General features: G+C 70.4%; 50 protein-coding genes (2 of these 50 running past the window's edge). 29 read left to right on the top strand and 21 right to left on the bottom strand.

Annotated elements, in window-relative coordinates:
- The 6 genes from AB0I94_RS19330 to AB0I94_RS19305 all read left to right on the top strand — a co-directional run.
- On the top strand, nt 1-604 hold the final stretch of the coding sequence (locus AB0I94_RS19330) for an MMPL family transporter (protein WP_363310766.1). The gene continues 1,670 nt to the left of window position 1, outside the view; 604 of the gene's 2,274 nt are visible here — the last part of the coding sequence; its start codon lies beyond the left edge, outside the window; it ends in the stop codon at nt 602-604.
- Nucleotides 573-1,151 (top strand): GNAT family protein, encoded by a 579-nt coding sequence (locus AB0I94_RS19325; RefSeq protein ID WP_363310765.1) that lies wholly within the window; start codon nt 573-575, stop codon nt 1,149-1,151. Before AB0I94_RS19330 ends, AB0I94_RS19325 begins: the two co-directional genes overlap by 32 nt.
- A gap of 35 nt (nt 1,152-1,186) precedes the next feature.
- Nucleotides 1,187-1,795 (top strand): hypothetical protein, encoded by a 609-nt coding sequence (locus tag AB0I94_RS19320; RefSeq protein ID WP_363310764.1) that lies wholly within the window; start codon nt 1,187-1,189, stop codon nt 1,793-1,795.
- A 272-nt stretch (nt 1,796-2,067) separates the two neighbouring features.
- Nucleotides 2,068-2,244, top strand: a complete 177-nt coding sequence (locus tag AB0I94_RS19315; protein ID WP_363310763.1) for a hypothetical protein — start codon at nt 2,068-2,070, stop codon at nt 2,242-2,244.
- A gap of 77 nt (nt 2,245-2,321) precedes the next feature.
- A complete protein-coding gene (locus AB0I94_RS19310) occupies nt 2,322-5,462 on the top strand; it encodes an AAA family ATPase (protein ID WP_363310762.1) in 3,141 nt (1,046 codons plus the stop codon).
- An 80-nt stretch (nt 5,463-5,542) separates the two neighbouring features.
- Complete coding sequence (locus AB0I94_RS19305; RefSeq protein WP_363310761.1) at nt 5,543-5,758, top strand: DUF6191 domain-containing protein; 216 nt, start codon at nt 5,543-5,545, stop codon at nt 5,756-5,758.
- Nucleotides 5,759-5,875: 117 nt separating this feature from the next.
- On the opposite strand, the gene AB0I94_RS19300 is transcribed toward AB0I94_RS19305, so the two are convergent.
- Together AB0I94_RS19300 and AB0I94_RS19295 are read right to left on the bottom strand one after the other, a co-directional pair.
- Nucleotides 5,876-7,042 carry a PQQ-dependent sugar dehydrogenase gene (locus tag AB0I94_RS19300; protein WP_363310760.1) on the bottom strand — a complete coding sequence of 389 codons (1,167 nt, stop codon included), beginning with the start codon at nt 7,040-7,042 and terminating at the stop codon, nt 5,876-5,878.
- 90 nt (nt 7,043-7,132) lie between these two features.
- Nucleotides 7,133-8,125: an aldo/keto reductase gene (locus tag AB0I94_RS19295; RefSeq protein WP_363310759.1), complete on the bottom strand. Its 993-nt coding sequence runs from the start codon at nt 8,123-8,125 to the stop codon at nt 7,133-7,135.
- 97 nt (nt 8,126-8,222) lie between these two features.
- Between AB0I94_RS19295 and AB0I94_RS19290 the strand changes: the two genes are divergently transcribed.
- From AB0I94_RS19290 to serA, 6 genes are all read left to right on the top strand, one after another.
- On the top strand, nt 8,223-9,173 hold the full coding sequence (locus tag AB0I94_RS19290; protein WP_363310758.1) for a 2-hydroxyacid dehydrogenase: 951 nt from the start codon (nt 8,223-8,225) through the stop codon (nt 9,171-9,173).
- A 439-nt stretch (nt 9,174-9,612) separates the two neighbouring features.
- Complete coding sequence (locus AB0I94_RS19285; RefSeq protein ID WP_363310799.1) at nt 9,613-12,486, top strand: EAL domain-containing protein; 2,874 nt, start codon at nt 9,613-9,615, stop codon at nt 12,484-12,486.
- 233 nt (nt 12,487-12,719) lie between these two features.
- A complete protein-coding gene (locus tag AB0I94_RS19280; protein ID WP_363310757.1) occupies nt 12,720-14,567 on the top strand; it encodes an acetolactate synthase large subunit in 1,848 nt (615 codons plus the stop codon).
- A 29-nt stretch (nt 14,568-14,596) separates the two neighbouring features.
- Nucleotides 14,597-15,124, top strand: coding sequence for an acetolactate synthase small subunit (ilvN, locus tag AB0I94_RS19275; protein ID WP_160507374.1), 528 nt, complete (start codon nt 14,597-14,599; stop codon nt 15,122-15,124).
- A 110-nt stretch (nt 15,125-15,234) separates the two neighbouring features.
- A complete protein-coding gene (ilvC, locus tag AB0I94_RS19270; RefSeq protein ID WP_363310756.1) occupies nt 15,235-16,233 on the top strand; it encodes a ketol-acid reductoisomerase in 999 nt (332 codons plus the stop codon).
- 231 nt (nt 16,234-16,464) lie between these two features.
- Complete coding sequence (serA, locus tag AB0I94_RS19265; protein WP_363310755.1) at nt 16,465-18,069, top strand: phosphoglycerate dehydrogenase; 1,605 nt, start codon at nt 16,465-16,467, stop codon at nt 18,067-18,069.
- A 197-nt stretch (nt 18,070-18,266) separates the two neighbouring features.
- Here the strand turns inward: serA and AB0I94_RS19260 are convergent, their stop codons facing one another.
- The gene (locus AB0I94_RS19260) at nt 18,267-18,641 is read right to left on the bottom strand and encodes a hypothetical protein (protein WP_363310754.1); all 375 of its coding nucleotides are present in this window, start codon (nt 18,639-18,641) and stop codon (nt 18,267-18,269) included.
- A gap of 93 nt (nt 18,642-18,734) precedes the next feature.
- On the bottom strand, nt 18,735-19,907 hold the full coding sequence (locus AB0I94_RS19255; RefSeq protein WP_363310753.1) for a helix-turn-helix domain-containing protein: 1,173 nt from the start codon (nt 19,905-19,907) through the stop codon (nt 18,735-18,737).
- 180 nt (nt 19,908-20,087) lie between these two features.
- Here AB0I94_RS19255 and AB0I94_RS19250 point away from each other — a divergent pair, with 180 nt between their 5' ends.
- Complete coding sequence (locus tag AB0I94_RS19250; RefSeq protein ID WP_363310752.1) at nt 20,088-21,014, top strand: proline dehydrogenase family protein; 927 nt, start codon at nt 20,088-20,090, stop codon at nt 21,012-21,014.
- A gap of 49 nt (nt 21,015-21,063) precedes the next feature.
- Complete coding sequence (pruA, locus tag AB0I94_RS19245) at nt 21,064-22,695, top strand: L-glutamate gamma-semialdehyde dehydrogenase (RefSeq protein ID WP_363310751.1); 1,632 nt, start codon at nt 21,064-21,066, stop codon at nt 22,693-22,695.
- An 81-nt stretch (nt 22,696-22,776) separates the two neighbouring features.
- Here the strand turns inward: pruA and AB0I94_RS19240 are convergent, their stop codons facing one another.
- Both AB0I94_RS19240 and AB0I94_RS19235 read right to left on the bottom strand, forming a co-directional pair.
- Nucleotides 22,777-23,646, bottom strand: a complete 870-nt coding sequence (locus AB0I94_RS19240; RefSeq protein WP_363310750.1) for an alpha/beta fold hydrolase — start codon at nt 23,644-23,646, stop codon at nt 22,777-22,779.
- A gap of 141 nt (nt 23,647-23,787) precedes the next feature.
- Nucleotides 23,788-24,156, bottom strand: a complete 369-nt coding sequence (locus AB0I94_RS19235; protein WP_363310749.1) for a MerR family transcriptional regulator — start codon at nt 24,154-24,156, stop codon at nt 23,788-23,790.
- Between the two features lie 74 nt (nt 24,157-24,230).
- Here AB0I94_RS19235 and AB0I94_RS19230 point away from each other — a divergent pair, with 74 nt between their 5' ends.
- On the top strand, nt 24,231-25,352 hold the full coding sequence (locus AB0I94_RS19230) for an alkene reductase (protein ID WP_363310748.1): 1,122 nt from the start codon (nt 24,231-24,233) through the stop codon (nt 25,350-25,352).
- On the opposite strand, the gene AB0I94_RS19225 is transcribed toward AB0I94_RS19230, so the two are convergent.
- The 4 genes from AB0I94_RS19225 to AB0I94_RS19210 form a co-directional block, all read right to left on the bottom strand.
- Nucleotides 25,331-26,038 carry a nitroreductase family protein gene (locus tag AB0I94_RS19225; RefSeq protein ID WP_363310747.1) on the bottom strand — a complete coding sequence of 236 codons (708 nt, stop codon included), beginning with the start codon at nt 26,036-26,038 and terminating at the stop codon, nt 25,331-25,333. The genes AB0I94_RS19230 and AB0I94_RS19225 overlap by 22 nt on opposite strands.
- Before the next feature lie 19 nt (nt 26,039-26,057).
- Nucleotides 26,058-27,257 carry a lysophospholipid acyltransferase family protein gene (locus tag AB0I94_RS19220; protein WP_363310798.1) on the bottom strand — a complete coding sequence of 400 codons (1,200 nt, stop codon included), beginning with the start codon at nt 27,255-27,257 and terminating at the stop codon, nt 26,058-26,060.
- Nucleotides 27,258-27,322: 65 nt separating this feature from the next.
- Complete coding sequence (locus tag AB0I94_RS19215; protein WP_363310746.1) at nt 27,323-28,186, bottom strand: phosphatidate cytidylyltransferase; 864 nt, start codon at nt 28,184-28,186, stop codon at nt 27,323-27,325.
- On the bottom strand, nt 28,183-28,779 hold the full coding sequence (locus tag AB0I94_RS19210) for a CDP-alcohol phosphatidyltransferase family protein (RefSeq protein ID WP_363310745.1): 597 nt from the start codon (nt 28,777-28,779) through the stop codon (nt 28,183-28,185). Before AB0I94_RS19210 ends, AB0I94_RS19215 begins: the two co-directional genes overlap by 4 nt.
- 76 nt (nt 28,780-28,855) lie before the next feature.
- On the opposite strand from AB0I94_RS19210, the gene AB0I94_RS19205 reads away from it, so the two are divergent.
- Both AB0I94_RS19205 and AB0I94_RS19200 read left to right on the top strand, forming a co-directional pair.
- Nucleotides 28,856-29,383 carry a GNAT family N-acetyltransferase gene (locus tag AB0I94_RS19205; RefSeq protein ID WP_363310744.1) on the top strand — a complete coding sequence of 176 codons (528 nt, stop codon included), beginning with the start codon at nt 28,856-28,858 and terminating at the stop codon, nt 29,381-29,383.
- A 282-nt stretch (nt 29,384-29,665) separates the two neighbouring features.
- The gene (locus tag AB0I94_RS19200) at nt 29,666-29,794 is read left to right on the top strand and encodes a hypothetical protein (RefSeq protein WP_363310743.1); all 129 of its coding nucleotides are present in this window, start codon (nt 29,666-29,668) and stop codon (nt 29,792-29,794) included.
- A gap of 15 nt (nt 29,795-29,809) precedes the next feature.
- Here AB0I94_RS19200 and AB0I94_RS19195 read toward each other — a convergent pair whose 3' ends face one another.
- Nucleotides 29,810-31,408: a metallophosphoesterase family protein gene (locus tag AB0I94_RS19195; RefSeq protein WP_363310742.1), complete on the bottom strand. Its 1,599-nt coding sequence runs from the start codon at nt 31,406-31,408 to the stop codon at nt 29,810-29,812.
- A gap of 152 nt (nt 31,409-31,560) precedes the next feature.
- Here AB0I94_RS19195 and AB0I94_RS19190 point away from each other — a divergent pair, with 152 nt between their 5' ends.
- The gene (locus AB0I94_RS19190) at nt 31,561-32,610 is read left to right on the top strand and encodes a 3-isopropylmalate dehydrogenase (protein ID WP_363310741.1); all 1,050 of its coding nucleotides are present in this window, start codon (nt 31,561-31,563) and stop codon (nt 32,608-32,610) included.
- 245 nt (nt 32,611-32,855) lie between these two features.
- A complete protein-coding gene (locus AB0I94_RS19185; RefSeq protein WP_363310740.1) occupies nt 32,856-33,953 on the top strand; it encodes a branched-chain amino acid aminotransferase in 1,098 nt (365 codons plus the stop codon).
- A 392-nt stretch (nt 33,954-34,345) separates the two neighbouring features.
- Here AB0I94_RS19185 and AB0I94_RS19180 read toward each other — a convergent pair whose 3' ends face one another.
- The gene (locus AB0I94_RS19180) at nt 34,346-35,785 is read right to left on the bottom strand and encodes a cytosine permease (RefSeq protein WP_363310739.1); all 1,440 of its coding nucleotides are present in this window, start codon (nt 35,783-35,785) and stop codon (nt 34,346-34,348) included.
- 162 nt (nt 35,786-35,947) lie between these two features.
- On the opposite strand from AB0I94_RS19180, the gene ureA reads away from it, so the two are divergent.
- From ureA to AB0I94_RS19140, 8 genes are all read left to right on the top strand, one after another.
- A complete protein-coding gene (ureA, locus tag AB0I94_RS19175) occupies nt 35,948-36,652 on the top strand; it encodes an urease subunit gamma (RefSeq protein WP_363310738.1) in 705 nt (234 codons plus the stop codon).
- Nucleotides 36,649-38,370: an urease subunit alpha gene (locus AB0I94_RS19170; protein WP_363310737.1), complete on the top strand. Its 1,722-nt coding sequence runs from the start codon at nt 36,649-36,651 to the stop codon at nt 38,368-38,370. The genes ureA and AB0I94_RS19170 overlap by 4 nt, the downstream gene beginning before the upstream one ends.
- A gap of 31 nt (nt 38,371-38,401) precedes the next feature.
- On the top strand, nt 38,402-39,415 hold the full coding sequence (locus AB0I94_RS19165) for an agmatine deiminase family protein (protein WP_363310736.1): 1,014 nt from the start codon (nt 38,402-38,404) through the stop codon (nt 39,413-39,415).
- A gap of 115 nt (nt 39,416-39,530) precedes the next feature.
- Nucleotides 39,531-40,097, top strand: coding sequence for a TetR/AcrR family transcriptional regulator (locus AB0I94_RS19160; protein ID WP_363310797.1), 567 nt, complete (start codon nt 39,531-39,533; stop codon nt 40,095-40,097).
- Nucleotides 40,098-40,244: 147 nt separating this feature from the next.
- Nucleotides 40,245-41,504, top strand: a complete 1,260-nt coding sequence (locus AB0I94_RS19155) for a hypothetical protein (protein ID WP_363310735.1) — start codon at nt 40,245-40,247, stop codon at nt 41,502-41,504.
- Nucleotides 41,505-41,867: 363 nt separating this feature from the next.
- A complete protein-coding gene (gene cimA, locus AB0I94_RS19150) occupies nt 41,868-43,472 on the top strand; it encodes a citramalate synthase (protein WP_363310734.1) in 1,605 nt (534 codons plus the stop codon).
- Nucleotides 43,473-43,533: 61 nt separating this feature from the next.
- The gene (locus tag AB0I94_RS19145) at nt 43,534-44,892 is read left to right on the top strand and encodes a hypothetical protein (RefSeq protein WP_363310733.1); all 1,359 of its coding nucleotides are present in this window, start codon (nt 43,534-43,536) and stop codon (nt 44,890-44,892) included.
- Nucleotides 44,893-45,021: 129 nt separating this feature from the next.
- Complete coding sequence (locus tag AB0I94_RS19140; RefSeq protein WP_363310732.1) at nt 45,022-45,924, top strand: alpha/beta hydrolase; 903 nt, start codon at nt 45,022-45,024, stop codon at nt 45,922-45,924.
- Between the two features lie 329 nt (nt 45,925-46,253).
- Here AB0I94_RS19140 and AB0I94_RS19135 read toward each other — a convergent pair whose 3' ends face one another.
- The 3 genes from AB0I94_RS19135 to AB0I94_RS19125 all read right to left on the bottom strand — a co-directional run bounded on the left by AB0I94_RS19135 (nt 46,254) and on the right by AB0I94_RS19125 (nt 48,553).
- Nucleotides 46,254-47,234 (bottom strand): SDR family NAD(P)-dependent oxidoreductase, encoded by a 981-nt coding sequence (locus AB0I94_RS19135; protein WP_363310731.1) that lies wholly within the window; start codon nt 47,232-47,234, stop codon nt 46,254-46,256.
- A gap of 95 nt (nt 47,235-47,329) precedes the next feature.
- The gene (locus AB0I94_RS19130; protein ID WP_363310730.1) at nt 47,330-47,869 is read right to left on the bottom strand and encodes a hypothetical protein; all 540 of its coding nucleotides are present in this window, start codon (nt 47,867-47,869) and stop codon (nt 47,330-47,332) included.
- 51 nt (nt 47,870-47,920) lie between these two features.
- Nucleotides 47,921-48,553, bottom strand: coding sequence for a YceI family protein (locus AB0I94_RS19125; protein ID WP_363310729.1), 633 nt, complete (start codon nt 48,551-48,553; stop codon nt 47,921-47,923).
- Nucleotides 48,554-48,897: 344 nt separating this feature from the next.
- On the opposite strand from AB0I94_RS19125, the gene AB0I94_RS19120 reads away from it, so the two are divergent.
- Entirely contained in the window at nt 48,898-50,493 is a 1,596-nt protein-coding gene (locus AB0I94_RS19120) for an acyl-CoA carboxylase subunit beta (RefSeq protein ID WP_363310728.1), read from the top strand.
- Between the two features lie 33 nt (nt 50,494-50,526).
- Entirely contained in the window at nt 50,527-50,730 is a 204-nt protein-coding gene (locus tag AB0I94_RS19115; protein ID WP_363310727.1) for an acyl-CoA carboxylase subunit epsilon, read from the top strand.
- A gap of 624 nt (nt 50,731-51,354) precedes the next feature.
- Here AB0I94_RS19115 and AB0I94_RS19110 read toward each other — a convergent pair.
- The 6 genes from AB0I94_RS19110 to AB0I94_RS19085 all read right to left on the bottom strand — a co-directional run.
- A complete protein-coding gene (locus AB0I94_RS19110) occupies nt 51,355-51,939 on the bottom strand; it encodes an ATP/GTP-binding protein (protein ID WP_363310726.1) in 585 nt (194 codons plus the stop codon).
- Nucleotides 51,920-52,519 carry a DUF742 domain-containing protein gene (locus AB0I94_RS19105; RefSeq protein ID WP_160507408.1) on the bottom strand — a complete coding sequence of 200 codons (600 nt, stop codon included), beginning with the start codon at nt 52,517-52,519 and terminating at the stop codon, nt 51,920-51,922. Before AB0I94_RS19105 ends, AB0I94_RS19110 begins: the two co-directional genes overlap by 20 nt.
- Before the next feature lie 93 nt (nt 52,520-52,612).
- Complete coding sequence (locus tag AB0I94_RS19100) at nt 52,613-53,026, bottom strand: roadblock/LC7 domain-containing protein (protein ID WP_135330751.1); 414 nt, start codon at nt 53,024-53,026, stop codon at nt 52,613-52,615.
- Nucleotides 53,027-53,036: 10 nt separating this feature from the next.
- On the bottom strand, nt 53,037-56,189 hold the full coding sequence (locus tag AB0I94_RS19095; RefSeq protein WP_363310725.1) for a nitrate- and nitrite sensing domain-containing protein: 3,153 nt from the start codon (nt 56,187-56,189) through the stop codon (nt 53,037-53,039).
- Nucleotides 56,190-56,634: 445 nt separating this feature from the next.
- Nucleotides 56,635-57,216, bottom strand: a complete 582-nt coding sequence (locus tag AB0I94_RS19090) for an ATP/GTP-binding protein (protein WP_363310724.1) — start codon at nt 57,214-57,216, stop codon at nt 56,635-56,637.
- Nucleotides 57,197-57,235: the 3' portion of a DUF742 domain-containing protein gene (locus tag AB0I94_RS19085; RefSeq protein ID WP_363310723.1), read on the bottom strand. The gene runs 366 nt beyond the window's last position; the window shows 39 of its 405 coding nt (coding positions 367-405); its start codon lies off the right edge, out of view; it ends in the stop codon at nt 57,197-57,199. The genes AB0I94_RS19090 and AB0I94_RS19085 overlap by 20 nt, the downstream gene beginning before the upstream one ends.

Genomic DNA, 57,235 nt, shown 5'->3' with positions numbered 1-57,235 from the left:
GGCGGTGGCGTCCGCCTTCGGGGTCGTCGTCGCGATCTTCCAGTGGGGCTGGGGGAGCGAACTGCTCGGTCTCGGCTCGGCCGGACCGATCGAACCCTTCCTGCCCGTGATCATGGTGTCGGTCCTCTTCGGGCTCTCGATGGACTACCAGGTCTTCCTGGTCAGCCGGATGTACGAGGAGTGGCTGGAGACCGGCGACAACCGGCGGGCCGTCCGCGTCGGCCTCGCCGAGACGAGCCGCGTGATCAACTCCGCGGCCGTCATCATGATCGCGGTCTTCCTCGCCTTCGTACTGAGCGGCGACCGGGTCATCGCGATGTTCGGCATCGGCCTCGCGGCCGCGGTCGCACTCGACGCCTTCGTCCTGCGCACGCTGCTCGTGCCCGCCCTGATGCACATGCTGGGCGACGCCAACTGGTGGCTGCCGCGCGGCCTCGACCGCCGCCTGCCGCGCATCAGCATCGAGCCGCCGGAATGTCGTTCGAGTTCGGCGGTCGTTGCTGCGAGGATCCCGGAACACCGGGCGGCGCAGGGCGACCCGGACGTGCTTCCGGACGGATTGAAGGAGCGGAATGTTCGCGATATCGCTGGGCGAGGGCGCTGAGCTGCGGCCGATCGAGCCGTGGCAGGCAGCGGAGTTCCTCGCGCACGTCGAGCGTGCGCGGGAGTACGCGGGGCCGTGGGTACCCCTGACCGTGCGGGCGAAAGACCTGGATTCGGCTCGGGAACTGCTCCAGGTGTTCGCCGACAAGCAGGCCGCCGACACGGGGCGCCTGTACGGCATCTGGCTGGACGGCACGCTCGTCGGCGGCGTGCTCTTCCGGATCTTCGACACGGCCATGGAGAGCTGCGAGATCGGCGTCTGGCTGGAGCCGTCGGCGGCCGGGCGCGGTCTGATCACCAGGGCGAGCCGGATCCTCATCGACTGGGCGGTGGACGAGCGCGGGATGCACCGCGTGGAGTGGATGGCGTCCACCGCGAACCAGCCCAGCATCGCCGTCGCCAAGCGGCTCGGCATGACCAAGGACGGGGTGCTGCGGGAGTGCTTCCCCTGGCAGGGGGTCCGCCACGACATGGAGGTGTGGTCGGTGCTCGCGCCGGAGTGGCGCAAGGCGCGGGAGGCCTTGAACGCCGGGGAATCGGCTCGTTAAGAAAGCTCTCAGATACCGTCCGTACGGTGCGGGGCATGGGAACTAAGACAGAGGACGAGACCGCGGCCGAGGCGGCCGCCAAGCCCGCAGAGCCGGAGGCCGCGGACACCGGGGCCACCGGGGCCACCGGGGACAAGGACGCCGTCAAGGTGGAGAAGACCGCCGACGGCGAGGCCCCGGCCGAGGACGCCGTCGAGGACGACGACGCCGATGAGCTCGTCGTGGTGGACGAGGTCGCTCCGGCCAAGTCCACCGGCGTGTTCCAGGGCGCCGCGGCCGTCGTCTCCGCCGCTCTGGGTGTGATCGGCCTGTCCGGCGGCTGGCTCGGCACGGTCGCCGCGGCGCGCTCGAACATCGTCGGGCAGCTCGAAACCAAGCAGTCGGCGAGCGTAGCCGACCAGATCCAGGCCCTGTACGGCGACTCCTGGCACGTCACGGCGCTGATCGCCGGTGCCTTCGCGCTCACCGCGCTGGTCGTCGGGTTCGTCGTCCTGGTCAGGCCCGCGTTCGGTGCGCCCGACCAGGTACAGGCACCGTGGATCAAGTCGGTGGCCTGGGCGGGTGTCGCCCTGGGCGTCATCGGCCTGTTGCTGGCCATCGCCAAGTACTCGGACCTGATCTACGGTCTGCCGTCGGCCAGTTAGGGACGCGCGGGGTTCTGATCGCCGGAGGGGCTGGGTTTCCAGCCCCTCCGGCGTTCTGCGCTCAGGTCCCTAAGGCCCCCTCAGCACCTCCTAAGGCCCCCCATCCGCTCAAGATGAGGCACTCTCCCGATGTGCCACCCCTGCCTGGCAGACGAAAGTAAAGGCATCGCAGGACGCGGACCCCGGACCACGGACCGCCAACTGCGAAGCCAGAGCCGGAAGTCAGAGCTCAGTAGTCGGAGCTCAGAAGCCAGAAAGCCAGGGAGTCCCTCATGTTCGAGTACGAGATGCACCAGCTCCGCGCCGCCGACCTCGCCCGCGAGGCCGACCGCCGCCGCCTCCTGCGCGAGGCCCGCGAGGCCAAGGCCGCCCGCCGCTCGCCCGACCACGAAACCGAGGGGCGGGTGAAAACGCCCCAGTGGAGAAGCCGCTTCACCCGGGTCGCGTGATGAGGGCAGCGGCGGCGACCGAAGCGGCTGTTTCACCCCTCGGGATATCCGCTGCCACCAAGCACTCACCCTGTGCAATGCTCACCGCTGTGGAGACCAGGTCCGTAAGCCCCGTGTTCGTCGGCCGTTCCGACGAGTTGGGCGTACTGAACGACGCACTCGCCCGTGCCAAGGGAACGACCCCCGGCACGGGCGAGCCGCAGGCGTTGCTGCTCGGCGGTGAGGCGGGCGTCGGCAAGACCCGCCTCATCGAGGAGTTCACCGCGGCGGCCCGCGCCGAAGGCGCCGTCGTCGCGCTCGGTGGCTGCGTCGAGATCGGCGCGGACGGCCTGCCCTTCGCCCCCTTCTCCAGCGCCCTGCGCTCCCTGCGCCGCCAGCTCCCCGACGAGGTGGACGCCGCGGTCGCCGACCAGGAGGGCGAGCTCGCCCGGCTCCTGCCCGAACTGGGTGAGGCGCCGCAGCGCCGCCGTGGCACCGACGCCCAGCACGACGAGGAAGGCATGGCCCGCCTCTTCGAGCTGACCGTCCGCCTCCTGGAGCGCCTCGCCGCCGACCGCCCGGTGGTCATCGCCCTGGAGGACCTGCACTGGGCCGACGCCTCCACCCGCCACCTCCTCGCCTACCTCTTCCGCACGCTGCGCAGCGGCCGCCTCGTCGTCGTCGCGACGTACCGCGCCGACGACATCCACCGCCGCCACCCGCTGCGTCCGCTCCTGGCCGAGCTCGACCGCCTGCGCACGGTGCGGCGCATCGAACTGTCCCGCTTCAGCAAGGGGGAAGTGGCCCGCCAGATGGCGGGAATCCTCAGCGCCGAGCCCGCGCAGACCCTGGTGGACGACATCTTCGACCGCTCGGACGGCAACGCCTTCTTCGTCGAGGAGCTCGCCGTCGCCTCGCACGGCCGCAGCTGCGCGAGCCTCACGGACTCCCTGCGCGACCTCCTTCTCGTACGCGTCGAAGAGCTGCCCGAGGACAGCCAGCGGGTGGCGAGGATCGTCGCCGAGGGCGGCTCGACCGTCGAGTACCCGCTGCTCGCCGCGGTCGCAGGGCTCGCGGAGGACAACCTGATCGAGGCGCTGCGGGCCGCGGTCGGCGCCAACATCCTGCTGCCGTCGCCCGACGGCGACGGCTACCGCTTCCGGCACTCCCTGGTGCGCGAGGCCGTCGGCGACGACCTGCTGCCGGGTGAGCGTTCCCGCATCAGCCGCCGCTTCGCCACAGTCCTCGAAGCCGACCCCTCGCTCGTCGCCGCCGACCAGCGCGCCGCCCGCCTCGCCAGCTACTGGTACCACGCGCACGACGCGGCGAAGGCGCTCCCCGCGGTCCTGCGGGCCTCCGTCGAGGCCCGCCGCCGCTATGCGTACTCCGAGCAACTGCGCCTGCTCGAACGGGCGATGGAGCTGTGGGACGACGCCCCCGAGGATATACGCCTCGCCCTGCGCCCCCTCGATTACGCCGAGGTCTACCCTCCCCCACCGCCTGAAGGGCGCGGGGGGACCCCCAGCGGCTGCGACCCCGAAACCACCCCGTTGCGCTACCTCGACCTCATGGCGGAGGCCGCCGTCGCCGGCCGCCTCTCCGGGGAGCGGGAGCGCGCCCTGAAGATCACCAAGCGTGCGCTGCGGCTCCTCGAGGACGAGCCGGACCCCCTGCGTGCCGCCTGGTTCTGGATCCAGCGCTCCCGGCTCACCTCGACGCTCGCCCGCGGCGACGGCTGGGCGGAGATCGCCACCGCGCAGGAGCTGGTCCGCGGTCTCCCGCCGTCCGAGGTGCACGCCGAGGTCCTGACCAACGTCGCTTCCTGGGGCATGCTCCACAACCCCGGCGAGGAGACCCTGGCCGCGGCCCAGCGAGCCGTCGAATACGCCCGGATGGTCAAGGCGGAGGAGATCGAACTCAACGCCCGGCTCATCCTCGGCGGTCTCATGGTCGACGCGGGCGACGTCGAGCACGGGCTCGCGGAGATGTACGAGGTGAGGGATCGCTGCGTGGCGCCGCCCGGCCTGGTCTCCCGCATCCCGCACATCCACGTCAACCTGCCGTCCGTGCTCGAAGGCGCGGGCCGCTCCCTTGAGTCACTGCAGGTCAGCGATCAGGGCCTCGCGCTCTGCCGGAAGTACGGCCTCACGGACACCGAGAGCTGGGTCCAGGTCAACAAGGCGGAGACCCTTGTCTCCTTGGGACGTTGGGACGAGGCGGTCGACGCCTCCGAGGCGGCCCGCCGCGGTGCGCTCAGCGTCAAGCCGCGGGGCGGCGCGGCCCTGCAGCTCACCTCCGTCGCCCTCGGCCGCGGCGACATGGCCGAAGCCGCCGCCCAACTGGCCGCCGCTCGCGGCCACTACGGCTCTCACGACCTCATGCCGCAGTACTCCCTGCCCATGGTCACCGCCGCCATCGGCATCGCGGCCGCCGACCCCGACCGCGCGGCGGGTGTCGCCGCCGCCCGCGCCGAGCTGGCACGGGCCCTGGCCGCGGGCTTCCCGCCCGGCACCCAGCGCTACACCTGGCTCCTCCTGCTCGCCGCCGCCACCTCGGAGGCCGATACGCGCGGCCTGCCCGCCGCCGAGCCCGGTCGTGCCGAGGCCATCGACAGCATCCGCCGGGTCGCCAAGAACCTCCCTTCACCCGTGCCGGTCTGGGTCGCCCACGAGAAGTGGGTACGCGCGGAACTGCTGCGGGCCGAGGACCGCGACACCCCCGCCGACTGGTCCGCCACGGTCGCCGCGTTCGAACCCCTGGACCGTCCCTACGACTTGGCCCGCGTCCGCCTCCGCCTCGCCGAGTCCCTCCTCGCGGCCACGGCCGGGGCGGGCACCGAAGCGGATCGCGAGCGTGCCGCCGGGCTGCTGCGAAAGGCCTGCGAGACCGCCGAGCGGCTGAGGGCCCGGCCCCTCGCCGAGTCCGTCGCCGGGCTCGCCCAGCGCGCCCGCCTCACCCTGGACGACGGTGATCACCAGCCGGCCGGCCCTCACCTCACGCCGGTCGACCCCGCCGAGGCGCTCGGCCTCACCAGCCGGGAGCGCGACGTGCTCCGCCGCGTGGCCGCGGGCCGCAGCAATCGCCAGATCGCCGAGGAGCTCTTCATCTCCCCGAAGACGGCGAGCGTCCACGTCTCCAACATCCTCGCCAAGCTGGGCGTCGCCGGCCGGGGCGAGGCGGCGGCCCTGGCCCACCGCCTGCGCCTGTTTCCCGCGGAACGCGCACAGCCCACCGGCTGACCTGCGCTTTCCTCGGTCCCGGTGGGTTCGCGGGGCGCTCGCTTACGCTGGAGGGAGGAACCCGGCCGCCAGGAGGCGCAGTGTTCAACCCGATCGAGCTTTTCCAGCCCGGCCGTAAACACACGGACGACGAGCAGAAGCGGCTGGAGCTGAGCCGGGTCGACGTGGCCGACGGCGACCCGAGCCGCGGCCCGATAGACCTGACCTCCGGCAAGGTGGTGGTGAAGATGCCCCATCAGGCTGCCCCGGACCCGACAGAAGCCGAGCCCACCTCAGACACCACCCCCGAGCGTTAGCCCGCCCCGAGACGCCCCGACCGAGACGCCCCGACCGAGACGCCCCGAGCCCGAGCCCGGCAGAGAGTCCGCGCCCCCCTCGCCCCAGAAGCACCCCGCGGCAGGGCTGGTTCGCTACTACTTCACCGTTACCTCGAGGATCTTGTCGTCCCCCTTCTCAGGTGTGCCCCGGGAATCCGTCTCGTTCGTCACCAGCCACAGCTTGTCCCCGCCCGCGGCCACGACCGTGCGCAGGCGCCCGTGCTTGCCTTCCAGGAACGACTGGGGTTCCACGGTGCCTTCCACGCCGCGCACCGGGATGCGCCAGAGCCGCTCGCCGCGCAGGCCCGCCATCCAGATTGATCCCTCGGCGTAGGCGATGCCGCTGGGGGAGGCGTCGGAGGTCTTCCACTGGGCCACCGGGTCGTTGAAGCCCTCCTCGTCGCCCTTGCCCTCCACCTCGGGCCAGCCGTAGTTGTCGCCTGCCTTGATCTCGTTCAGCTCGTCCCAGGTGTCCTGGCCGAACTCCGCCGCCCAGAGCCGCTTCTCCTCGTCCCAGGCCAGACCTTGCACGTTTCGGTGCCCGTACGAATAGACGGGGGAGTCGCCGAAGGGATTGCCGGGGGCGGGCTCGCCGTCCGGGGTCAGGCGCAGGATCTTGCCGCCCAGCGACTTCTTGTCCTGGGCCAGTCCCGTGTCACCCGTCTCGCCCGTGCCCGCGTACAGCATCTTGTCCGGACCGAAGGCGATCCGGCCGCCGTTGTGGACCACGCCCTTGGGGATGCCCTTGAAAACCGTGTCGGGCGCGCCCAGTTGCTGCCCCGAGGGTTTCTTCTCGTCGTACAGCATGCGGGCGACGCGGTTGTCCGATGTGGTGGTGAAGTACGCGTAGACCATGTGGTCCGACGCGTACGAAGGAGAGAGCGCCAGGCCCATCAGGCCGCCCTCTCCGGCGGGGGAGACACCGGGCACCGAGCCAAGCTCGGTCTTCTTGCCCGTCTTGCCGTCGACGCGGGTGATGGTGCCCTCGTCGCGCGAGGACACCAGCAGGTCCCCGCCGGGCAGCGGTGCGAGGCCCCACGGCGACTTCAGGTCCTCGGTGAGTGTCTTGGTGACCGACGCCGACCCCTTCTCCGGCGGGGCGTCGCCGGCGCGCGGCTTGCCCGAGGACGTCCCCGCGGACTTCGCGGGGCTCGACTCGGCGCTCTTTCCGTTCTCCGGCGTGTCCGAGCCCCCGGACGAGCAACCGGCCGTGAGCACGAGGGCGGCGGCAGCCAATGCGGCCGTGACAGCAGGTCGTTGCACGATCAGGTTCCCTTCGACGCAGCGCTTCTCCTGTTCATACACCGCGCGGCTCCGGCAGGTTCCCCACCCCGCATCACCGACTCGCGGATGTCATTCCCAGGATCCCATCGCCGACGGCAGTGCCGCGATCTCGGCCAGGTCCGCCTCGGTCAGCCGCAGCGACGCCGCCCCCGCGTTCTGCACCGCCCAGCGCTCCCGCTTGGCCCCCGGGACAGGCACCACGTGGCGGCCCTGCGCGAGCACCCACGCGAGCGCCACCTGCGCCGCGGTGGCCCCGTGCCGCTCGGCCACCCGGCGCAGGCCCACCACCAGCGGCTGGTTGGCCGCCATCATCTCGGCGGTGAAACGGGGGTGCCGGGCCCGCAGGTCGTCCGGCTCGAACCCCTGACCCGGCGTCAGCGTCCCCGTGAGGAAACCGTTCCCCAACGGCATCGCCGCCAGAAACCCCACCCCACGCGCCGCACACCACGGCAGCAGCGTCTCCAGCGCCTCTCGCGACCACACCGAGAGCTCGGCCTCCACCGCGCTGACCGGAAAGACCTGCTGGATCCGCTCCAGCTGCCGGATCGTCCCCTCGTGCATCCCCCTGCCCTCGCGCCGTGAGGCACGCGCCCCCACCGCGCACAGCCCCAGCGCCCGTACCTTCCCCGCGGCGACGAGCTCGGCCATCGCGCCCCACGTCTCCTCGACGGGCACCTCGGGATCGGCGCGATGCAGCTGGTACAGGTCGATCGTCTCGGTCTGCAACCGCCGCAGTGACGCGTCACAGGCCCGCTTCACATAACCGGGGCGGCCGTTGGCGACGATGTGCTGCTCGCCCACCAGGAGCCCGCACTTGGTGGAGACGAAGGCTTCGGCCCGCCGTTCCTTCAGCGCCCTGCCGACCAACAGCTCGTTGGTGAACGGTCCGTACATGTCCGCCGTGTCCAGCAGGGTCGAGCCCTGGTCGAGCGCGGCGTGCACGGTGCGCAGCGATTCCTCGCCGCGCTGCCGTGAGCCGGTGTACGCCCAGCTCATCGGCATGCAGCCGAGCCCGACCGCACCCACCTCGAGCGCTGCCGCGCCGATCGTCCTGCGGTCCACCTGGCCGTGCCCTCCCACCTCATGTCCGAGCGGCCCCCAACGTAACCTCTGCCTCCCCCCAGGTGGCGTGCGGCCTCCTCGCATTAGCCTCCTGACCATGACGAAAGATGTATGGCTCCCCTATGCCGCCGACGAGATCGAAGGCCTGCCCCGGGCAGCCGACGCGGAGATCAACTACCGCTTCTGGGACGGCGGCCCGGAGTTCCCCGCGGACCCGGCCGACTGCGCGTTCTACGTGGTGCCCTATCTCAAGGGCCCGGAGGTCGCCGTACGGCCGCTGCCGGAGATGACATCCGTACGCGCCGTGCAGACGCTCTCCGCGGGGGTCGACCAGATGCGGTCCGGGCTCCAGTTCCTCGCGCCCGGCGTGCGGTTGTGCAACGCCAAGGGAGTGCACGAGGCCAGCACGGCCGAGCTGACGCTCGCCCTGATCCTCGCGTCCCTGCGCGGCATCCCGCGGTTCGTGGAGGGACAGCGGCAGGAGGACTGGCGGTCCGGGTTCTATCCGGCGCTCGCCGACAAGTCCGTGCTGATCGTTGGATACGGATCGATCGGTTCCGCCATCGAGGACAGGCTCGCCCCCTTCGAGTGCGCGCGGGTGGCGCGCGTCGCGCGCTCCGCCCGTGCCACGGAGCGCGGCCCCGTGCACCCGCTCGCCGAGCTGCCGTCGCTGCTGCCCGATGCCGACGTGGTCATCCTCTCCACGCCCCTCACCGACACCTCCCGTGGCCTGGTGAGCGCCGACTTCCTGGCCCGCATGAAGGACGGCGCACTGCTCGTGAACGTCGCGCGCGGCCCAGTCGTCGACACCAAGGCGCTCCTGGCCGAACTGGAGAGCGGCCGGATCACCGCCGCCCTGGATGTCACCGACCCGGAACCGCTGCCCGCGGGTCACCCCTTGTGGCAGGCTCCTGGCGTGCTCATCAGCCCGCATGTGGGCGGATCGACCTCCGCTTTCCAGCCACGCGCCAAGCGCCTGCTCGCCGCGCAGCTGACCCGTTTCGCGGCCGGGGAACCTCTCGGGAACGTCGTCTTGACAATCGAGTAGTCCAGCAACTCTCGGTCGTCGGCGACCGATCGAGCACACTCCGCACCTGTTTGTGTGCGCCCCGTGTCCATGATTGCTTCGGTAGTCACGGAGCGTAGAGAAGCTATGTCCCTGAGTGACGAGGCTGGTGTATCGTCCCGACAGGGGCTGCGCCGTGGAGAGTTCGTCGGCGCCGGGGACGAGACAGACAGACGCAAGGGGGGCGACGGGTGATGGACGGCCAATGGGCGAACCATCCGACGCTGCGAGGCCGCAGGCGGCGACTCTCAAGCGCACCGGCTCGCAGCCGGACGCGCGGCACTCGCGCGTGCGACCTTCCGGGGCCGATCAGTCACGGGAGGCGGACGGACGCGGGCGCAACACGGACCAGGGCGGCCCGGTGAGCACCCGCCCGTCACCCGCCACCGCCCTGGAGGGCGGCGGAGGGCTGACGGTGCCGATGCGGTCCGGCCCGCCCCTGACCCGGCGCCCCGCCTCCGGCGCGAGTCTCGTCTCGCAGGTCGCCCTCCTCGTGGTCTGCGGTGGATACGCCACCGGGGCCGCGTTCGGCTGGGGATCGACCAAGGTCGCCCTGATCATGGGTGATTTCGGCCTGAGCGCCGCGGCCGCGGTCGCCGCGGTCTCCTGTTTCCGGTACTCAAGGACCCGGCGCAGCCGCTTTCGATCCGCATGGCTGCTGTTCGCGCTCTCCTCCGCGATGGCGGCCCTGGGCAACGGCGTATGGGGCTGGCACGAGGTGGTGCTGGAGCAACCGGTGCCGAGCGCGGGCCTCGCCGACCTGTTCTTCCTCTGCTTCGCGCCGCCCGCCATCATCGGTCTGCTCGTGCTCGCCAAACGCCCGGTGACAAAAGCCGGTTGGGTCTGCCTGTCGCTGGACGCCTGGCTCATCGGCGGCTCGCTGCTCACGCTCTCCTGGAGCCTGGCGCTCGCGCACACGGCACAGTTCGAGGGCCATACCGTCGCGCACGCCGCGCTCTCGCTCGCCTATCCGCTTCTCGACATCGCGCTGGTCAGCATGGTCCTCGCGCTGCACTTCAGACGGTCATCCGGCAACCGCACGGCGGTGAACACGGCGATCAGCGCACTGGCGCTGACCGTCATGTGCGACGCGATGTTCACCTCGCCCCTCCTGCACGCCAGTTACCGCTCGGGGCAGATGCTGGACGCGGGGTGGTTCGCCGGCTCACTGCTCCTCGCGTACGCGCCCTGGGCGGCGCCCTGGCGCAAGCGCGAGGACGTCGCGCAGAAGGATGCGCGCGTGCGGCACGACGAAGTCCCCGAGGACGCGCGGACCGCGGCCACCCGCCCGATCGCCGGATCGCTGGCCGCGCTGACGCCCTATCTCGCCGCCGCCGTCTGCACGCTGGGGGTCCTCTACAACGTCCTCAGCGGCCGCAGCGTCGACCAAGTGGTCCTCTTCACCGCGGGCACGGTCGTGCTCGCCCTGGTCGTGCGCCAGGGCATCATGCTCCTGGACAACATCACCCTCACCCAGGAACTGGCCCAGAAGGAGAACCACTTCCGCTCCCTGGTCCAGGGTTCGAGCGACGTCATCATGATCGCCGCTCCGAACGGCATACTCCACTACGTCAGCCCGGCCGCCTCGGGTGTCTACGGCCGCGAGGCCGAGGAGCTCGTCGGCTCCGAACTGGCCTCGCTCATGCACCCCGAGGACCTGGGCCGCGTGGTCCACGAAGTCCGCAGGTTCCTCACCGCGAACCCCGCCGACGAGCCCACGACCCGCATCGAGTGCCGCTTCAAGTCCGGCCACGGAGACTGGCTGAACGTGGAGTCCACGGTCAACCGCCATCAGGGCGGGCTCCTCTTCAACAGCCGCGACGTCACCGAACGGGTCCGCCTGCAGGCGCAGTTGCAGCACAACGCCGAGCACGACCCGCTCACCGACCTGCCCAACCGCTCCCTGTTCACCCGCCGGGTGGGCCAGGCGCTCACCGGTCGCAGGGTCACCGACCGGGGTACGGCCGTGCTCTTCATCGACCTGGACGGCTTCAAGGCGGTCAACGACACCATCGGCCACCAAGCGGGGGACGAGCTCCTGATCCAGGCGGCCCGCCGCCTTCAGGAGGCCGTCAGGTCCGGGGACTGCGCGGCCCGGCTTGGCGGCGACGAGTTCGCCGCGCTCATCGTGGGCGACGGCACCCGCGACCAGGCCGCGCGCGAGCAGCACATCTACGAACTCGCCGACCGTCTCAGAATCACCCTCTCCCAGCCCTACGCGATCGACGGGAACGACGTCCGCGTGGCGGCTTCCATCGGCGTGGCCTTCGCCGAACCAGGCATCGGCGCCGGCGAGTTGCTGCGCAACGCCGACCTCGCGATGTACCGCGCCAAGGCCGCGGGAAAGGGCCGCGTCGAGCTGTACGCACCCCAGATGCAGGCCGACGTCGTACGCAAGGCGGAGCTGGCGACGAGGCTGCGCACCGCCCTGCACGACGGCGAGTTCGCGCTGCTCCACCAGCCGGTGGTCTCCCTGGACGACGGCCGCATCACCTCCGTCGCCGCCCAGGCGCGCTGGCGCTCGGCGCAGGGCATCCTCTTCACGCCCGCCGAGTTCCTGCGCGTGGCCGACGCCTCGGACGCCCAGGAGGGCGCCCGCGCCGCCGAGCTGGGCCGCTGGATGATCGAGGAGGCCGTCCAGCAGGCCGCGGAGCGCGGCCGTACGGGGCACGCCACCTCGGTCACCGTCCGCATCAGCGCACGGCGCCTCCTGGACCGCTCCATGCCGCTCGGCTCCATCGAGGCGCTCCTCACCCGGCACGGCCTGCCCTCCGGGGCGCTCATCATCGAGCTCGCCGACAGCGACCCCCGGGTATCCCTCGACGACCTGGAGCGCAGGCTGACGTCCCTGCGCAGGCTCGGCGTACGCATCGCCCTGGACGGCTTCGGGAGCGGATACGCCGCCATCACCGCACTGCGGCGGCTCCCCGTCGACGTACTGAAGCTGGACCGCGGTCTCGTCGAGGGCGTCGTCGAGTCCGCCCGGCTGCACAAGATCACCTCCGGTCTGCTGCGCATCGCCACCGACCTGGGGCTGCGTTCGGTGGCCGACGGCGTCGACCTCCCGGAGCAGGTCATCGCCCTGCGCGCGATGGGCTGTACGCACGGGCAGGGCATGGCGTTCTCCGGGCCGCTCGACGAGTACCGCCTGCGCCGTGCGCTGACGCTCGGGCGGTATCCGGTCCCGCACGGGCCCGCGGAGCCGGTCCTCGCGGGTGGCCCTCCCATGGCGTACGGAGGAGGTGCGGAGCCCTTCGCCCGCTCACATAATGAGACCCCCATCCCACCTACTTGACAGGCACTGTGCGCTGGGGAGAGGGTCAATGCCATGCGCACCCGAATTCTCGTACTTGGAAAGCGCGTCGGCTGAAGCTGGGACTCACCGGTCCGAACACCGGAATCCCTGCACTCGCTCCGACGCGCTCCCCTCGCTTGCCCCACGGCACGAGGGGTTTTTTGTTGCACCGGCACCTGCCAAACCCCCGCAAAAACCCCGCAAAAACCCTCAGCTTCGAGAAGAGAATGCCGATGACCGAGCAGGCCACCGGGGCCCACCATCCGCAGCCGCGGCCCCGATCCTCAGGACAGCAGTCGACGCCCGTCGAGCACGTCACGGGTGCGAAGTCCCTCATTCGTTCTCTCGAGGAAGTCGGGGCCGACACGGTATTCGGCATTCCCGGCGGCGCCATCCTTCCCGCGTACGACCCGATGATGGACTCCACCCGCGTCCGTCACATCCTGGTCCGGCACGAGCAGGGCGCGGGCCACGCGGCTACCGGATACGCGCAGGCCACCGGCAAGGTCGGGGTGTGCATGGCGACGAGCGGCCCCGGTGCCACCAACCTCGTCACGCCGATCGCCGACGCCCACATGGACTCCGTGCCCATGGTCGCGATCACCGGCCAGGTCGCCTCCAAGGCGATCGGCACGGACGCCTTCCAGGAGGCGGACATCGTCGGCATCACGATGCCGATCACCAAGCACAACTTCCTGGTCACCAAGGCGGAGGACATCCCGGCGACGATCGCGGAGGCCTTCCACATCGCCTCCACGGGCCGCCCCGGGCCTGTCCTGGTCGACATCGCCAAGGACGCGCTGCAGGCGCAGACCACCTTCAGCTGGCCGCCCACCCAGGACCTGCCCGGCTACCGCCCGGTGACCAAGCCGCACGCCAAGCAGATCCGCGAGGCCGCCAAGCTGATCACCGCCGCCAAGCGGCCCGTCCTCTACGTCGGCGGCGGCGTCCTGAAGGCCAACGCCACCGCCGAGCTGAAGGTCCTCGCAGAACTCACCGGAGCGCCCGTCACCACCACACTGATGGCGCTCGGCGCATTCCCCGACAGTCACGAGCTGCACGTGGGAATGCCGGGCATGCACGGTGCGGTCACCGCCGTCACCGCGCTGCAGAAGGCCGACCTGATCGTCGCCCTCGGAGCCCGCTTCGACGACCGCGTCACCGGCAAGCTGGACAGCTTCGCGCCCTTCGCGAAGATCGTCCACGCCGACATCGACCCGGCCGAGATCGGCAAGAACCGCGCCGCCGACGTGCCGATCGTCGGAGACGCCCGCGAGGTCATCGCCGACCTGATCCAGGCGGTCCAGGCCGAGCACACCGCGGGCCAGAGGGGGGACTACACCGCTTGGTGGAACGACCTCAACCGCTGGCGCGACACCTACCCCCTGGGGTACGACCAGCCCGAGGACGGCTCGCTCTCCCCGCAGCAGGTCATCGAGCGGGTCGGCCAGATGGCCCCCGAGGGCACCATCTTCGCGGCGGGCGTCGGCCAGCACCAGATGTGGGCGGCCCACTTCATCCAGTACGAGAAGCCCGCCACCTGGCTCAACTCCGGCGGCGCCGGAACGATGGGGTACGCGGTCCCGGCCGCGATGGGCGCCAAGGCCGGTGCGCCCGACCGCACGGTCTGGGCGATCGACGGCGACGGCTGCTTCCAGATGACCAATCAGGAACTGACCACCTGCGCCCTGAACAACATCCCGATCAAGGTCGCCATCATCAACAACGGCGCCCTCGGCATGGTCCGCCAGTGGCAGACGCTGTTCTACAACCAGCGTTACTCCAACACCGTGCTGCACAGCGGTCCCGAGGACATCGGCCCCAACAAGGGCACCCGCGTCCCGGACTTCGTGAAGCTGTCGGAGGCCATGGGCTGCGTGGCGCTGCGCTGCGAGCGCCCCGAGGACCTCGACAAGGTCATCGCCGAGGCCAATGCCATCAACGACCGCCCCGTCGTGGTCGACTTCATCGTCCACGAGGACGCCCAGGTCTGGCCGATGGTCGCCGCCGGTACCTCGAACGACGAGGTCATGGCCGCCCGCGGGGTCCGCCCCGACTTCGGCGACAACGAAGACGACTGAGACCGAGAGCGAAAGAGAGAGAACGAGTCATGTCCACCAAGCACACGCTCTCCGTCCTGGTCGAGAACAAGCCCGGTGTCCTCGCCCGGATCACCGCCCTGTTCTCCCGCCGCGGCTTCAACATCGACTCCCTCGCCGTGGGCGTCACCGAGCACCCCGACATCTCACGCATCACCATCGTCGTGAACGTCGAGGACCTGCCGCTCGAACAGGTCACCAAGCAGCTCAACAAGCTCGTCAACGTCCTGAAGATCGTCGAACTGGAGCCGGCCGGCGCCGTGGCGCGCGAACTGGTCCTCGCCAAGGTCCGCGCCGACAACGAGACGCGCTCGCAGATCGTCGAGATCGTCCAGCTCTTCCGCGCCAAGACCGTGGACGTCTCGCCCGAGGCGGTCACCATCGAGGCCACGGGCTCCAGCGACAAGCTGGAGGCGATGCTCAAGATGCTGGAACCCTTCGGCATCAAGGAGCTCGTCCAGTCCGGCACCATCGCGATCGGCCGCGGCTCGCGCTCCATCACGGACCGCAGCCTGCGGGCGCTCGACCGCTCGGCCTGAACCGGCCTGCACCACCCACAGGGCCCGCCCGGATGGCGAGACCTGAAAACTTTCTTCCCCCCGCCCGCCGTACGGTGGGTCGCAACACCAGCACACATAGGAGATTTCCAGTGGCCGAGCTGTTCTACGACGACGACGCCGACCTGTCCATCATCCAGGGCCGCAAGGTCGCGGTCATCGGATACGGCAGCCAGGGCCACGCCCACGCGCTGTCGCTCCGTGACTCGGGTGTCGACGTCCGCGTCGGTCTGCACGAGGGCTCCAAGTCCAAGGCCAAGGCCGAGGAGCAGGGCCTGCGCGTGGTGACTCCCTCGGAGGCCGCCGCCGAGGCCGACGTCATCATGATCCTGGTCCCGGACCCCATCCAGGCCCAGGTCTACGAGGAGTCCATCAAGGACAACCTCAAGGACGGCGACGCGCTGTTCTTCGGTCACGGACTGAACATCCGCTTCGGCTTCATCAAGGCCCCCGAGGGCGTCGACGTCTGCATGGTCGCCCCGAAGGGTCCGGGCCACCTCGTCCGCCGTCAGTACGAGGAGGGCCGCGGCGTTCCGTGCATCGCGGCCGTCGAGCAGGACGCGACCGGCAACGGCTTCGCGCTGGCTCTCTCGTACGCCAAGGGCATCGGCGGCACGCGTGCGGGCGTCATCAAGACGACCTTCACCGAGGAGACCGAGACCGACCTGTTCGGCGAGCAGGCCGTGCTCTGCGGTGGCACCGCGGCGCTGGTCAAGGCGGGCTTCGAGACGCTGACCGAGGCCGGCTACCAGCCGGAGATCGCGTACTTCGAGTGCCTCCACGAGCTGAAGCTGATCGTGGACCTCATGTACGAGGGCGGCCTGGAGAAGATGCGCTGGTCGATCTCCGAGACCGCCGAGTGGGGCGACTACGTCACCGGCCCGCGCATCATCACGGACGCCACCAAGGCCGAGATGAAGAAGGTCCTCACCGAGATCCAGGACGGCACCTTCGCCAAGCAGTGGATGGACGAGTACCACGGCGGTCTGAAGAAGTACAACGAGTACAAGACCCAGGACGAGAACCACCTCCTGGAGACCACCGGCAAGGAGCTCCGCAAGCTCATGTCGTGGGTCGACGAAGAGGCCTGAGGCACTGAGGACAACGCCGGAGGGAGCGATCTCCCTCCGGCGTTGTCCACCTCGTCCAGCCACGGACGAGTGATCCTTCCGCGGAGGCGTAAGACGGCCCCCGCCGCGCCACTACACTGCTTTCAACAAACGCGTCAGGCCCACAGCGTCGTGCGTCTTCCACGCGGCTAGCACCCTCCACCGCATGCGGCCGTCGGGACGGCCGTCCGCATTGGACTTGTGAGGACTCACGTGAGCACTGCTGCCAACGGCAAACCGGTCGTACTCATCGCTGAAGAGCTGTCGCCCGCGACTGTCGACGCTTTGGGCCCGGACTTCGAGATCCGTCAGTGCAACGGCGCGGACCGCGCCGAGTTGCTGCCCGCCATCGCCGACGTCGACGCGATTCTGGTCCGCTCCGCGACCAAGGTCGACGCCGAGGCCATCGCGGCCGCCAAGAAGCTGAAGGTCGTCGCCCGCGCGGGTGTGGGCCTGGACAACGTCGACGTGTCCGCCGCCACCAAGGCGGGCGTGATGGTGGTGAACGCACCCACCTCGAACATCGTCACCGCCGCCGAACTCGCCTGTGGCCTGCTCATCGCCACGGCCCGCAACATCCCCCAGGGCAGCCAGGCGCTCAAGGCCGGCGAGTGGAAGCGCTCGAAGTACACGGGCGTCGAGCTCGCCGAGAAGACCCTCGGTGTCGTCGGCCTCGGCCGTATCGGCGCCCTCGTCGCCCAGCGCATGAGCGCCTTCGGCATGAAGGTCGTCGCGTACGACCCGTACGTACAGCCCGCGCGCGCCGCGCAGATGGGCGTCAAGGTCCTCAGCCTCGACGAGCTGCTCGAGGTCTCCGACTTCATCACCGTGCACCTGCCCAAGACCCCCGAGACGGTCGGTCTGATCGGCGACGAGGCCCTGCACAAGGTCAAGCCCTCCGTCCGCATCGTGAACGCCGCGCGCGGCGGGATCGTCGACGAGGAGGCGCTGTACTCCGCGCTGAAGGAGGGCCGCGTCGCGGGCGCCGGTCTGGACGTGTACGCGAAGGAGCCCTGCACGGACTCCCCGCTCTTCCAGTTCGACCAGGTCGTCTGCACGCCGCACCTCGGAGCCTCGACGGACGAGGCACAGGAGAAGGCGGGTGTCTCCGTCGCCAAGTCGGTGCGCCTCGCCCTCGCCGGTGAGCTGGTCCCGGACGCGGTGAACGTCCAGGGCGGCGTCATCGCCGAGGACGTGCGTCCGGGTCTGCCGCTCGCCGAGAAGCTCGGCCGGATCTTCACCGCCCTCGCGGGCGAGGTGGCGGCCCGCCTCGACGTCGAGGTGTACGGCGAGATCACCCAGCACGACGTGAAGGTGCTCGAACTCTCCGCGCTCAAGGGCGTGTTCGAGGACGTCGTCGACGAGACCGTGAGTTACGTGAACGCGCCTCTCTTCGCCCAGGAGCGTGGCGTCGAGGTCCGCCTCACCACGAGCTCGGAGTCCCCGGACCACCGGAACGTGGTCACGGTGCGCGGCACGCTCACCGGCGGCGAGGAGGTCTCGGTCTCCGGCACGCTGGCCGGACCCAAGCACCTGCAGAAGATCGTCGCCATCGGCGGGTACGACATCGACCTGGCGCTCGCCGAGCACATGGTCGTCCTGCGGTACGCGGACCGTCCCGGTGTCGTCGGCACCGTCGGCCGTGTCCTCGGCGAGGCGGGCATCAACATCGGCGGCATGCAGGTCGCCCGCGCTGACGTGGGCGGCGAGGCGCTCGCCGTCCTCACGGTGGATGACACCGTCCCGCAGGCGGTGCTGAACGAACTGGCCGAGGAGATCGGTGCGGAGTCCGCTCGCGCGGTGAACCTCACGGACTAGGGTCCCGGAAAACTCCCTGAGGTCTCAAGGAGCTGGCGGGACCCCGGACGGGCTGGACCTCTCCAGCCCGTCCGGCGTTTGTCCGGCTGCCCTGGGCGGACGCCCGGGGGAGTGACGGAGGGGCTGAAAGCAGAAGTGGTGCGGGCGGCTTCGAGCCACCCGCACCACTGCCGGTCATGCCGACGAGCCGTTCCTGGCTACCACTTCATGCACGCACGGGGGACGTATCCCTTCACGTTCGTGCTGTTGTTGATGCCGTAGAGCCACTCGGTGCTCGTCTTGCCGCAGAGCGTGTACTTCTCGCCCTTGATCGACTTGCCGTCGTTGCAGATGAAGCCCTTCTGCCCCTTGCCCCACACTCCGAGGGCCGTGCCCTTCACCTTCGGCGTCGAGCGGATCTTGACGCTCTCCTTGGCCGGCACGTTCGTGAGGCCGTTGCCGCAGTAGGGCGCCGCGGCGGCGGCGGCGGACACCGGCGCCGACGGCGTCTGCGCCATGGCGACACCACTGGTCAGGGTGGTGCCGGCAAGGGCGACGGCGGCGACGGCGGGTGCCAACAACGTGAATTTCATCGGGTGTTACGTCTCCCCTGTGGAATGGCTGAGTGATCAAGAGGAGACGCTACTCGGCCATGGTCACGTCAGAAGCCGTCTGTAGCCGCGCTCTTACAGTCGTGACGCTTTCAGAACCATGTGCAGCAGCAACCGGTCCTCGCCGTCGTCCAGGTCCAGGGCCGTGAGCTGCTCCACGCGGGAGAGACGGTAGTAGAGCGTCTGGCGGTGGATTCCCAACTCCGCCGCCGCGCGGCCCGCTTGGCCCGCGCAGTCCAGGAACACCTCCGCGGTGCGGGCCAGTTCGCGGTGGGCGGGGGAGAGCAGCGCGCGGGCCGCCGGGTCCTCGGCGGCCTCGGCGGGCAGCGAGGTGAGCAGGCGGTAGGGGCCCACCTCCGCCCACTGGGCCACGGGGGCGAAGCGCGGTTCGGCGCGGGCCGCGCGGGCCGCCGTCGACGCCTCCCACCAGGCGGCCCCGAGCTCCTCCAGACCGTGCCGGGCGTTCGCGATGCCCGCCGCCGCGTCCTTCGCCGCCTCCAGGAGCCGCGTGGCCGCAGACAGGGCAGGGGTGAGCACGTCCGCCGAGCGCAGCCGGACCAGGACCGCGAGGCTCTGGCCCGCCGTGCCCCAGGGCACCGTGCACAGGGCGGTGGCCCCCTGCACCGTACGGACCGAGGGAGCCGAATCGGGGTCCGCGGAGGGCCAGGGGGCCACGCACACCACCGCGTGCAGGCCCTCGCCGCGCGGGCCGAGCGCCGTACGCAGGTCGGCCACGGCCATGTCCCGCTGCCAGCCGCGCTCGGCGGTCAGGACCGCGCGGAACTCCCGGGTCAGATCGGCGCCCGCCTGCACCTCGTCGGCGAGCAGCGCGCCGATGCGGGCGGCGACCTCCATGGCGGCGGCCAGCTGGGCTTCCGTGGGTCCGGGCTCGTTGTCGAGCAGCCATACGTATCCCAGGGCGAACCCCCGATGCCGTACGGGAAGGCAGATCCGACCGCGGTAGACGCCCGCCTCCGGGGTGGGCGGAATGCGGACCGGGGCCGTCGCGCGGGTGATGCCGAAGCTCTCGAACCAGGTGCGGACCCCGGTCGTGGAGCGGCGCGTGAGGATCGAGCGGGTGCGCACCGGGTCCAGGGCCGCCGCGTCGAAGTCGCTGTCGCCGCCGCCGCTGTCGTGCGCGCCGAAGGCGATCAGCTCGAAATCGCGGTTCTCCAGCGTCGCGGGGGCGCCGAGCAGGGCTGAGATCTCGTCGACCAGTTCCTGGTAATCGCCTTTCACGCTGTCCATTCTGACGTAGTTCGCCCCCGCCTTCAGACAGATGTCTGAGATCCAGGGCACGGATGCGTGACAGCTGTCGATGGCACCGGATCGGCGGGATCCTTAAGTTTCACGGTGGTTCTCCGTGCCGTACCGGTTCGTTACGACTGACCAGGTAAGGCCTTGTTTCTACTCTCCGTGGAGGTGCCCGTGCTGGGTCCCGTGATCCTCGCCGCGTCGCGCAGCGACCAGATGCGCCGATTCGTCTCGGCGGCCCCCGGCACCAAGCAGGTCGTCGCCCGCTTCATCGCCGGTGAGACCGTGGACCAGGTCGTGCCGATCATCACGGACGCCGCCGACAAGGGCCTCGAGGTCACCCTCGACGTCGTCGGCGAGGACATCACCACGCCCGAGCAGGCCGCCGCCGCGCGTGACGCCTATCTGGAGCTCGTCGAGCGTCTCAAGGACCTCGGCCTCGGCGCCAAGGCCGAGATGTCCGTGAAGCTGTCCATGTTCGGGCAGTCCCTCGAAGGCGGTCACGAGCTGGCCCTCGCCAACGTCCGTCCGGTCGTCGAGGCCGCCGCCGCGATCGGCACCACGGTCACCCTGGACGCCGAGGACCACACCACCCTCGACTCGATGTTCGCCATCCACGAAGAGCTGCGGAAGGACTTCCCGCAGACCGGCTGCGTCATCCAGTCCTACCTCTTCCGCACCGAGGACGACGCCCGCCGCCTGGCCGCCGCCGGCAGCCGCGTACGCATCGTGAAGGGCGCCTACAAGGAGCCCGCCGAGGTCGCGTACCAGGACAAGGCGGAGATCGACAAGGCGTACGTACGGATCATGCGCATCCTCATGGAGGGCGACGGGTACCCGATGATCGGGTCCCACGACCCGCGCCTGATCTCCATCGCACAGGAGCTCGCGCGGCGTGCGGGGCGCAAACTGGACGAGTACGAGTTCCAGATGCTGTACGGCATCCGCAGCGACGAGCACCTGCGGCTCGCGGCCGAGGGCCACCGGATGCGTGTCTACACCGCGTACGGCACCGACTGGTACGGATACTTCATGCGCCGCCTCGCGGAGAAGCCGGCCAACCTGCTCTTCTTCGCCCGCTCCATCCTCACCAAGGGCTGAGCGCTCCTTCCCGACTTCCCCCGACCCCCCTAAAGGAGATACGGAACTCATGGACGCTGTGACCCAGGTCCCCGCGCCGGTCAACGAGCCGGTGCACGGCTACGCCCCCGGTTCCCCGGAGCGTGCCCGCCTCGAGACCAAGCTCAAGGAGCTCTCCGAGAACCCCATCGAGCTGCCGATGACCATCGGTGGCGTCAAGCGCCTCGGTGGCGGTGAGCCCTTCCAGGTCGTGCAGCCGCACAACCACAAGTCCGTCATCGGCACCGGCCGCGGCGCCACCAAGCAGGACGCCCAGGACGCGATCGACGCGGCCCTCGCCGCCGCTCCGGCGTGGCGCGCGATGTCCTTCGACGACCGCGCCGCGATCATCCTGCGCGCCGCCGAGCTGCTCTCCACGACGTGGCGCGAGACGCTCGCCGCCTCCACGATGCTCGGCCAGTCGAAGACCGCCCAGCAGGCCGAGATCGACACGCCCTGTGAGCTGATCGACTTCTGGCGCTTCAACGTCAAGTACGCCCGTGACCTGCTCGCCGAGCAGCCCCCGGCGAACGCGACCGGCGTCTGGAACCGCCTGGACCACCGCCCGCTGGAGGGCTTCGTCTACGCGATCACGCCGTTCAACTTCACCGCGATCGCGGGCAACCTCCCCACCGCCCCGGCCCTCATGGGCAACGTGGTCGTGTGGAAGCCGTCCCCGACGCAGACGCACGCCGCCGTGCTGCTCATGCAGCTCCTGGAGGAGGCGGGCCTGCCCAAGGGCGTCATCAACCTCGTCACCGGTGACGGCATCGCAGTCTCGGAGGTGGCCCTGACCCACCGCGACCTGGCGGGCATCCACTTCACCGGCTCGACCCCGACCTTCCAGCACCTGTGGAAGACGGTCGGCGAGAACATCGCCAACTACCGCACGTACCCGCGTCTGGTCGGCGAGACCGGCGGCAAGGACTTCGTCGTCGCGCACCCCAGCGCCGACCGCGCCGTCCTCAAGACGGCCCTGACCCGCGGCTCCTTCGAGTTCCAGGGCCAGAAGTGCAGCGCCTCCTCGCGTGCGTACGTCCCCGCCTCGATCTGGAACGACGGCTTCCGCGAGGAGTTCGCCGCTGAGGTCGACGGCATCAAGATGGGCGACGTCACGGACCTCTCCAACTTCATCGGAGCGGTCATCGACGAGCGTGCGTTCGCCAAGAACAAGGCGGCCATCGACCGCGCGGCGGCCGACCCGTCCTGCACGATCGTCGCGGGCGGCACGTACGACGACTCGGTGGGCTACTTCATCCGTCCGACCGTCGTCGAGTGCTCGGACCCGGCCAGCGAGGTCTTCACGACCGAGTACTTCGGCCCGTTCCTGGCGATCCACGTCTACGAGGACGACAAGTACGAGGAGATGCTGACCCAGATGGAGTCGGTGTCGGACTACGCCCTCACCGGCTCGGTCATCGCCAACGACCGCGCCGCGGCCGCGTACACGATGGACAAGCTCCGCTACGCGGCGGGCAACTTCTACATCAACGACAAGTCGACCGGTGCCGTGGTCGGCCAGCAGCCCTTCGGCGGCGGCCGTGCCTCCGGCACCTGCGACAAGGCGGGCGCCCCGCAGAACCTGCAGCGCTGGACGCTGACCCGCGCCATCAAGGAGACGCTGGTCCCGCCGACGGACTACTCGTACCCGCACATGGGCTGACGCCCCCCGGGGCCTCGGCCCCCCTGAACCCCGCCCCCGACCTGGGCCCCACCCCGGTCGGGGGCGGTGCTGTTTCCCGGGTCAGGGCAGGCGCCGGGTCAGGAAGTCGTCGATCAGACCGGCGATCTGCGCCGCGTGGGTCTCCAGGGCGAAGTGGCCGGTGGGCAGGAGGTGCACTTCGGCCTCCGGCAGGTCACGGAGGAAGGCGAGGGCGCCTTCGGGCACGAAGACCTCGTCGTGGGCGCCCCATGCCGCGAGCAGCGGGACCTGGGAGGCACGGAAGTACTCCTGGAACGCGGGATACAGCTCGATGTTGCTGCCGTAGTCGCCGATCAGGGAGAGCTGTATCTCGTCCTGGCCCTCGCGCGCCATCAGCGCGGCATCGTGCAGCCAGGCATCGGGGCTGACCAGGGTCGGGTCCGGGACGCCGTGCGTGTACTGCCACTTGATGCCTTCCGGGGAACGGATCTCCCGTACGGGCGCGGCGGTCTTCTCGTTCGGGTCGGCGATGTAGGCGAGGACGGGCGCCCAGGCTTCGGTGCCGAGGCCCTCCTCGTAGGCGTTGCCGTTCTGCGTGACGATCGCGGTGACGCGCTCGGGGTGTGCGAGCGCGAGGCGCAGACCGATGGGCGCGCCGTAGTCCTGGACGTAGAGCGCGAAACGCGTGAGCCCCAGCTGCTCGGTGAACTCCGCGGTGAGGGCGGCGAGTTCGGCGAAGGTGTACGTGAAGTCCCGGGCGGAGGGCGTGGCCGAGCGGCCGAAGCCGATGTGGTCCGGGGCGATGACGCGGTAGCGGTCGGCGAGGAGCGGTATGAGGTCGCGGAACATGTGGGAGCTGGTGGGGAAGCCGTGCAGCAGGAGGAGGACGGGGGCGTCGGCGGGTCCCGCCTCGCGGTAGGAGATCTCGTGGCCTCGGACGGTGGTGGAGCGGTGGTGGGTCTTGCTGCTCATGTCTAACCCCTCAAGTGCAGTTTGGTGGTTGCCTCAGGGTGAGTAGAGCACGTGACGACCTAACCGGTCAATGAGTGTTCAAGGGTTAGGGGTTAGGGGTTGGGAATTGGCGTTGAGGGTGGGGGCCGGGACTCGAGCTGATCAGGCGTTGCTCTTCTCCGACGCCGCCGAGATCACCTCGTCCAGGACCTCCCGTGCCCGCAGCAGCTCCTCGACCATGCCGTCTATGCGGGCCCGTTCCACCGACAGCTGGTCCACCAGCCATGGTGTCGCCGTCTCCGACGGGCCGCCGTCCTGGTCCCGCATGCACGGGAGGAGCTGCACGATCTTCGCGCTGCACAGGCCCGCCGCGAACAGCTCCTGGATGCGGACGACCCGGTCGACGGCCGCCTCCGGGTAGTCGCGGTGGCCGCCGGATGTGCGGTCCGCGGGCAGCAGGCCTTGCTTCTCGTAATAGCGCAGGGACCGCTCGCTCACAGCGGTACGCTTCGCCAGCTCGCCGATCCTCATGTCACGCGTACCTCCGCACTTGAAGTGCCTTCGCACTTGAATCTGACACCAGTGTCAACTTCTACCGTTCCGGCATGACGAACACTTCGCTTCTCGCACCGTATTCCGCGGGCCCCCTCGGGCCCCTCCCCAACCGCATCGTGATGGCTCCCATGAGCCGCCACCGTGCCACCGAGGACGGCACCCCGCTGCCCGTGGTCGCCGACCACTACGCCCAGCGCGCCAGCGCCGGCCTCATCGTCACCGAGGGCATCTGGCCCAGCAGCCGGGGCCAGAGCGGCTGGCGCTTCCCCGGCCTTGAGACCGCCGCGCACATCGAGGGGTGGCGGCGGGTCACCGCAGCCGTGCACGCCGCCGGTGGCCGGATCTACGCCCAGCTGATGCACGGCGGCCGGCACGGGCACCCGCTGTCCCGGATCGACGAGGACGCGCCCGCGGCGCCGTCCGCCGTGCTCGTCGACCCGAGCCGCGTCCACGTGCGTGACGGCGGCAAGGCCGACCCGGTCACCCCGCGCGAGATGAGCCTCGACGACATCCGCACGGCGGTCCAGGACTTCGCGGACGCCGCCCGCAATGCCATCGCCGCGGGCTTCGACGGCGTCGAACTGCACGGTGCCAACAGCTACTTGATCCACCAGTTCCTCGCCGACAACTCCAACCTCCGCACCGACGCGTACGGCCGGAACACGATCGCCGACCGCATCCGCTTCGCCGTGGAGGTCGTACGCGCCGTCGCCGACGCCATCGGCGCCGAGCGGCTCGGCCTGCGCCTCTCGCCGGGCAACCCGCAGTTCGGCATGGTGGAGGCGGACCCCGGCCCCGTCTACCGCGCGCTGCTCGACGAGATCGACGGCCTGGGCCTGGCCTACCTCCACCTCACCGACAACGACAGCTACCCGGCCCTCACCGACCTGCGCCCCCACTGGCACGGCACCCTCATCGGCAACGTCGGCGAGAACGGCGACCCGACCACGCGGGAGGCGGGCGAGGCGGTCCTCGCCGAAGGCCTGGCGGACCTCGTCTCGTACGGGCGGGCCTTCATCTCCAACCCCGACCTGCCGGAGCGGTTCGCGGCGAACGCGCCGCTCCAGGAGATCGACGCGGCGCACCTCTACACCCACGGGGCCGAGGGGTACACGGACTACCCGTCCATGGAGCGTCAGCTGGTCTCCGCTCAGACCTCCACGAGCACCTGATCCAGCGACTTCCGCACGAGATCGGGGACCTGGCAGTCCGGCGCCGGATAGCCCACCGGGATCACCGCGAACGCCTTCTCGTTCTCCGGCCGGCCGAGCACCTGCGACAGGAACCGCATCGGGCTCGGCGTGTGGATCAGCGCGGCGAGGCCCGACAGGTGCAGCGCGGACAGCAGCATCCCCACCGCGATGCCCACCGACTCGTCGACGTAGTAGTGCTTGTGCTTGGTGCCGTCCTCGCCCAGCCAGTAGCGCTGCTGGAAGACGACGACCAGCGCGGGCGCGTCCGTCAGATGCGGCTTCACCTCGTCCGTGCCGAGCGGACGCAGGGCCGCCAGCCACTCCTCGCCGAGGCGCCCGTCGTACGAGACGCGCTCCTCGTGCTCGGCGGCCTCACGGATACGGCGGCGTATCTCCGGATCCTGGACGAGGACGAAGGTCCACGGCTGCTGGTGCGCGCCGGACGGCGCGGTCGCCGCGCACGCGATGGCGTCCCGCACGACTTGTGCCGGTACGGGGTCGGGGGCGAACTGCCGCACCGTGCGCCGCTCCTGCATCCGTGCCCTCAACTCGGCCGCGTGCGCGAGGGATTCGGTTTCGGGCATGCGCTCGGGGCGGTACGGAACGGAGCGGTAGGGCTCGCCGTGGATGGGGGTCCAGGGCCGTTCTGCGGTCTCGTCAGCCATGTTCATGAGTGTGCCCCGGTCAGCTCCATCCCGTCACGATCAATGAGAGCCCGAGCGTGAATCCGCCACCCAGCAAGGCCAGATACAGCCCGTAGAACCGTCGGAGCCTGTGGACGAGGAACCCGAAGGCCCCGAAGGCGAGGCCCACCGTGAGGGTGCGGGAGCCGCGGGACAGTGCCGAGTGGGCCAGCCAGTCGTGCGGCGCGATGTCGGCGCGGCCTGCCTCGCGTGCGTACACCTTGAAGGGGATGCCGTTCCAGGGCTGGTGGCGGACGGCCGCCGCGCCCTCGACGGCGAGCTCGGCACGTACCTCGGCGCGCATCCGGTCCGTGGTGAGCGGATGGGGCGACTGCACGCCGGAAGCGCCCAGGTGGAGGGCGAGCAGCCCGCCCGCCAGGCTGCCCGCGAGCGCCGTGAGGGACAGCTTCAGGGCCCGGCGCGGCATGGCCACGCAGGCGATGGCGAGGAACAGCTCCGGCATCAGGGGCCAGCTCAGCGCCTCCGCGAAGGCCCAGACGAAGCCTGCGGCGAGGCCCCGGCGGGAGGCCGCGACCGCCGCGATCCGCTTGCGCGCGGGGGAGTCGGCGAGGGGTTCCTGCGTCGTACGGCGATACAGCGCGGCCACCGCGTCGCGGGCCTCCCCGGGGGTGGCCGACGCGGGTAGCGGCTCACCGATGGCGACCCGCACCAGGGCGGGGCGGAGCCTGCCGTGCTTGGGCAGGAGACGGTCCGTGCCCGCGATGGCGACCGGGACGACGGGCACGTCCACCTGCCGGGCGAGGACGAGAGCGCCCTTGTGGAAGGCGCCTAGTTCGCCGGCCTGTGCGCGGGTGCCCTCGGGGAAGAGAACGACGGCTCCGCCCGCGCGCAGGGCGTCCGCCCTGGACAGCAGGTCGTCCATGCCGCCTCCCGTACGGCGTACGGGGAACCCCGCGGCCAGGCGGCTGCAGATCCGCCGCCGCCAAGGGGAGGCGAACCAGTAGTCCGCGGCGGCGCCTATCGCGGGCGCGTGGCGGGCGTCCAGTGCGGCGAGGAGGGCGGCGGTGTCCGCGTGCGATGAGTGATTCGCCACGACCACGCAGCCACCGCGCGGGAGTCGACCGCGCCGCTCGACACCGCCGGTGAGGGTGAGGAGGGTCCACCACAGGGCACGGCGCAGACGGGCCGCGCCCCGCTTCGGGCGCCGTCGGTCACCGGCTCCGCCGAGTCCGTCCTCAATCTCCCCCAAGCTCTTAAGGAGCAGGGAGGGACCCCCATGACAGGCTGAAAACGTCGTACGAACCCTCACAGCGTCACCACCATCGTCAGAAGCAGAGCGACCAGCAGCGAATCGATCCGGTCGAGCAGACCGCCGAACCCCGGCAGCCAGCTCCCCGCGTCCTTCACGCCCGCCTCGCGCTTGACCATCGACTCCAGGAGATCCCCGAGTACGCAGCCGGCGAGCACCGCGGCCCACAGCACCGGGGAGAACGCACCGACCGCGGCCAGCGCGGCGGCGGTCGCGGTGGCCGCGCCCACGACTCCCGCCCAGGTCTTGTTGGGGGAGAGGGGAGACAGCGGCCGGGCGAGAAGGCCCCTGCGGCCGAGCGCCGTACCCCCGCACCACGCACCCACGTCCCCGAACGCCACCGCGACGCCCACCGCCACGGCCGTGTCGCCCAGCAGTACGAGTCCGCTCAGCGAGACGGGGATCCAGAGCAGCCCGAAGACCGTCCGGCTCGCCCGCGTGAAGCCCTGCGCGGCATCTCCGGAGAAGAGGGCCGCACCGGCGGCGGCGATCAGCAGCACGCCCGCCGTCCGCAGATCCAGGGCGCCGGGCGCGGCCCAGGCGATGCCCGGCACCGCCACGGCGGCCACCGCGAGCACCGCGCGCTCGCCCCGCGGCAGCCCCGCCATCCGCGCGTACTCACCCACAGCGATCAGCCCGAGCCCGGCCGCGAGCGCGAACGCCCCCGCCCGGCCCAGGAAGAACGCCCCGAGGAAGAGCGGCGCGGCCAGCGCCCAGGTCCGCCACCGCTTGCGCAGCTCGGCCCGCATCCGCACCCGCGAGGGCAGCGCGGCGACGGCCACTCCACCAACGCCGAGCACTCCGGCCACCACGGGCACGGCGCGCCCCGCGGCCTCCCCGGCGATGAACGCGGCGCTCATCGCCGACCCTCCGGGTGAGCCGGGCCCAACTCCCGCCACAGCCGCACGAGCCGCAGCCCCGCCGTCAGCGCCGAACCCGCCGCGATCACCGCGAGCACCGGAACGAACCACCCGGAAGCCGCCGCGAGGATCACGAGGGCGCAGCGTTCCGTCTTGCCGACCGGGCCCCCGTTCAGGCGGGGCGCGCCCGCCGCCGCGCCCGCGAGCGACACCCACGAAGGGAGCGTCGCCGCGAGGCCCGCCGTCGCCACCAGCCACAGCGGGGCCAGGGTCGAGAAACCCGCGAGCATGGCCAGATCAGCCGCCCGGTCACCCAGTTCGTTCAGGAGCGCCCCGCGGCGCGTCGTGCGGCCCGTGTCGCGCGCCAGCGCGCCGTCGAGGTTCGCGAAGGCGAGGCGGGCCGCGAGCAGCGCCGCCACCGGGAGCGCCGCGAACGGAACCGGCAGCCAGGCGAGCGACGCCGCCGCGCCCGCCGCGCAGAGCACACCCGCCGTGGTGAGGGTGTTGGGCGACACCTCGCGGCGGGCGAGCGCGCCGCGTACGCCGGACAACCGGTCCGCGTACCAGGGCTTGAGAGCGTAGAGGCCGTTCATGGCACCGACTCTGCCGCCGTCCGGGCGTGGGCAAATCGGCGTGCGTACTCAAGTTCGGCCTGAGTACGGTGGAGAGGTGACCACGCTGCGTACGGCCCATACCTGCGATCTCGACCCCACCGAACTCCGCGCGGCCCGCGCCCTGATGGACGAGGCGTTCGACGGGGACTTCACTGACGCGGACTGGGATCACGGCCTCGGCGGGCTGCACGCCCTCGTGCACGACGACTCCGGTCTCCTCCTCGCGCACGGCTCCGTGGTCCAGCGCCGCATCCTGCACAACGGCCGTTCGCTGCGCATCGGTTACGTCGAAGCGGTCGCCGTCCGCCCGGACCGGCAGCGGCAGGGGCTCGGCGGCCAGGTGATGGGGGCGCTCGAGCACGTGATCGACCGGGCGTACGCCCTTGGCGCGCTCTCCGCGTCGGACGAAGGGCAGCGGCTCTACCTCGCCCGCGGCTGGCAGGAGTGGAAAGGCACGGTCGGCGCCCTCGGCGCGGAGGGCGTGATCCACATGCCGGACGAGGAGCCCCCGCTCCTGTGGGGCGCCGGTCTCGACCCGGCGCACGAACTTCTCATCGACTGGCGGGACGGGGACGTCTTCTAGTCGAAGGCGCCTGCCGGCTTCAGCCGAAAACACACTGATCCGCGACCTCAGGGCGGCCGAATGAGGGGCGCGGAGTGAAGCCCGTCTCAGATAGTAGGAAGTCCGAGTAATTGTGGAGACAGACGCTCCGTCCTCGCTTAGCTTTGTAGAAGCCGAACGTCTCGCTCGACCAAGCGAATGGCGGTCGTGAGCCGGAGCCCCGTGCAGGCAACCCCTGTGGCTCCCGCTCCCCGCCTCTTCCGGCGTCTCGAAATCACCCTTCCCTCAAGGAGTGGATCTCTCATGGCCGAGACGACCGCACGCCGAGTCCGACACGCCTCCCGTACGAACGATTCCGAGCGCAAGAACGCCGCCGCGGCCCTGCAGCGCGCACTCGACCGCAGGGACAACGGCGGCGAGACAGGTCACTGACCTGCCCGCGCCCCGCTACTTGCCGCGCACCACCTCGAAGTGGTCCACGCGCTCTCCGCTCTCGGCGAGTGCGTGGACCGTCAGCTTCGGGTCCGCGCCGGCCGTCACCTCCACCGCGAGGAACGAGAAGCCGGTGTACCGCACCCGTGACCACTCCACGGTGTCCGGGTCGGGAAGGCGCGACTTCGTCCAGTGGAACGACAGGACCGAGTCCCGGTCCTCGACGCTCCCCTCGAAGCTGTCCTTCACGCCCGCCGGAAAGCTGTAGAGGTCCTTGCCCGCGCCGCCCGCGGTGACGTACACGATGCCGTCGCGCGTCGGATCGGTCGACGCGCCGACCGGCACGGGCCTGCCGACCTCGCCGCCCTTGATCGCGTCGGTGCGCTCGTAGACGTGGTTGTGGCCGTTGACGACCAGGTCCACCTGGTGCTTGGTGAACAGCTCCAGCCACGCGTCGCGCACTCCGCCGTCGGACCCGTGCGTCGCCGTCGAGTACATGCAGTGGTGGAAGAAGACCACGATGAAGTCGATGGCCTCGTCCGCCCGCAGTTCGCCGAGGCGCTTGTCCAGCCACGCGGTCTGCTTGCCGTCCGTGTAGCCCTTGTTGGCGGGGATCTCGTACGAGACGTCGTTCGCGTCGAGCGCGACGACGCCGACATTGCCGTACGTGAAGGAGTAGACGCCCGGCGCGTTCCTCGGATCGAAGCCGTTCTCGGGGAGCGACCAGCGGGCGGACTGGCCGCCGTAGCCGTTCGGCGAGTACCACGCCTCCATGTCGTGGTTGCCGGTCGTCACCATCCACGGGACCGACTTCGCCACGGACTCCGTCTGCGCGAGGAAGGTGTCCCACACGCGCGCGTCGTACGTGTCGGACTCCTTGCCGTGCCCGGTGCTGTCCGCGTAGCAGATGTCGCCCGCGTGCAGATGGAAGGACGGGTTCTGGCCCAGGATCAACTGGTCGTTGGCGAGCGCGTCGTAACTCACGCCCTGGTCGCCGAAGGCGGTGAAGACGAACTTCTCGGGTGTCGCGGGCGCCGTGCGGAAGGAGCCGATCGTCGCCATCCGCTCGGGCGACGCCGGGTCGAAGCCGTCGTGGCCGACGCCGTAGTAGTACGTCGTGCCGGGCTTCAGGCCGTCCAGCGCCGCGTGCAGGTAGTACTGCTCGACCGCGGGCAGCTTCTTCGACAGGGACGGGGTGTGCAGATCGCGCACCTCCGCCTCGATCTTCCGGCTCAGCTCCCACGGCTTGAGCCCCACGCGCAGATAAGGGGACCTGACCGCGAACGGCACCTGCCAGGAGACCCGCATCTGCGTCTTCGGGTCGGCCCCGAAGGCGAGGTGCCGGGCGAAGGGCGCCACCAGCTTGCCGTCGACCTTGACGGGCGCGGACGGTGCGGACGCAGCGGCCAGCGGGCTCGACGCCGACGCGCTCTCGCCGTGGGCGTTGCCCGAGCTGCCGGCGAGCAGGCCGATGCCACCGACCGTGCCGGCGGTGGCGAACGAACTGGCGAGGACCTTGCGGCGGGAGAGCTTCCGGCGCAGGTACTCGTGCTGCTCCGGCATGCTCATCCTGGCGGCGAGTTGCTCCGGTATGCCGACGTTGGGGGTGTCCATGGAGAGAGAACTTCCCAGTGACCTCCAACTCCCGCCAGGCCTGCGGGTAAAGAGCGAGTGGCCATGTGGTGGCGCCCGCATGGCGTGACCAGGGGTGTCCGCATGCCGGACTGCTCGTGTCATCCCCTGGGACGGAGCGTAGGGTGCTGGGCATGTCGGCAAGTTCTCGCATCCTCAATCTCGCAGTGATCCCCGGTGATGGAATCGGCCAGGAAGTCGTGGCCCAGGGGCTCAAGGTCCTCAATGCCGTCCTCCCGCAGGATGTGAAGCTGGAGACCAAGGAGTTCGACTTCGGCGCCAAGCGCTACCACGCGACCGGTGAGACCCTCACCGACGCGGACGTCGATGCCCTCAAGCGGTACGACGCGATCCTTCTCGGCGCGATCGGCGACCCCTCGGTCCCGTCCGGCGTCCTGGAGCGCGGCTTCCTGCTGAAGCTCCGCTTCCTCTTCGACCACCACGTCAACCTGCGGCCGTCGAAGCTGCTCCCGGGTGTGGCGACCCCTCTCAAGGGCCAGCCCGAGATCGACTTCATCGTCGTACGCGAAGGAACCGAAGGCCCGTACACGGGCAACGGCGGCTCGATCCGCACCGGGACCCCGCACGAGGTCGCCACCGAGGTCTCCGTCAACACCGCCTTCGGTGTGGAGCGCGTGGTCCGTGACGCCTTCGCCCGCGCGCAGGCCCGCCCGCGCAAGAAGCTGACGCTGGTCCACAAGAACAACGTCCTCGCGTACGCCGGTCACCTCTGGACGAACGTCTTCAACGAGGTGGCGAAGGACTTCCCGGACGTCACCACCGACTACATCCACGTCGACGCCGCGACGATCTACCTCGTCACCGACCCGGGCCGTTTCGACGTGATCGTCACCGACAACCTCTTCGGCGACATCATCACCGACCTCGCCGCGGCCGTCTCCGGCGGCATCGGCGTCGCGGCCTCCGGGAACATCAACCCGAGCCGCGAATTCCCGTCGATGTTCGAGCCCGTGCACGGCTCGGCGCCGGACATCGCGGGCCAGGGCAAGGCCGACCCGTCCGCCACCGTCCTGTCCGTCGCGCTGCTCCTGCGTCATCTCGGGTACGAGGACGAGGCGGGGCGCATCGAGACCGCCGTCTCCGCGGACCTCGCGGAGCGCGGCGACACGGTGCGCACCACCGAGCAGATCGGCGACGCGCTCGCCGTACGAGTAGCGGGCTGACCCGGTAGCTCACCCCTCTGACACAGAAGCCGCCGGGTCTGGTTCACGACCCGGCGGCTTCTCGTATGCGGCTCCGGGTGCCACCATCGACCCCTGGGCCGCATTCACGCTGTTTCTTCCTCGGCGCCACGCGAGCGATAATCGAACGCGGGGCCGCGGAATGCAGGGTTACTCGGACGTCCTAGTACGAGGAGTACAGACGTGAGCGCGGTCCGTCACCATCACACCGTGAAGGACTAGTACTCATGACGACGACGCCGACACCCACGATCGAGCTCAAGCCCACCTCGAGCCCGCTGTCCAAGGCGGAGCGCGAGGCGATCCTGGCCAACCCCGGGTTCGGCCGCCACTTCACCGATCACATGGTGACGATCAAGTGGACGGAGGGCCGCGGCTGGCACGACGGCCAGCTCGTGCCGTACGGCCCGCTCTCCCTCGACCCGGCGACCAACGTCCTGCACTACGCGCAGGAGATCTTCGAGGGCCTGAAGGCCTACCGCCGCCCCGACGGCTCGGTGGCCTCCTTCCGCCCCGAGGCCAACGCGGAGCGCTTCCAGCGGTCGGCGCGGCGGCTCGCCATGCCGGAGCTGCCGGTCGAGACGTTCATCGAGGCGTGCGACGCGCTGGTGAGGGCGGACAAGGCGTGGGTGCCGGCGCACGGTGGCGAGGAGTCGCTCTACCTGCGTCCCTTCATGATCGCGAGCGAGGTCGGCCTGGGCGTGAAGCCCGCCAACGAGTATCTCTTCATCGTCATCGCCTCGCCCGCGGGCGCGTACTTCCCCGGTGGCGTCAAGCCCGTCTCGATCTGGCTGTCGGAGGACCGCGTGCGCGCCGTCCCCGGCGGCGTGGGCGACGCCAAGACCGGCGGCAACTACGCGGCTTCCCTCCTCGCCCAGGCCGAGGCCGCGGCGAAGGGCTGCGACCAGGTCGCCTACCTGGACGCCGTGGAGCACAAGTGGGTCGAGGAGCTCGGCGGCATGAACCTGTACTTCGTGTACGGAGACAAGATCGTCACGCCGACCCTGACCGGCTCGCTGCTCGCCGGGATCACCCGGGACTCGCTGCTGACGGTCGCCAAGGACCTCGGCTACGAGTCGGAGGAGGCGCGGGTCTCGATCGACCAGTGGCAGGCGGACACGGCCGAGGGCACCCTGACGGAGGTCTTCGCGTGCGGCACGGCGGCCGTGATCACCCCGGTGGGCACGGTCAAGTGCCGCTCGGGTGAGTGGACGCAGAGCGGCGGCGAGCCGGGCCCGGTCACGATGAGGCTGCGCGAGGCGCTGCTTGACGTGCAGCGGGGCACGGCGGAGGACCGGCACGGCTGGATGCATGATCTCGGCTGAGGGCTTACGTCTGTACGCGGTGGAGGCCGGGCCCGGGAGTGATCTCCCGGGGCCGGTCTTCTGCTTTGTCGGCTGCGGATCGTCGCTGCGTCGCTGCGTCGCTGCGTCGCTGCGGGGTTGCGGGGTTGCGGTGGCGGTTCGGTTGTGGGGGCGGGGCCGCGCCGGTGTGTCCGTCCTCGCTATCGTCCGGTGGCCGCGGGGCTGCTGCGGCACCGGAGTCCCGCGAGCCGTGCTCCGGGCGGACAAACCGACACGTCCCCTCGCGCCCGCTGCCGCCTGCGGCCGACCGATGGCTGATCGCTGCGGGGCAATCGGGTGGGTGGGCGGGAAAGGCTTGTTCGGCCAGGGTCGGATGCGGGGTGATCGGGTGGGTGGGCGGGGGGCCCGTTCCGTCAGGTGAGGCTGCGGACCGTGGGGCCACTTTCCGCCGCCGGCTCAGGCTCACGCTCCGGAGCCCGCCCTCGCTCAAGGGCCACGTACATCACTCCTCCCACCACACCCGACAGCAGGAAGCTGCAGTCCACCCCGCCGGTGAGGGAGAGCAGCGGGCCCTCGTAGGAGGGGAGTGAGACCGCCGCGAGGCCGACCCCCGCACCCAGCGCCCAGCTCACCGTCGCCGGAACGTTCCAGCCGCCCCGGTACCAGTAGATCCCGCCCCGGCTGCGGCGGTTGAAGACCTGGAGCGCCTCCGCGTCGTACACGCCCCCGCAGCGTGCGAAACCGATGAGGGTGATCACCGCCCACGGCGTGCCGATCGCCGTGAGGAGGAGGACGAAGGACGTCATCGCGTCCTGCGCCTCCCACGCGAAGTGGCCCACGAACACGCACCCCGTGGCGACCACGGCCACCGTGTACGTCGCGCGGGCCCGCGACGCCCTCGGCAGGATCGCGTCGAGGTCCAGGCCCATCGAGTACAGCATCAGGCCCGCGTTGCCGACCGAGCCCGCGGAGGCGGCCAGGAGGAGCGGGATCAAGTACCAGGTCGGGGACGCCGAGACCAGCGGGCCCGCGTAGTCGAGCGCCGCACCCGCCGCGTACGCCGTGAACGTACCGAAGAGCTGGGGGACGAGGAGTCCGGTGAGCAGGCCGGTCCACGAGGCGCGCAGCACCGTGCGCGAGGTGTGGCGGGCGGGGGAGACGTAGCGCGTGTAGTCGCCCAGGAGCGTGATGAACGCGATCGGGCCGCTGAGCCCCGCCGCCACCAGGGCGAGGAGCCACGTCGGCCAGAACGAGCCCAGGAGGTAGCCGCCCGCCTCGGGGAGGGCCGACGTCGTGAAGTCGGGGGCGTAGGCGACCGTCCCGAGGATCAGGAGCGCCGTCATGCCGACCGCGAGGACGCGCGAAAGGCGCAGCAGGACCCGGTAGCCGTAGACCGCGCCCGTCACCGTGGCGGCGGCGAGCAGCGCGTACACGATCCCGTACGAGAGGCCGCCGGCGGGCATTCCCGTCAGGCGGTGCAGTACGCCCACCATCACGTCGCCGCCGATCCAGATGGTCAGCGCGGTGTAGCCGAGGGAGAGCAGGAGGCCGACGACCGAGCCGACCAGGCGGCCCCGTACGCCGAACTGCGCTCCGGAGGAGGTGGAGAGATTCGTGCCCGTGCGGAGAGAGACCAGGGCGAGGGGTGCCGTGAGAGCCGTGCCGAGGACCGTGCCCGCCACCACGGACGTGACGGATGCCCACCAGCCGAGGCCGAACGACACCGGCAGCCAGCCGAAGACGATCACCCCCAGGCAGAGGTTGGAGCCGAGCAGGATCGAGATGAGATCGCGGGGGCCGCTGGTGCGCTCCCCGTCCGGGATGGTGTCGACTCCGCGCTGTTCTATCGGCATGAGGGTGCCCCTGACGCTCGATCGTGGCGGCCTGCGCACACAGGCCACCGTCCGACGGTTTGAGTGCCGCTCAATGTGACCTGAGTCAAGCTCACCCGTCAATGTTTCCGTCGAATCAATCTCGTGGTTAGAGTGTCGTTCAAACGACGGAGGTGTGGTGGCGTGCGACTTACCCCCACGGAACGCGACCGGCTGCTGCTCTTCGGGGCCGCCGAGCTGGCCAGGGCCCGCAAGGCGCGCGGCCTCAGACTCAACGTCCCCGAGGCGACCGCGCTGATAGCGGACACGGTGTGCGAGGCGGCCCGGGACGGGGCCAGGCTCGCCGAGGCCGTCGAGCGTGCGCGCTCGGTGCTCGGAGCCGACGACGTCCTGCCGGGCGTCGCGGATGTGGTGACCGAGGTGCACGTGGAGGCCGTCTTCGACGACGGGTCCCGGCTCGCGGTCGTCGCCCAGCCGATCGGTGGGGGGCTGGGGAGTGAGGCGCCAGGGGCACTGCTCCCCGGGCCGGAGCACGAGGAGCCCGCGCCTGTCGCGACGCTAGCCGTGCGCAACACCTCGACCGTGCCCGTCTCCGTCACCTCGCACTTCCACTTCTTCGAGGCCAATCCCCGCCTCGACTTCGACCGGGTGGCCGCCTACGGCATGCGCCTTGCCGTGCCCGCCGGGTCCTCGGTCCGCTTCGGGCCCGGCGAGAGCGCCGAGGTCGGGCTGCTTCCGATCGGCGGCGAGCGGATCGCGATCGGCTTCGCCGGCCTTGTCGACGGGCCGCTGGACGCGCCGGGCGCCCGCGAAGAGGCCCTGCGCCGCGCCGCCGCCTGCGGCTACCTCGGCGTACCGGAAACGACTGAGCAGGAGGTCGAGCGATGAGCCGCCCCGGAGGTCACCCCGCCGAACCGCGCCGCCTCACCCCGTACGAGTACGCCGCCACGCACGGCCCCCGCGCCGGCGACCGCGTCCGGCTCGGTGATTCGGGGCTGACGGTCCGCGTCGAGTCCGACTCCCAGCGGCACGGCGAGGAGTTCCTCGCCGGGTTCGGCAAGACCGCCCGCGACGGGCTGCACCTGAAGGCCGCCGCCGTGCGCGAGACCTGTGACGTCGTGATCAGCAATGTGCTGGTCATCGACGCCGTGCAGGGCATCCGCAAGGTGTCCGTCGGCATCAGGGAGGGGCGGATCCACGCCATCGGGCGGGCCGGCAACCCCGACACCCTGGACGGCGTCGACGTCGTCGTCGGCACCGGCACGTCCATCGTCTCGGGCGAGGGGATGATCGCCACCGCCGGAGCCGTGGACACCCATGTCCATCTGCTCTCGCCGCGCATCATGGAGGCGTCCCTCGCCTCAGGCGTGACGACGATCATCGGGCAGGAATTCGGGCCCGTGTGGGGCGTCGGCGTCAACTCGCCCTGGGCGCTGCGACACGCGTTCAACGCCTTCGACGCCTGGCCCGTCAACATCGGCTTCCTGGGCCGGGGTTCGTCCTCGCACGACGCCCCGCTGATCGAGGCGCTCGCCGAGGGCGGGGCGTCGGGCTTCAAGGTGCACGAGGACATGGGCGCGCACACCCGCGCGCTCGACACCGCCCTGCGTGTCGCCGAAGAGCATGACGTCCAAGTGGCCCTGCACAGCGACGGGTTGAACGAATGCCTGTCCGTCGAGGACACCCTGAAGGTGCTGGAGGGGCGGACCATCCACGCCTTCCACATCGAGGGGTGCGGCGGCGGGCACGTGCCGAACGTGCTGAAGATGGCGGGCGTGCCGAACGTGATCGGCTCCTCCACCAATCCCACGCTGCCCTTCGGACGCGACGCCGTCGCCGAGCACTACGGCATGATCGTCTCGGTCCACGACCTGAAGACCGATCTGCCGGGCGACGCGGCCATGGCCCGTGACCGCATCCGCGCCGGGACCATGGGCGCCGAGGACGTGCTGCACGACCTGGGCGCCATCGGTATCACCTCGTCCGACGCGCAGGGCATGGGGCGCGCGGGCGAGACCGTACGCAGGACCTTCGCGATGGCCGGGAAGATGAAGGCCGAGCTCGGCCCCATGGACGGGGACGGTGAAGGCGACGACAACGCGCGCGTCCTGCGCTACATGGCCAAGCTGACCATCAATCCCGCCATCGCCCACGGCCTCGCCCACGAGGTCGGCTCCATCGAGGTCGGCAAGATGGCCGACATCGTGCTCTGGCGGCCCGAATTCTTCGGCGCCAAACCGCAGTTGGTCCTGAAGTCCGGCTTCCCCGCGTACGGCGTCGTGGGCGATCCGAACGCCGCCACCGACACGTGCGAGCCGCTCGTCCTGGGACCGCAGTTCGGCGCGTACGGCTCGACGCCCGCCGACATCTCGGTGGCCTTCGTCGCCCAGGCGGCCGTCGACCAGGGCAACGACACGATGCCCACCCGGCGGCGCCGCGTCGCCGTGCGGGGCACGCGGGGCATCGGCCCCGCCGACCTGCGGCTCAACTCCCGCACCGGCTCCATCGACGTCGACCAGCGCTCCGGTCTGGTCACGCTCGACGGCGACCCGGTGCGCTCCGAGCCCGCCGACTCGGTCTCGCTCAATCGCCTCTACTTCCTGTAGACCTCCCGTCAGTCCTTCCATAGGGATCACCATGACCTTCCGCATGCCCGCCGAGTGGGCCCCGCACGAGCGCACCTGGATGGCCTGGCCGGGCCCCAACCCCACCTTCACGGACGAGCGCGAGCTCGCCGAGGGGCGGGCCGCCTGGGCTGCCGTCGCCCGTGCCGTACGCCGCTTCGAACCCGTCACGATGGTCGTCGGGACCGGCCAGAGCGAGTCGGCCCGCGCGCTCCTCGGCCCGGACGTCGAGCTGGTCGAGCGCGACCTGGACGACGCGTGGATGCGGGACATCGGCCCCACCTTCGTACGCGAGGGCGACCAACTGGCCGCCGTGGACTGGACGTTCAACGGCTGGGGCGGCCAGGACTGGGCCCGCTGGGAACACGACGCGAAGATCGCCCGCCATGTCGCCGACCTGGCCGGCGTGCCCGTCCACTCCTCGCCCCTGGTCAACGAAGGCGGCGGCATCCACGTCGACGGCGAGGGCACCGTCCTGCTGACCGACACCGTTCAGCTCGACCCAGGACGCAACCCGGGGCTGACCCGCGAGCAGGCCGAGGAGGAGATCCACGCCCGTATCGGCACGCGGAAGGCGATCTGGCTGCCGAAGGGCCTGACCGGCGACTACGGCCAGTTCGGCACCCGGGGCCACGTCGACATCGTCGCCGCCTTCGCCGCACCCGGCGTCGTCCTCGTCCACTCCCAGCAGGACCCCGCCCACCCGGACTTCGAGGTCAGCAAGGAGATCATCGGGGTTTTGCGGGGGCAGACCGACGCCAAGGGCCGCGCCCTGCAGATCGTCGAGGTGCCCGCGCCGACCGTCCTCACCGACGACGAGGGCTGGGTCGACTACTCCTACATCAACCACTACCTCTGCAACGGCGGCGTCGTCCTATGCGCCTTCGACGACCCGCGCGACGAGATCGCGGCGGGCATCTTCCGCCGACTCTTCCCGGAGCGGACCGTGACGCTCGTGGACGCCCGTACGATCTTTGCCGGGGGTGGTGGCATCCACTGCATCACCCAGCAGCAGCCGAAGATCTAGCGAGGCCGGCGCGTCCAGCGCGGCCGGCGTCAGACGAATCACCGCAGGAGTCCCCGTGGCCGAGGCCGCCCGCCGGAAGAACGCGCCCCCGCGCGAGGACGTCCTTGCCGCGGCCATGGAGATGATCGCCGAGCGCGGCCTGGAGAAGCTGACCATGGCCGCGCTCGGCCGCGAGGTCGGCATGAGCAGCGGCCACCTCCTCTACTACTTCCGCACCAAGGACGAGCTGCTCCTGCGCACCCTGGAGTGGAGCGAGTCCGCGCGCGGCGCCGAGCGCGGCCGGCTGCTCGCCCGCCGGGGCACGGCCCGCGAGCGGCTCGACGCGTACGTCGACCTGTACGTCCCCGACGCCCCCGGCGACCCCCACTGGACGCTCTGGCTGGAGGTCTGGAACCGCTCGCTGAACGCCGACGAGGACGAGCGAGACCGTCAGGTCGCCATCGAGAGTGCCTGGCACCGCGACCTCGTGGCGCTGCTCGCCGAAGGCGTCTCGCGGGGCGAGTTCGCGGCCCTGGACCCCGACCGGTTCGCGGCCCGGCTGCGGGCGCTGCTCGACGGCTTCTCCATCCATGTGGCGATCGGCCTGCGCGGCACGGGACGTGACCAAATCCTCGCGCACGTGAGGGAGTTCCTGGACGGAGCGCTCGGCGCAGGCCCGCAGGACCCCAAGACCCCCGTCTAGGTTGTACGCATTTCTGCGGATTGTGGGTTTCCTGGTGGTGCGCTTGTATCCCTGTGGGCCCTCGGTGCGGTCCGGAACCGACCTCGCACGCACCGAACCGAGGAAGTCCTTCGCACGGAACTCTGAGCAACCACGGGGGAATTGACCATGCACAGCACCAAGCGCCGCGCCGCCCTGGCCGCCGCCGCACTCGTCGCCGCGGTCACCGCCACGACACTGCCCGACGCCTTCGCCGCGCCCGCCGCCGACGCGCCCCGCACCGAGGGCGTCAGCGTCACGGCCGACGGCAAGGCCGCCGATGACCGCTCCGCGGGGGCCGTGATCAGCCGGAACGGCAGGTTCGCCGCCTTCGACTCCGCGGCCACCGACCTGGTCGCGGGCGACACCAACGGCCTGAACGACATCTTCGTACGCGATCTGCGCACCAAGAAGACCGAGCGGATCTCCCTCGAAGGGCGCGACGTCAGGACGCCCTCACTGAGCGCCGACGGGCGTTACGTCGCCATGATCACCAGCCCCGCGGACGCCTACTCGGTGACCGACGTGCGGCTCTACGACCGCAAGACGAAGAAGTTCGAGCGTCTCGACGTCGAGCTGCCCGACGGCTACCCCGGGGACAGCTCGGGCGGCGTCTCCCTGAGCGCGAACGGCCGCTACGCCGTGTTCAGCACGGACGGTCCGCAGTTCGACGGCACGGCGGTCTTCCTGCGCGACCGGAAGACCGGCACCACCGAGAAGGTCAGCCACCCGTACACGGGCGGCGACGGGGAGCGTAACGCCCACTCGCCGACCGTCAGCGACGACGGCCGTCGCGTCGCCTACGCGAACTCCTTCGTCAACGGTCCGCGCGGCGACGACTGGAGCGACCTGTGGGTGCGCGACCGCAAGACGGGCAAGGTGACGCAGGTCGACCGTTCCCACGACGGGTCCAAGACCGAGAAGGAGTCCCTGTCCGTGTCCATCAGCGGCGACGGCCGCACCGTCGTCTTCGAGTCCCGCGACACGCATCTCGTCCCGAACGACGACGACGCCGCCTGGAACGTCTTCGTGCACGACCTCGCGTCCGGTGAGAACCAGCGCATCCACGGCACCCAGGGCGGCCCGGGCGAGGTCTACACCCGCGCGCCCGCCATCAGCGCCGACGGCCGCTACCTGACGTATCTGTCGGAGCTGGCCGAAGCCGGTTCCGAGTACGGCAAGGAGTGGCCCGTCTACCTGAGGGACCTGAAGGAGGGCGCCACCACGCTCGTCACGCCGGACACCACGGGCGGCGCGGCCTCGGCGCAGGTCGCCCCCGGCGGCATCTCGGCGGACGCCCATCGCATCGCCTTCCTCAGCGGCGACGCGACCTTGCTGAGCGGCGACACCAATGACGGGTACGACACGTTCGTGCGCCACGTGCGCTGACGCCTCACCGTCTGGCGGGCGGCGCGTCTCACGCGCCGCCCGCTTCGTTCACCCGCGACGTCCACGTATGCCCGCATCGTGAGACGGGGCAGCGCGGTGTGTACGGGCTGTGGCAGGCTGCGACCGTGCTCTCGTTCGCCATGATTATTGGCAGCAGGCGCGCCGGTCCGCAGTGACCGTCTCGTACCACCATGTACGGGCGGACACCGTCGTCTCTCGACCCGCGCGCAAACCTCTCGTACCCACGAGGGGTTTTTTCGTTTCCTGGCCCAACATCAGCCGGACGCGGAGCGCGGGGGATCATTGAGGCGGTGGAGCCGGTCATTCCGGTAGACCGAGATCCGACACAGGAGCCAGATCAGCATGACGGAAACCAGCACACCCGACGATTCGTTCCACGTCTTTGACACCACGCTGCGCGACGGCGCGCAGCGCGAGGGAATCAACCTGACCGTCGCTGACAAGCTGACCATCGCCCGGCACCTGGACGACTTCGGCGTGGGCTTCATCGAGGGCGGCTGGCCGGGCGCCAACCCCCGCGACACCGAGTTCTTCGCCCGCGCGCAGCAAGAGATCACCTTCCGGCACGCCCAGCTCGTGGCCTTCGGCGCCACCCGCCGCGCGGGCGGCTCAGCGGCCAAGGACCCGCAGGTCAACGCCCTGCTTGAGTCCGGAGCCCCGGTCATCACGCTCGTCGCCAAGGCCCATGACCGGCACGTCGAGCTCGCCCTGCGCACCACCCTTGAGGAGAACCTGGAGATGGTGCGCGACACCGTCTCCTACCTCCGGGACCAGGGGCGGCGCGTCTTCGTCGACTGCGAGCATTTCTTCGACGGCTACCGCGCCAACCCTGAGTACGCCAAGTCCGTCGTCCGCACGGCCTCCGACGCCGGCGCCGACGTCGTCGTCCTGTGCGACACGAACGGCGGCATGCTCCCCGCCCAGGTCCAGGCGATCGTCGGGACCGTGCTCGCCGACACCGGCGCCCGGCTCGGCATCCACGCGCAGGACGACACGGGGTGCGCGGTCGCCAACACCCTCGCCGCCGTCGACGCGGGCGCCACGCACGTGCAGTGCACCGCCAACGGCTACGGCGAACGGGTCGGCAACGCCAACCTCTTCCCCGTGGTCGGCGCCCTGGAGATCAAGTACGGCAAGCAGGTCCTGCCCGAGGGCTCGCTGCGCGAGATGACCCGCGTCTCGCACGCCATCGCCGAGGTCGTCAACCTCACGCCCTCCACGCACCAGCCCTATGTGGGTGTTTCGGCCTTCGCCCACAAGGCGGGCCTGCACGCCTCCGCGATCAAGGTCGACCCGGATCTCTACCAGCACATCGACCCGGAGCTGGTGGGCAACCGCATCCGGATGCTGGTCTCGGACATGGCGGGGCGCGCCTCCATCGAGCTCAAGGGCAAGGAGCTCGGGATCGACCTCGGCGACGACCGGGCACTGGTGGGCCGGGTCGTCGAGCGGGTCAAGGAGCGGGAGCTCAATGGTTACTCGTACGAGGCCGCCGACGCGTCCTTCGAGCTGCTGCTCCGCGAGGAGGCCGAGGGCCGGGCACGCCGCTACTTCCGCGTCGAGTCCTGGCGGGCCATCGTCGAGGACCGGCCCGACGGCACGCACGCGAACGAGGCCACCGTGAAGCTGTGGGCCAAGGGAGAGCGCATCGTCGCCACGGCGGAGGGCAACGGCCCGGTCAACGCGCTCGACCGGTCGCTCCGGGTGGGTCTGGAGCGGATCTACCCCCAGCTCGCCAAGATGGAGCTGGTCGACTACAAGGTCCGCATCCTGGAGGGCAAGCACGGCACCTCGTCCACGACCCGGGTGCTGATCTCCACCAGTGACGGTGACGGCGAGTGGTCGACGGTGGGGGTGGCGGAGAACGTGATCGCGGCGTCCTGGCAGGCGCTGGAGGACGCGTACACCTACGGACTGCTGCGGGCGGGCGTCGAGCCCGTGGAGTAGTCGCCGCACATGGGGCGCTCACGGACCGCCGTCGGGGGCGCGACTGAGTTAGCTTCGAAGTATGAGCAATGGGGCGAAGCGAATATTTGTCGCGCTGTCCGGGCTTCTCGTGTCCCTGGGTGCCGTGTCGTTCACGGCGGCGCCCGGGGCCGCGGCCGCCACCAGTGTCCCGGCCGTGGCCGAGGCCTGGGAGAAGAGCCCGGTGTACGTGGATCCGGCCGCCTCGGACCAGCTGTCCGGGGCCGACGCGGATGCCATCGCGGAGAAGATCAAGGACGCCGACAAGCCCGTGTTCGTGGCGGTGCTGCCCGCCGACTTCCCCAAGCAGGACCTCTTCCAGAAGCTGCGCACCGAGACCGGCGTGACGGGGGTGTACGGGATCCGGCTCGGCGACGCGTTCGACGCGAAGGCCGACCGGCAGGTGCTGTCCAACGCGGCCGTCTCGAACCTCGTCACGACCTACGGGGACGAGGGCGACACCAAGACCCAGCTCAACGCCTTCGTCGACCAGGCGGTGAAGGACGCCCGCGGCTCGGCGCCCGCGTCCTGGGAGGCCGGCTCCGACGGCGACGCTCCCGTGGGCGCGCTGATCGGTGTCGGTGCGGTGCTCGTCGCGGGTGGCGGGGCCGCGTACGCGGTGGTCCGGCGCAACCGGCGGCGCAAGCTGGAGGAGGAGCGGGCCGCGCTGGAGAAGCTGCGGGTCGTGGTGGACGAGGACATCACGGCGTACGGCGAGGAGCTGGACCGGCTCGACTTCCATCCCGCGGAGGCGGGAGCGGACGACGCGATGCGCACGGACTACGAACGGGCCCTCGACTCGTACGAGAAGGCGAAGTCGTTCATGGCGGCGGCGGAACGGCCCGAACAGGTGCGGGCCGTCACCCAGTCGTTGGAGGACGGCCGCTTCTCGCTCGCCCTGCTCGCCGCGCGCAGGGAGGGCCGCCCGCTGCCGGAGCGGCGCGCCCCCTGCTTCTTCGACCCGCGGCACGGTCCGTCGGTGAAGGACGCCCCGTGGGCGCCGGCGGGCGGGGCCGAGCGCTCGGTTCCGGTGTGCCTGGCGGACGCGACGCGTCTCGCGGACGGCGAGGACCCCATGGCGCGGACGGTGGCCACGGAGTCCGGGGAGCGCCGCCCGTACTGGGAGGCGGGCCCGGCCTACGGCCCCTGGGCCGGCGGTTACTTCGGCGGCGGCATGCTGCCGGGCCTGCTGGTGGGCACGATGCTGGGCGGAATGATGGCGAGCCCGGCCTACGCGGCGGACTACGGCGCGGGGTACGGCGACTTCGGCGCGGGCGCCGGATACGACGGCGGGGACTACTCGGGCTCGGACTTCGACTCCGGCGACTTCGGAGGCGGCTTCGGGGGCGGTGGCGGGGACTTCGGCGGGGGTGGCGGGGACTTCGGGGGTGGCGGGTTCTAGTTGACCGGGGAGGCCGGGGCGGCCGGGGCTGACCGGGGGTGAGGCTGTCCGGGGGTTGACCAGGCGAGGCGCTTACGAGACGATACGTATCGTCTAAACGAGCGCCTCGTTGCTTCGGAAGGTCACCCCATGCGGCAACAGCAACAACAGCAGCAGTACGTCGAAGCCGCCCCGGGCGTCCGCCTGTGGACGGAGCGACGTGGCGCGCCCGACGCTCCCGCGCTGCTCCTGATCATGGGCGCCCAGGCATCTGGTCTCGGCTGGCCCGACGCCCTGGTCGACGCACTCGCCGACCGGCATCAGGTCATCCGTTACGACCACCGGGACACGGGGCGCTCCACCACCAACTTTGACCAACACCCTTACCCCGTCACCGACTTGGCCTGGGATGCCATAGCCGTCCTGAACGGCTGGGGAGTGGAGCGCGCGCACCTGGTGGGCATGTCCCTCGGCGGAATGCTGACCCAACTGGTCCTCGCCGACCACCCCGAGCACGTCCTCAGCGCCACGCTCATCGGCACCTGCGCGCTCAGCGACACTCCGTACGTGGCACCTGACGGAACCTTGATCCCCGTAGGTCAACTCCCCGGCATCGCTCCGGAGGTCCTGGAGATGTGGTCCCGGCCGGTGGAGGACAAGGGGGTCGAGGCCGAGCTCGACCGCAGGGTGGAGCACTGGCGCGTCCTGAACGGCCGCCAACTCGACGTGGACGATTCGTACTTCCGGGAACTGGAGCGCCGGATCATCGAGCACACCGGCACCCACGTCGCCTCCACCGCCCACGCCCGAGCCGACGACTCCCACATGCTCCGCACCGGCGAACTGGCCGGTACGAAGGTCCCCACGCTCGTCGTCTCCGCCCCGGCCGAGCCGGTGTTCCCGCCCCCGCACCCGCACCACCTGGCACAAGTCATCGGCGGCGGCAGCGCGCACCTGGTGGAGATCACGGGCATGGGCCACGCGCTGCCCCCGGCGGTCCAGCGCCCGCTCGCGGAAGCGATCCTGACTCACACCACATCAGTCCGGCCGTAGGGCCCTGGCCCCACCGCCGCTCTGCCGCCGCGTGCCACCACTTCGGCGGCGAGGGGCCGACGACTCGGGACATGGGCTGGTCCGGATGCAGGCCCAGGGGGCGCAGTGCGTCAGCCCGGACATGGATCACGAAAGAGCCGCGCCAGTGGCCGTCGGGGCCGGGGCCGCACATGTGGTCCCAGTACATCTCGTCCGGCGTGAAGGGCATCCAGTCGATGCCCCGCTCACGCAGTCAAGCGCGGACGGCCGCCGGGGGCCGGGGGCGGCCGGAGGTGTTCTCGTACGCCGCGATGGTGATCCACTCGTGCGGGTCAGGGGCCGTCATGCGGTCATGATGACAGATCACCCAACCCCGTGATCTCCAGGGAGAGTTGCCACAGGCGCGCCGCGGCCTCACGGTCCGTCGCCCACGGCTTGACGCCGCCGATCAGCATGTCCTGCGTCATGGCGGGCTCCGCCACATCGCAGTCCTGGCAGTACGCGCCGCCATGAGCGTCGAGCAGCGGCGACGTCGCCGCCCACACCGCAGTGGCCGCGCCCCGCGCCGGCGACTTGAAGCCCTGCGCCGGCGTCCCGTCGGCACTCACCCAGCCCTGCGCGATCTGTTCCTCGCGGGGGATGTGGCGTTGGAGGGGCGTGAGGATGCTGCCGGGGTGGACGGCGAAGGCCCGTGGGCCGCTGCCTGCCGCGCCCAGGGAGTCGAGATGTACGGCGAAGAGGGCGTTCGCCGTCTTGGACTGGGCGTAGGCGAGCCAGCGGTCGTAGCCCTCGTGGAAGTGAGGGTCCCTCCAGCGGATGTCGGAGAGGAAGTGGCCGGACGAGGCGACGGACACCACGCGTGCGGCCGTGCCCCGACTCAGCGCCGGGTAGAGGCGGTTGGTCAGGGCGAAGTGGCCCAGGTGATTGATCGCGAAGTGGGATTCCCAGGTGCCGTGCGGGCCCACGCGGGTCTCGGGGCAGGCCATCACGCCCGCGTTGTTGACGAGGATGTCGAGGGTGCGGTGCGCCGCCAGGAAGCGGTCCGCGAAGTGCCTGACGCTGTCCTGGTCCGCCAGGTCCAGCTCCCGCACCTCCACGCGGTCCACGCCCCGCAGCGCCTCGCGTGCGACGCCGGGCCTGCGTGCCGGGACGACGACGTGTGCGCCGGCCCGGGCGAACGCCCGGGTGATCTCCAGGCCGAGGCCCGAGTAACCGCCGGTGACAAGAGCCGTCCTGCCCGAGAGGTCGATCCCTTTGAGCACGTCGTCCGCCGTGCTCAGCGCCCCGAACCCGCTGCCGAGCCTGCGCTGGTGTTCCTGCTGTGTGGTCATGCGCGTGACGCTAGAAGTTGGACCGCGCCCCAGGGCAAGGGCAAGGGCAAGGGCAAGGGCAAGGGCAAGGGCAAGGGTGAATGGGTGAAGCAGGCTCAGGCATTGTTCTGCGACGGTGAGACCGGCCAGCTCCCCGAATGCCCGGGCGGAAGCGCCAAGTCGCGCCGTACGGCCTGGTAATAGCCCTCACGTGTGGTCCGCTGGCGCTCCAGGAGGGTGGACCACGCCTCGGGATCCCGGATGCCGTCGCGCAGGAAGCGCTCCATCTCGACGACGGTGAGGACCCAGACTCGCGCCTTGTCCACCACGTCGGGAGTGCCGAGCATCAACAGCGCCTCACCGGCCGGGTCCCGCGCGATGGCGGCCTCCGCGAGGTGGGGCGCCGCCTCCTCGGGGGACAGGGGGTGCGGGTGCGGGTCGTTGCCGAGGTGGGCCGCGACGCGGTAGGTGAGGGTGACCGCCTGCTTCACCACGCGGGCGTAGTCGCCGTAGACGGCGAGGCGCCGCTCCTCCCAACGGGCGGCCTGCTCACGCTGGAAACGGGCTCGGTCCCCTCGGGTGATCGCCAGGTACGAACCGAGCGCACCGACGATCACGCCGATCAGGGCGGGCAGTTGCTGTATGAACTCGACCACGCCCCGAACGGTATAGGAGCCACGAAGGCTCCCCCCCACAAACGCCCGGGCTCAGGAGCCGGAACGAATCGCGGAGATGTCGAAGCTCAGCTTGATCTTGTCCGAGACGAGCACTCCGCCCGTCTCCAGCGCGGCGTTCCACGTGAGGCCCCACTCGGAGCGAAGGATCTCCGCCTTGCCCTCGAAGCCGACCCGCTGGTTCCCGAAGGGGTCCGTGGCCGAGCCGTTGAACTCCAGGTCGATGGCGAGCGGCTTCGTGGTGCCGAGGATCGTCAGGTCGCCGGTGATGCGGTAGTCGTCGCCACCCAGTGCCTCCGCCTTCGTGGAGCGGAAGGTCATCTCCGGGAACTCGTCGGTCTTGAAGAAGTCCGCGCTCTTCAGGTGCCCGTCGCGGTCGGCGCTGCCGGTGTCGATGCTCTCCATCTTGATGTCGATGGAGGCCGTCGAGCGGGACGGGTCGGTGCCGTCCAGGTGCAGCGTGCCCGCGACGTCGGTGAAGGAGCCCTTGACGTTCGTGACCATGGCGTGACGGGCGACGAAGCCGATCGACGTGTGCGAGGGGTCGATCGCGTACTCGCCGGTCAGGGCGGCCAGCTCCGGGTTGACCGGGGCGGCGACCGTGCCGGTGGCGGAGGGGATCGCGGGGGAGGTGGCGGTTTCGTTCTTGCGGCCGAAGAGACCCATGACTGCTCCTTGGGGGACGAGCTACGGGCGGGAAGCCCGAGCTGCGAGCTGCGGGGGAGGTATCTGTTGAATGTTCAACGAGATTGACTCTAACGCGATTCAGTTCAACATTCAACCTATAGCGGTACGCGTCGAAGTCATCACGCAAAGACACGGCCCACCCCGCCACCTGTGAGCTGTCTCTCACGCACTCCTTTGTGGAATCCCTACAGCTGCAGACGCCTCTGAGCAGTCACTTCGCGTGGACAGCGAAGGGCTTCTGTTCGGGGGTGCCAGGAAAACGGGCCGGAGACTGTGCAGAGTCGACGGTCCGTTTCTCTAGGTGCACTTCGTAAGGTCACTACATGACCGTTTTGGACGACACCGCTTCTTCTCCCGAAGGCGAGCCCACCGACGCGCGTGGACGCGTGGCCGAGCTGCACGCGATCCGTGCCGAGGCGCTGCGCGGCCCGAGTGAGAAGGCGACGAAGGCCCAGCACGCCAAGGGCAAGCTGACCGCACGCGAGCGGATCGAGCTGCTGCTGGACGCGGGGTCGTTCCAGGAGGTCGAGCAGTTGCGCCGGCACCGGGCGACCGGGTTCGGCCTGGAGGCCAAGAAGCCGTACACCGACGGTGTCATCACCGGCTGGGGCACCGTCGAGGGCCGCACGGTCTTCGTGTACGCCCACGACTTCCGCATCTTCGGCGGCGCGCTCGGCGAGGCGCACGCCACGAAGATCCACAAGATCATGGACATGGCCATCGCGGCCGGTGCCCCGCTGGTCTCCCTGAACGACGGTGCCGGCGCCCGCATCCAGGAGGGCGTCTCCGCGCTCGCCGGGTACGGCGGCATCTTCCAGCGCAACACCAAGGCGTCCGGTGTCATCCCGCAGATCTCGGTGATGCTGGGCCCGTGTGCGGGCGGCGCCGCGTACTCGCCCGCCCTCACGGACTTCGTCTTCATGGTCCGCGAGACCTCGCAGATGTTCATCACCGGCCCGGACGTGGTCCGCGCGGTGACCGGCGAGGAGATCACGCAGAACGGCCTGGGCGGTGCGGACGTGCACGCCGAGACCTCGGGCGTCGCCCACTTCGCGTACGACGACGAGGAGACCTGCCTCGCCGAGGTCCGCTACCTCATCGCGATGCTGCCCTCGAACAACCGCGAGAACCCGCCCACCCACGAGTCGGACGACCCGGCGGACCGCCGCTCGGAGGTCCTGCTCGACCTGGTCCCGGCCGACGGCAACCGTCCGTACGACATGGCCAAGGTCATCGAAGAGCTCGTCGACGACGGCGACTACCTAGAGGTCCACGAGCGCTGGGCGCGCAACATCATCTGCGCCCTGGCCCGCCTGGACGGCAAGGTCGTCGGCATCGTCGCCAACCAGCCGCAGTCGCTGGCCGGTGTCCTGGACATCGAGGCCTCCGAGAAGGCGGCCCGCTTCGTGCAGATGTGCGACGCCTTCAACATCCCGATCGTGACGCTGCTCGACGTGCCGGGCTTCCTGCCGGGCGTCGACCAGGAGCACGGCGGCATCATCCGTCACGGCGCGAAGCTCCTGTACGCGTACTGCAACGCCACCGTGCCGCGCATCTCGCTGATCCTGCGCAAGGCCTACGGCGGCGCCTACATCGTCATGGACTCCCAGTCCATCGGCGCCGACCTCACCTACGCCTGGCCCACCAACGAGATCGCGGTGATGGGCGCCGAGGGCGCCGCCAACGTCATCTTCCGTCGGCAGATCGCGGCGGCCGAGGACCCCGAGGCCATGCGGCAGAAGATGGTCAAGGAGTACAAGGCCGAGCTCATGCACCCCTACTACGCCGCCGAGCGCGGCCTGGTCGACGACGTCATCGACCCCGCCGCCACCCGCGAGGTGCTCATCAGCTCCCTCGCGATGCTCCGCAACAAGCACGCGGACCTGCCGTCCCGCAAGCACGGCAACCCCCCGCAGTAATTCCTGCAGTAGCCCACAAGGAGAACGCTGCACATGAACACTCCCGCTCCCGACATCCGCGTCGAGAAGGGCCACGCCGAGCCCGAGGAAGTCGCCGCCATCACGGCGATCCTGCTGGCCCGTAGCGCCGCCGCCACCGCGCAGGCCTCCACGCCCCGCCGAGGCCGCGACAAGGCCGGCTGGCGCCGCTTGGAGCGCTCGCCCGGCTTCCGCGCCCCGCACAGCTGGCAGGGCTAGCCCCTCCGCCCCACGACACCCCCAGGGCCCCGCACCGCTACCGGCGCGGGGCCCTGCTGTGCCCCCGCCCTCCCGCTGGGCGACGAATCTCCCGCCGGCCTGTTCACTCCGATTCCGCCCCTGGACGAAAAGGCGCCCCCGCCCGCCCGTTAACCCCGGGTCCGCCTCTGGACGAACAGGCGCTCCCACCCGCCCACCCGATCGCCCCGGGTCCGCCTCTGGACGAACAGACGTCCCCGCCCGCCCGTTCGCCCCGCACTCCGCCCCTGAACGGACGGACCTTCCCACCCGCCCACCCGTTCACCCCGCATCCGCCTCTGGACGAACAGGCGCCCCCGCCCCGCCCGTTCACCCCGCGTCCGCCTCTGGACGAGCAGACGCCCCCTTCCGCCCACCCGTCACCCCGCAGGGGGAAGCTTGTTCGTGCAGGGGCGGGTGCGGGGCAATCGGGTGGGTGGGCGGGAAGGCTTGTTCGTTCAGGGGTGGATGCAGGGTGATCGGGTGGGCGGGTGGGCGACATCCGCCGCGAAGCGGCGGGCCCCAGGCATCCCGGCCCGCAGACAAAGACACTGGGCCCCGCACCACCTGACGGTGCGGGGCCCAGCGGCGTACAAGTAAGGACCGCTAACGCAGCCGCGCCATCAACGCGTGCTCCACGAGCGTGATCAGCGCGCTCTTCGCGTCAGCGCGATGCCGCGCGTCCGTCGTGATGATGGGGGCGTCCGGGCCGATCTGCAGCGCCTCACGGACCTCGTCCGGCGTGTACGGCTGGTGGCCGTCGAAGCCGTTGAGGGCGATGACGAAGGGCAGGCCCGAGTTCTCGAAGTAGTCGACGGCGGGGAAGCAGTCGGCGAGACGGCGGGTGTCGACCAGAACCACCGCGCCGATGGCGCCACGGACCAAGTCGTCCCACATGAACCAGAAGCGGTCCTGTCCGGGCGTACCGAAGAGGTACAGGATCAGGTCCTGGTCCAGGGTGATGCGGCCGAAGTCCATGGCGACGGTCGTCGTCGTCTTGTCCCCGGTGTGGGTGAGGTCGTCGATGCCCGCGGAGGCGGACGTCATGACGGCCTCGGTGCGCAGCGGGTTGATCTCAGAGACCGCCCCGACGAACGTGGTCTTGCCCACGCCGAAGCCGCCCGCCACCACGATCTTCGCGGAGGTGGTGGAGCGAGCTGTTGCTCCGCCGCTAGAGCTTGCGAAGTCCACTGAGCACCCTTTCGAGCAGTGTCACGTCTGGCTGGCCGCCGGCGGACTCGTCGCCGCCGGGCTGGTGAATGGCGACAAGTCCGGCCTCCGCCAGGTCGGCTACGAGGATTCGGGCGACGCCGAGAGGAATGGTGAGAAGTGCCGAGATCTCAGCGACTGACTTGATCTCGCGGCACAGATTGCAGATCCGCTGATGCTCGGGCAACTGGCCCTGCAGCTGGTGCGGTTGGGCGGTGGTGTGCACCAGCGCCTCGATGGCGAGCTGGTAGCGAGGCCTGGTGCGTCCGCCCGTCATGGCGTACGGGCGCACCAGGGGGTTGCTCGCGGCACCCGCGGGCGCCGGTTCAGGGGCGCGTCGCTGTGGTTGCACTGGCTGGATCCTGGGGGTGTGAGGCTGCTCGTACGGGCTCTGGCGGGGGCCCGGCTGCTGCGGCTGCTGGTAGGGCCTGCGGTGCTGGCTGGGCGCGGAGGGGAAGTTGTAACGGTTGGGCGCCCCGTCGTGCGGCCCCTGCCCCTGGCCGTGACCAGGCGACCAGTTGGCCGATGACGAACCGTCCGGGGGTGTTCCTGAGCCTGCCACGTACTCCTCCTCCGACTGTGCCGGGCACCATCAATCTGGAGCCGCGTCTCGAAACCTTACGGCCAAGGGACGCGAAAACGCACCGAACGTCTACTAGTTGAGAAGGCTCCCCTGCAGCTCCGCACGGAGGTCGGGCGTGAGTACGGTGCCGGCACGGTCGACAAGAAGTGCCATCTCGTACCCAATGAGACCGATGTCCGCATCCGGGTGGGCGAGGACGGCCAGCGAGGAGCCGTCGGAGATGGACATAAGGAAGAGAAATCCTCGCTCCATCTCCACAACGGTCTGGGTCACGGAACCGCCCTCGAAGATCCGGGAGGCCCCGGCGGTGAGGGAGGTCAGACCGGATGCGACGGCCGCGAGCTGGTCGGCTCGGTCGCGGGGGAAGCCTTCGGACATCGCCAGAAGGAGTCCGTCGGCGGAGACCACCACCGTGTGGGACACCCCAGGGGTGTTGTCCACGAAGTTGGTGATCAACCAGTTCAGGTTCTGCGCCGCCTGGCTCATCGGGCTCACACTAACGCTCCTGGTTGTAGGTGCTGTCAGGGCCACCGCGGTGATTACCGGTGTCCTGGCCATTCGTGGTGTCACTGCCTGCGCTGCGTCCTCGCTGGACGCCGCGGCGCAGGTTGCTCAGCCGACCCCGAACGTCCTCGGGGTCGCGGGAGACCTGTGGGCCGCCCTGTGGGGTCTGTTCCGCCGTGCCCTCGACCAGATTGGCCTTGGGTACCCGCTTCGGGAGACCGGACGGGGTGATGCCACCCGCCTTGGGCTCCTTCAGCGACTCGGCGCGCTGCCAGCGGTCGTCGTTGGGCGACGAACGCCAGTTGCTGTCACTGTTGCCGGTGGTGTTGCCGAACGCGTCACCGGTGTTGTTGCCGAACGCGTCGCCGACCGGGGCCGGGATGCTGTCGCCGCCCGCCGCGCCGTTGGAGCCGCGGCGCGGGAGACCTGCGGCGGTGGTGTCGTGGACCGCGGACGGGACCGGCCCGGGACGCTCGAAGCCTACGCGGTCGGCGCCGTTCGCGGGAGCCGCCGGAGCGGATTCCGGTTCCGGAGAGTACTCGGCCTGATACGCGCCCGGGTTGTTCTCGTATCCGTCACGTGAGGGCCAGTCGTCCTGGTGGGAGCGGTCCGGGTAGGCCACGAAAGCCTCGGAGACGGCGCCCGTATGAGCAGCCTGATCGTCGTGACCGGCCTCCGTATAGGGGGCGTCCTGGTAGCCGTCCTGCGCCGGGTAGTACCCAGCGGGTCCTTCGTCGTACGCCGGCTGCACGGCCTGACCCTGGTCGTACTCGTCGTACACCGGAGCCTGCTGGTCGTATGCGGGCTCGTAGCCGCCCTGCTCCTGCTCGAAGCCCTGCTGCTGGTCGAAGCCCTGCTGCTGCGGGGCTATCTCGTCGCGGAAGAGCGGACGGCCGTCGCTGGACTGGGCCTGCGCCTCCAGGGCGGCACGCCGCTCCTCGCGCATCAGCGAGCGGCCCACCGGGTCGAGCTCCTGGGATTCGACGGCGTCACCGTTGTAACGGCTGTCGTCGAAGCCCAGCTCGGCCGCCGTACGCATCGGCTGGTGGTTGAAGGCCGGCTGCTCCGGCGCCTGCTGCTCCGGCATGATCGAGGAGACCGTGAACTCGGACTCGGGCAGCTGGTGTTCGCCGCCGCCGCCGTGCGTGATGGCGTCGGGGAGCATGACGAGCGATGTCGTGCCCGCCTGCTCGCCCGAGGGGCGCAGCTGGACGCGGATGCCGTGCCGCTCGGAGAGGCGGCCGACCACGAACAGGCCCATGCGCTGGGAGATCGCGGCGTCCACCGTCGGCGGGTTGGCCAGCTTGTGGTTGATGTCCGCGAAGTCCTCGGCGGTGAGGCCGATGCCCTTGTCGTGGATCTCGACCATGATGCGGCCGTCGGGAAGACGGGTCGCGGTGACGCGGACCTTGGTCTGCGGCGAGGAGAACGTGGTGGCGTTCTCCAGGAGCTCGGCGAGCAGGTGCACGAGGTCGGTCACGGCCAGGCCGTGGATCTCGGCCTCCGGGACGCCGGAGAGCTCGATGCGCTCGTACTGCTCCACCTCGGAGGAGGCGGCGCGCAGGACGTCGACCAGCGGGACCGGCTGGTCCCAGCGGCGGCCCGGCTCCTCGCCGGAGAGGACCAGGAGGTTCTCGCCGTTGCGTCGCATACGGGTGGCCAGGTGGTCCAGGCGGAAGAGGCTCTCCAGCTGGTCCGGGTCGGCCTCGTTGTTCTCCAGGTCGGTGATGAGGGTCAGCTGGCCCTCGATCAGGGACTGGTTACGGCGCGAGAGGTTGGTGAAGATCGCGTTGATGTTGCCTCGGAGCAGGGCCTGCTCGGCGGCGAGCCGAACGGCCTCGCGGTGCACTTGGTCGAAGGCGCGGGCGACCTCGCCGATCTCGTCCGTGGAGGAGATCGGGATGGGCTGTACGCGGGTGTCGACGCGACCGGGGTCGGTGCGCGAGAGCTGGTCGACCAGCATCGGCAGACGCTGCTCGGCGATGCCGAAGGCGGCGGTCCGCAGCTGACGCATCGCCTTGGACATCTGGCGGGCCATCATCCCGGCCAGGATGAAGGCGGCGAGCAGCGCGATCACGACGATGGCGCCGGTGATGTACGCGTTGCGCTGGGCGTCGGAGGCGATGTCCGACGCCTCGGTCACCGCCTTGTCGGCGAGGTCGGACTCGATGGTGCGGTACTCGTCGAACTTGGCGGACGTGGTGGCCCACCAGGCTTCCTTGGTGACGCCCTTGCCGGCGAGCGTGACGCGGGCGCTGGGCTGCGTGCTCGGCATCGTCGCGATGGCCGAGACCATCTCCTCCGCGGACGGCGGCGGGACGAACGTCTTGCCCTGGGCCTTCGCGTCCGCGGCGGCCTGCTTGGCCTGCTTCTCGCCCTCGGCCTTCAGCTTCTTCTTGGCGGCCTCGAGCTTGGCGACGTCCTCGGGGGTGCCACCGCCGGTGTACTCCTCGATGGCGATGCCCTCGAGGTAGGCGTACGAGGAGAGGGCCACCTTCTGCTTGCCGAAGCTGCTCGCGGTGGGGCCCGGCTTGACCAGCAGGTGCATGCCGATGGAGCGCTCAAGGGAGAGCGCCGCCTTGGTCAGCGAGATGGCGTAGACGGTCCGGCCGTAGCTGGTGATGTTTCCGGTGCCCAGACCGAGCTCGTTGGCGAACTCCATCAGAGGGTGCTGGATGGCGACGTAGCCCTCTTCGGTCTGCGCGCCGGAGAGCTTGGAGGTGTACGCCGCCTGGCGCAGGGACTGCAGACCCGGCTCCACCTTGTGGAAGCCGTCGAGGCGGCGCTTGAGGCCTTCCTTCTGCGGCATGTTCTCGGCGGCGGCGTCGAACTCGTCGCCGGCCTTGTCGGTGGCCTTGCGGGCCTTCACGACGGCCGGGTCGTTCTTGTCGCCGCGCAGCAGCGGGGCGGCGGAGATGTCGCGCTCTTCGATGAGGCGGTTGCCGTAGTTCAGCGAGGCCTGCACGAGGCGGGCCGTGGCTTCGGCGTCCTGGGCTTCGCTCCAGGTGTCGATCGATCCCTTGACCTGGAAGCCGCCCATGACGAGGCCGACGAGCACGGGTATGAGGAGGATCGCGTTCAGGCGGGTCGGCACGCGCCAGTTGCGCGGGGACATTCTGCCGCCGGTGGGCGCCGGGGGTTCCATGCCCTGCACATCGGTGGGGGACGCCGCTGTGCGCGGCGGCGGGGTGAAGTTGCCCCGCGTATCCCGCGTCTGCGGCGGTGCGGGGCTCGTCTTGCTTCGCCTCACTCGACCAACAACCTCTCGGCGGCGGGACCTACACCGGTCCCGCTGTCGTCTCCAAGGCCCGTGCTACTGGGCAGTTCAGCGCATTCCAGCACGTCAGGGGGTCCTCTACCAAACAGTGAGAAGGGCAAGTTCCGAGTGGTGTAAGCCTCAGATAAAACGGTCAAAAAGAGCGAGCCCCGCCAAAAGGCGGGGCTCTTGTGCGCACAGCGACACCGAATGACCGCGACGCGTGGCGGCGCCCGGCGAATTCTCTGTCGAAACGTTATGAACAGAGCGGTCGTCCGTGTCAAAAGACACAGGCCGCTCTGTGGAATCTACGGCAACTGCCGTACCGCCTCGTCTACTTGAGTCGTGCCATAAGTGCGTGTTCGACCAGCGTGATCAGGCCGCTCTTTGCGTCCGCACGGTGTCGCGCGTCGGTGGTGATGATCGGCGTGTTCGGGCCGATCTGGAGAGCTTCCCGCACTTCATCGGGGGTGTACGGCTGGTGGCCGTCGAAGCCGTTGAGGGCGATGACGAAGGGCAGGCCGCTGTTCTCGAAGTAGTCGACGGCCGGAAAGCAGTCGGCGAGACGGCGGGTGTCCACGAGTACGACAGCGCCGATGGCGCCGCGGACGAGGTCGTCCCACATGAACCAGAAGCGGTCCTGTCCGGGCGTACCGAAGAGGTACAGGATCAGGTCCTGGTCCAGGGTGATGCGGCCGAAGTCCATGGCCACCGTGGTGGTGGTCTTGTCCCCGGTGTGGGTGAGGTCGTCGATGCCCGCGGAGGCGGACGTCATGACGGCCTCGGTGCGCAGCGGGTTGATCTCGGAGACCGCCCCGACGAACGTGGTCTTGCCCACGCCGAAGCCGCCCGCCACCACGATCTTCGCGCTGGTGGTGGAGCGGCCTCCGCCGCTGCTAGAGCTTCCGAAGTCCACTGAGCACCCTTTCGAGCAG

Origin of the sequence: Streptomyces sp. NPDC050147, from assembly GCF_040660195.1 — a bacterium.
In the GTDB taxonomy this organism is placed as follows: Bacteria; Actinomycetota; Actinomycetes; order Streptomycetales; family Streptomycetaceae; genus Streptomyces.
The sequence above is the reverse complement of the archived record's forward strand: the minus strand, read 5'-3'. Positions and strand labels throughout refer to the sequence as shown.

Excerpts from the sequence above, each read along its gene's own strand:
- AB0I94_RS19325 (WP_363310765.1), top strand. The coding sequence starts at position 573 with ATGTTCGCGATATCGCTGGGCGAGGGCGCTGAGCTGCGGCCGATCGAG.
- AB0I94_RS19320 (WP_363310764.1), top strand. The coding sequence starts at position 1,187 with ATGGGAACTAAGACAGAGGACGAGACCGCGGCCGAGGCGGCCGCCAAG.
- AB0I94_RS19315 (WP_363310763.1), top strand. The coding sequence starts at position 2,068 with ATGTTCGAGTACGAGATGCACCAGCTCCGCGCCGCCGACCTCGCCCGC.
- AB0I94_RS19310 (WP_363310762.1), top strand. The coding sequence starts at position 2,322 with ATGCTCACCGCTGTGGAGACCAGGTCCGTAAGCCCCGTGTTCGTCGGC.
- AB0I94_RS19290 (WP_363310758.1), top strand. The coding sequence starts at position 8,223 with ATGACGAAAGATGTATGGCTCCCCTATGCCGCCGACGAGATCGAAGGC.
- AB0I94_RS19285 (WP_363310799.1), top strand. The coding sequence starts at position 9,613 with ATGCGGTCCGGCCCGCCCCTGACCCGGCGCCCCGCCTCCGGCGCGAGT.
- AB0I94_RS19280 (WP_363310757.1), top strand. The coding sequence starts at position 12,720 with ATGACCGAGCAGGCCACCGGGGCCCACCATCCGCAGCCGCGGCCCCGA.
- ilvN (WP_160507374.1), top strand. The coding sequence starts at position 14,597 with ATGTCCACCAAGCACACGCTCTCCGTCCTGGTCGAGAACAAGCCCGGT.
- AB0I94_RS19260 (WP_363310754.1), bottom strand. The coding sequence starts at position 18,641 with ATGAAATTCACGTTGTTGGCACCCGCCGTCGCCGCCGTCGCCCTTGCC.
- AB0I94_RS19255 (WP_363310753.1), bottom strand. The coding sequence starts at position 19,907 with ATGGACAGCGTGAAAGGCGATTACCAGGAACTGGTCGACGAGATCTCA.
- pruA (WP_363310751.1), top strand. The coding sequence starts at position 21,064 with ATGGACGCTGTGACCCAGGTCCCCGCGCCGGTCAACGAGCCGGTGCAC.
- AB0I94_RS19240 (WP_363310750.1), bottom strand. The coding sequence starts at position 23,646 with ATGAGCAGCAAGACCCACCACCGCTCCACCACCGTCCGAGGCCACGAG.
- AB0I94_RS19235 (WP_363310749.1), bottom strand. The coding sequence starts at position 24,156 with ATGAGGATCGGCGAGCTGGCGAAGCGTACCGCTGTGAGCGAGCGGTCC.
- AB0I94_RS19230 (WP_363310748.1), top strand. The coding sequence starts at position 24,231 with ATGACGAACACTTCGCTTCTCGCACCGTATTCCGCGGGCCCCCTCGGG.
- AB0I94_RS19225 (WP_363310747.1), bottom strand. The coding sequence starts at position 26,038 with ATGGCTGACGAGACCGCAGAACGGCCCTGGACCCCCATCCACGGCGAG.
- AB0I94_RS19215 (WP_363310746.1), bottom strand. The coding sequence starts at position 28,186 with ATGAGCGCCGCGTTCATCGCCGGGGAGGCCGCGGGGCGCGCCGTGCCC.
- AB0I94_RS19210 (WP_363310745.1), bottom strand. The coding sequence starts at position 28,779 with ATGAACGGCCTCTACGCTCTCAAGCCCTGGTACGCGGACCGGTTGTCC.
- AB0I94_RS19200 (WP_363310743.1), top strand. The coding sequence starts at position 29,666 with ATGGCCGAGACGACCGCACGCCGAGTCCGACACGCCTCCCGTACGAAC.
- AB0I94_RS19195 (WP_363310742.1), bottom strand. The coding sequence starts at position 31,408 with ATGGACACCCCCAACGTCGGCATACCGGAGCAACTCGCCGCCAGGATG.
- AB0I94_RS19190 (WP_363310741.1), top strand. The coding sequence starts at position 31,561 with ATGTCGGCAAGTTCTCGCATCCTCAATCTCGCAGTGATCCCCGGTGAT.
- AB0I94_RS19185 (WP_363310740.1), top strand. The coding sequence starts at position 32,856 with ATGACGACGACGCCGACACCCACGATCGAGCTCAAGCCCACCTCGAGC.
- AB0I94_RS19180 (WP_363310739.1), bottom strand. The coding sequence starts at position 35,785 with ATGCCGATAGAACAGCGCGGAGTCGACACCATCCCGGACGGGGAGCGC.
- AB0I94_RS19170 (WP_363310737.1), top strand. The coding sequence starts at position 36,649 with ATGAGCCGCCCCGGAGGTCACCCCGCCGAACCGCGCCGCCTCACCCCG.
- AB0I94_RS19165 (WP_363310736.1), top strand. The coding sequence starts at position 38,402 with ATGACCTTCCGCATGCCCGCCGAGTGGGCCCCGCACGAGCGCACCTGG.
- AB0I94_RS19160 (WP_363310797.1), top strand. The coding sequence starts at position 39,531 with ATGGAGATGATCGCCGAGCGCGGCCTGGAGAAGCTGACCATGGCCGCG.
- AB0I94_RS19155 (WP_363310735.1), top strand. The coding sequence starts at position 40,245 with ATGCACAGCACCAAGCGCCGCGCCGCCCTGGCCGCCGCCGCACTCGTC.
- cimA (WP_363310734.1), top strand. The coding sequence starts at position 41,868 with ATGACGGAAACCAGCACACCCGACGATTCGTTCCACGTCTTTGACACC.
- AB0I94_RS19145 (WP_363310733.1), top strand. The coding sequence starts at position 43,534 with ATGAGCAATGGGGCGAAGCGAATATTTGTCGCGCTGTCCGGGCTTCTC.
- AB0I94_RS19140 (WP_363310732.1), top strand. The coding sequence starts at position 45,022 with ATGCGGCAACAGCAACAACAGCAGCAGTACGTCGAAGCCGCCCCGGGC.
- AB0I94_RS19135 (WP_363310731.1), bottom strand. The coding sequence starts at position 47,234 with ATGACCACACAGCAGGAACACCAGCGCAGGCTCGGCAGCGGGTTCGGG.
- AB0I94_RS19125 (WP_363310729.1), bottom strand. The coding sequence starts at position 48,553 with ATGGGTCTCTTCGGCCGCAAGAACGAAACCGCCACCTCCCCCGCGATC.
- AB0I94_RS19120 (WP_363310728.1), top strand. The coding sequence starts at position 48,898 with ATGACCGTTTTGGACGACACCGCTTCTTCTCCCGAAGGCGAGCCCACC.
- AB0I94_RS19115 (WP_363310727.1), top strand. The coding sequence starts at position 50,527 with ATGAACACTCCCGCTCCCGACATCCGCGTCGAGAAGGGCCACGCCGAG.
- AB0I94_RS19100 (WP_135330751.1), bottom strand. The coding sequence starts at position 53,026 with ATGAGCCAGGCGGCGCAGAACCTGAACTGGTTGATCACCAACTTCGTG.
- AB0I94_RS19095 (WP_363310725.1), bottom strand. The coding sequence starts at position 56,189 with ATGGAACCCCCGGCGCCCACCGGCGGCAGAATGTCCCCGCGCAACTGG.